Consider the following 56,719-nt stretch of genomic DNA (forward strand, 5'->3'; position numbering starts at 1 on the left):
TCAGCCGCGTCGTGCGCGACGTGAACGGCGCGCCGGTGGAATACCTGATCGCCGCCTACAACCCGGCCCGCTTCGAATACCGCATGACCCTGTCCAACAAGCGCTCCAAGGCGGGGGACACCTGGGTCATGGACACCGCGAAAAGCGCCAGGAAGTAGCGCTTAAACGCGGAAGGGCGCGGACTGCAACGCAGGGCGCATAAACCTAGACGTACTTGCGCGCCTCTTCCATCAGCGCCGGCGTCTCGATCAGCTCGTTCAACTGATTGAAATCCAGCATGGAATCGGCCAGCGAGGCCGTGGTTCCGCTTTGATGCAGCGTGCCGTAGTAGTTGCGCAGGCTGTGGGCCACGGCACGCGCCGCGCCGCCTGGAAAGATCACGATCTTGAAGCCCATGGATTGCAGATCGCCCACCGTATGCAAGGGCGTGATGCCGCCTTCCACCATATTGGCCAGCAAGGGAATGCGCGCGCCAAAGCGCTTGGCGGCCTCAAGCAATTCATCCTTGCTTCTCAAGGCCTCGATGAACAGGGCATCCACCCCGCAGGCCAGATAGGCCTCGGCGCGTTCCATGGCGGCATCGAAACCTTCCACCGCCAGCGAATCCGTGCGCGCCAGGATCAAGGTGTCGCTGCTGTGGCGCGCATCCAGCGCGGCCTTCAGCTTGCCGCACATCTCGGAAGCCGGAGCTATGGTCTTGCCCTCCAGGTGGCCGCAGCGCTTGGGGAAAGTCTGGTCCTCCAGCTGTATCATCGCCGCGCCGGCCTTCTCGAAGCCGCGCACCGTGCGCATCACGTTCAGCGCATTGCCGAAACCCGTGTCGCCGTCCACGATAATCGGCAACTGCACCCGGTCCACGATGCGCGACAAGGTCTGTTCGACTTCGGTATAGGTGGTCAGCCCCACGTCGGACCGGCCCAGGCGCGTGTAGGCAATTGAGGCGCCCGACAGGTAAGCGGCCTTGAAACCCGCCTGCTGCGCAATCAGCGCCGAGAAACTGTCGTAGATGCCGGGGGCCAGCAGGGCGCCGGGGGCCTGCAGCAAGGGTTTCAATGCGGGTGTGTATATCGTCATGTGTCGCTTTGCAGGTATTGGCGTTCCAGCTGGCGCATCAGGCCGCCGGACAACGCGCGTTCAATCAGGAAATCGGGAATCTTCTGGCAGGGCAGTTCCAGCAAAGGGGGCGGCAGGGCGGATCCATCGTCCGCCACATCGGCCGCCCATACGCGTATGCGTGCATGGGCGGCGTCGATGCCGACCTGCGCGCCTTCGGGAATCCGGCCGGCGTCTTCGCACACGATGGCCAGCAGGCCCAGGTTGTAGGCATTGCGGAAGTAAAGGCCGCTGAACGACGGCGCGATCACCGCCTTTACCTCCAGTTGCACCAGCACGCCCACGGCTTGCTCACGCGAGGAACCGATGCCGAAGTTCTCGCCGGCCACCAGCACATCGCCGGGCCGCAGGGATCCGGCCAGATCCGGGTAGCGGTTCTCCAGGCAATGGCGGGCAATCTGGTCTATGCCCAGCTTCATGTAGGCGCCCGGCGCCAGGGCGTCCGTATCGATATTGGCGCCCACGCGCCACACCCTGTGCAAGCTCATCACGCCTCCGCCAGAATCGAACGTGGATCGGTGATGCGGCCGGTCAGCGCCGATGCCGCCACGGTGTAGGGAGAACCCAGATAGACGTTCGTGTCGGCCGAGCCCATGCGGCCCTTGAAATTTCGGGCCGTGCTGGAAATGACATTGTCCGCACCCGCCAGCGCATTGCCGTAGCCCGAACAGGCGCCGCAAGACGTGGCGAACACCTGCGCGCCGGCGTCGATCAGCACCTGCAAGGTGCCTTCGCGCATCGCGTCATTCTGATCCTGCACCGATGCCGGCGCCACCAGCAGCCGCACAGACGGGTCCACCTTGCGCTTGCGCAGCACCTTTGCCGCCGCGCGCAAATCGTCCAGCTTCGCGCCCGTGCATGCGCCTATATAGGCCACTTGCACGGGTGTGGGCGGCAGATCGCCCACCGCACAGGTATTGTCCGGGCTGTGCGGCGCCGCCACCATGGGAGCCAGCGCCGACGCATCGAAGCGGCGGCGGTCAAGGACGGCGTCGGGGTCCGTCCTCCAGCGCTGGGTGTCGATGGCATCGGTCACGCCGGCCTGGCGCAGGTAATCCACCGTGGTCTGGTCCGGCGCAATCAGCCCCACCTGCGCGCCCAGCTCGGCGCTCATGTTCGACAGGGTCATGCGCTCGTTCATGGACATGGCGTCGACGGCGCTGCCGGCATACTCCACCGCGCCGTAGTTGGCACCATTCGTGCCATACAGGCCCACCATGTGCAGCATCATGTCCTTGGCCGTTACACCGGCCTGCAAGCTTCCCGTCCAGTCCATCAGGATGGTGTCGGGCACCTTCACCCAGATCTGGCCGCTGACCACCACGCCCAGCATCTCCGTGCTGCCGATGCCGAACATATAGGCGCCGAAGGCCCCGCCCGTGGGGGAATGCGAATCGCCGCCCACGCAGAACATCCCGGGCCGTATATGGCCTTGCTGCGGCAGCACCACATGGCAAATGCCGATGGAATCGTAGACATGCGGCAGCTGCTGGCTGCGCGCCCAGTCCCGGGTCAAGGCAAGAATGGCGCGCGAATCGTCGTCTTCCTCGGGCACGTAATGATCCATCACCAGGACCACCCTGGACTTGTCCCATATAGAGGCGCCCAGCTTGTCCAGCATGGGCTTCAGCCGTCGCGGCCCGCTGGAATCATGGAACATCGCCAGGTCAACATCGCAGGTGACGATGTCATGCAGCGCAACCGAAGCGCGGCCACTGGCATGGGCGATAAGCTTCTGGGCGAGTGTCTGCGCGGTCATGGGATTCGTCTCTGGCAACAGGTAAGCCGGGTTTCAAAACCTGGCACAGACTTTATTGTAGAGATGTACTTATAACAATACAAGTATAAGGCGAGAAACGGAGGATGGCTTCTTCCGCAAACGCGGCATGCGTAATGGGACAATCGTATCGCATGGCGTTTTGCTATAAGTCATTAAGTCCGCTAAAGTATCAAAACGTAAAATAAAATGGATAGAGGCGTGTTCACTTGGCACTTCTTTGCATTAAACATAGCACTGCCTGTCATTCTGCTAATTGCGAACATCATCATGCGTTGGCCTTCCAACACTGCGGCCTCAGCGGGGAATGACTGGGTGCTTTTGCTTCTTGGTTTAGACTTGGCCACGCTTGGTACACTTGCCATGTTCGGAGTAGAAGCCAATGTCCGGCAAGGAATTACTTTGTGGCTGATTCTCCTAATCCCCGCAGGTGTCGCATGTTGGGTATATATACACAAGCATTTTGAGCCCGTTATTACGAGCTCGTTGGTTGAAATAGGGAAATCTGCATCGGGTAAGAAAACTGTTAAATTATCCGGAAAAGCCTTGAATGCGTATGTGTGGTCTATTGTCTTGCCGGCTTCCTGTGCAGCAATGAATGCTGTGGCGTTCCTTGGAACTGAAAAATGAAAGATTTCCTTTCTTCGTTAGCGATCGTTTTGATCGGAACCTATGCGTTGACTAAGCTACTTGTTCAGATTGCTATCTGGACGAGACGAATCGAAATTTCTTCAGAACTGAACGAAAAGCAAGAACGGGCAACGCAACAGCTAGAATCTATGGATCTAGCCGATTTTGTGACGTTCATCGCGGACTCTAAAATCACTTCGTCCATTCAGATCGTCGCGTCGGAGCCATCGGTGATCCATTCGGCATCAGGCGTACTAAAAGAGGACGCTTGCTATGTGCCAGAGCGTAGCGGAGGGGCGAAGCTAGACGGGCAGGCCGTCTTTCAATTCAACAGCAACAAGTCAATGCTTCAATGCCCCCAAATACCTAACTGGGTTGTAATAGCGTAAGGATCTAGCTATATCTATGTCTATGCACCAGCCCAAAAACTATCCCGCCTTGTCAGATTTTTCTGCAATTTTATGTGAAGACGTTCGGGATGAAAAAAACGGAAAACACACGCTGATTGGTGTTTTCAGCTCGAACACAATAACTATTCAGAAGAGCGACGACGCAAGTACCGCTCAGTTGCCTTCCATGGCGATTTTTATGCGAATTTCAAATGTGGAGGAAGGAGAATATGAAATGTCCATATCCCTAACCTCTCCAAGCGAAAAAAATGCATTCGAGGGCATAGCACCGAAAAAGGTTACTGCAAAGAAAAAGCCCCACCAAAAGAAAACAACCTTAGTGTCAGTGGTAAAACTTGCTGGCTTTTTTCTTGAAGAAGGCAACTATAAATTCTTCTTTAAGCTGGATGAGCATCAATACGAATACACTTTTGATGCTGTTTTTTTGGACAAACCCATCCCGCAAGAAGATGCATCAACTGCATAACATATATGTCAGCTACTGAAAACTGGGAAACTCTTAATCAAGTCGATGGTTCAATAGCGGCAAGCGAAGCCACAGCATTTTTCTTGAAGGGCACGCATCGATTAGAATTCTTTCGCCAATCTTTATAGGCCTCTGGTACTGCTGTTATTGGACATAGTAATTTTACTGAGCCGAAGGAATACAGATTGACCGCTTTGATGGTGAAGTGATCTGCTCCAGCGGAACTAGCTGCCCAGTCTTTGGCCATAAAATTCTCTATATTGTGATTGTTGTTAGAAATTTCATACAGCCTTGGGGTTAAATCGGTTAATCCAGCTATCTTGGCGATATTGACGGTAGCATAACCAAAGGCTCCAGATGCAATAACCGTCAAAATTATGGCATAGAACGCAAGCCCGCCCGTAACGGCACTGGTCCGTCTGTATTTTGTTTGACTATCCGATAAGTAATAGCAGACTGCCGGGGCCATCGACAAAATCATTGCTAGTGCACAGAAGCTAATCAAACGTAAAGCGTTTTCCCAATTATCTGGTCCGGCGTACCCTTTCATAACCAAGTAGGCTGGAAGCGTCCCCATTAAAGCAGTAGTGCCAAGGGAAAAACCTAGAGGAAGGTATGTGCGTTTCCAAATAGAACCCTCCTTGAGCTTAGGTAGGTTTAATGGATGTTTTCGTAGAAATAGCCAAGCTCCTATAGCGGACAAGATATAAATCCCGATTATCCAAGCTCCAGATGCCATAAGCCAATCTGTATCTGGGAGGTATGCTGATACAACTAGGAGGCTGATCCACAACATCATAATTATGGCGGTAACCGCGAACAGCCTGAGTGCTATGCAGCTCCTGGAGTCACTATCAGGGTTTGCTAGCAATACAGACAGTGCCAGGCAGCAGGAGCTCATCAAGGTGCTGACAACTATAACTATGAAGAAAAAGAAAAATATCAAAAACCAGATAATTAAAGCCGGGCTGAATTCTAAAGAGTCAATAAATAGGTCTGGCCGGCCTAAATAGTTCAAGTAAAAAAGTAGAGTAAAAACACCAGCACCCGAAGATAGTATAAAAGCAAGTGAGGCAATCCACTTAAAGTGTTCTCTCATAAAAGCAGGAAGCCTAGATAAATGCAGATGGTTTGAACTATTGATATTGGATATTTCCATGGAGCTTAGTATCTGTTTGTGGCCTATAAAAAATTGTATGCGTGACCTGAGGCTGACGAGATGATGGCGCAGTAATCTCCTCATCCTCTCTGCGGGAGAATTACCGTGTGTTGTCATCTAGTCTCGATGCTCAGCTGATCAATGAATATACTATGATATATACCAAAAAGAAGTAATCGCCATGAGCCACGTCGCTAAGCTATTCATTAACGGTCGCAGGCGAGCCGTGCGGTTGCCGGCCGCCTATCGATTTGACACCAAAGAGGTCTTCATACGTAAAGATCCGGAAACAGGCGACGCCATTCTGTCACGCAGGCCAGAGACATGGGACAGTTTCTTTCGCACAATAAAGGACAAGGTCGGGCAAGACAGCTTCCTGGGCAATACGGAACGCGACCAGAAGCAGGGCCACCGGGATCCATTCAAGGAATGGCGGGAATGACTCAATACATGCTGGATACCAATATCATCAGCCATCTTTTATAAGGGGTAACGCTTAGGTTGCCAACCGTCTCGTGGGCGTCCCCATGGCAGCGTTGTGCATTTCGGCGGTGACAGCCGCTGAATTGCATTACGGTCTAGAAAAACGCCCCGAAGCCACGCGGCTGCATGCCGCCGCCGCCGAGTTCCTGATGCGGGTCGATACCCTGGCTTGGGACAATGCGGTAGCCGAAACCTACGGCCAGATGCGCAACCAACTCGAACGAAACGGGCGTGTGCTGGGCTCGCTGGACATGTTGATCGCAGCCCATGCGCTGCACACCGGGTCGGTGCTGGTTACTAACGACCAAGCGTTTGCGGCGATACCGGGCCTGGGTATAGAGGATTGGACCGGGGCATAGCTTAGAGGTGGTCCAGGTCGTACGATTGGCGTCATAGCTTTCGTAGTCCCGGTTGGCTGCCGTACTGAGCCTTTCATAAGCCTGCTACCGCCGCAACCCATACCACGCCATCCCCACCCATTCACGAATCGCGATATTGCTGAGATTCAAGTAGCTGGCCTGTGGGATGAAAGTAACGGCCCGCCCTGTACCGTCTAGAAGTCTCGGTTAAATCTCATCAAGATACGTGTCCATGTATTTTTTCAGATGTACACGTATTTCAATGAGCGATTCTCTTTCGGTAATGAGTTCTTCTGCGAGCCCTCGGCGCCGCTATCCGGTCGGATACAAACGTCAGGTGGTGCAGGAATCGATGGCGGGTGGTGCGTCCATTGCACGGGTTGCGCTGGCGCACGGCATCAATGCCAACCAATTGCACAATTGGCGCTGGCAGTATCGGCGTGGCGACTTCGGGCCAATTAGCCAAGGGCCGTTGCTGCTGCCGGTGCAGATAGCGGCGCCACCGGTATCCGCACCGCGCCAACCGGCCAAGATAATTGACGGGCAAGATAGGCCGGCGATCTCTGGCGTCGAACTGATCTTCCCAGCCGCGCGTGTCGTGATCCATGGCGCAGCGGACTTGTCTACGTTACGCTGCCTCATTCAGGCGCTACGAGAATGATCGGCTTACCGGCAGGAACCCGGGTCTGGCTGGCAGCCGGTGCGACCGATATGCGTCGTGGCTTCGATGGCCTGGCGACAACGGTCCAGGCCACGCTGCTTGAAGACCCCTTCAGCGGCCACGTATTTGTCTTTCGTGGGCGCAAGGGCGATCGCATCAAGGTGCTGTGGTGGAGTGGCGACGGCATGTGTCTGCTGGCAAAGCGCTTGGAACACGGTCATTTCGTGTGGCCCAGCGCCGAATCAGGGGCCGTGCATCTGACCTCCGCGCAGCTATCGATGCTGCTCGAGGGGATCGACTGGCGTCGGCCCGCTCGCACGCATAAACCGACTCAGGCCTAGCGTTAATAAAACGCTTGAGAGCCGCATTTTTATTGGTCTTTCAGCCTTTTATTCATAGAGAAAATAGTCGTTATTTAGTATAATAACGGCCATGTTCAACCGCGCCCAACTGCCCGACAATATCGATGCCCTGAAGGCGTTGCTGTCGGCCAAATCTGCCCAGATCGATGCCTTCGAGCAAGAGCGCGCGGCGTGGCAGGAAGAGCGCGAAGCCCTGCGTCAGGATAAGCAGGGCGATAAGCAAGAAATTGCTCGTCTGACCCTGTTGCTCGATAAACTACGGCGCGCGCTGTTCGGCCAGAAGTCCGAGAAGCTCAGTGCGCAGATCGATCAATTGCAGCTTGAGCTCGAAGAGTTGCACATCAACCAGGGCGAACGCGCGCAAAGGGTCGAATCGGCCCAGGCACCTGCCTCGCGCCCGGCCCCGCAGCGTCGGCCATTACCCGAGCACTTGCCGTGCGACGTGCACGAACATCTTCCGAGCGAGCCAGCCTGCCCCGATTGCGGCGGCGCGTGGACACGCTTGGGCGAGGACGTGAGCAACGTGCTGGAGCACGTGCCGGCCAGCTTTAGAATCATTCGCCATGTGCGCCCACGCCTGGCGTGCAGCTGTTGCGAGCGGATGGCGCAAGCGCCCGCGCCCAGCCGCCCCCTTGTCCGCAGCTTCGCGGGGCCGGGGCTACTGAGCCATGTCATGGTCAGCAAATATCTGGACCATCAGCCGCTATATCGCCAGTGCCAGATCTACGAGCGCGAGAACGTGAGTTTAAGTGAGAGCACTGTCGGTGACTGGGTCGGTGGGGTGCACCAATTGCTGCGCCCCTTACTGGAGGCGCTACGGCGCCACATCTTTAGTGCCGACAAACTGCATACTGACGATACGCCGATCAACGTACTTGCGCCGGGAACCGGTAAGACACGTCAGGCGCGCCTGTGGGTCTATGCCCGCGATGATCGTCCCAGTGGCGACACGACGGCGCCGGCCATGTGGATACGTTACTCGCCTGATCGGCGCGGCATCCACCCGCAAACGCACCTGAAGGATTATATCGGTATCCTACAGGCCGATGCGTTTGCCGGATACGACAAGATTTATGAAACAGGCCGTGTGCTAGAGGCCGGATGCTGGGCGCACGCCCGACGTAAGTTCTACGACATCCACGTTAAAAGTGCCACGCCCATTACGACGCACGTGCTTGATCGGATCGCCGCACTCTACAAGATTGAGTCCAGCATCCGCGGTAGCCCAGCGGACGTACGGCGAAGGGCTCGCCAGGAACACGCCAAACCCATCGTCTTCGCGCTGCATGACTGGTTGCGCGAGCAGTTGGCGACCCTCTCACGCAAATCGAATACGGCTGACGCCATCACTTATGCCATGAACCAGTGGCAGGCACTGGTGCGTTATCTGGACGATGGCCGCATCGAGATTGATAACAACACCGCCGAGCGGGCGCTGCGCGGGGTAGCCCTGGGCAGGAAAAACTACCTGTTCCTGGGATCCGACGCGGGCGGTGAACGCGCCGCCACCATGTACAGCCTACTTGGCACAGCCAAGTTAAACGACATCAATCCCCAGGCGTATCTGCGTCATGTCTTGACCGTGATTGCTGACCATCCGGTCAATCAAGTCGACGAATTGTTGCCCTGGAATGTGAACCTGCCCAGCGCCTCAACGCAATAGATCAGTCCCACGACTCGTGTTCAAGAGGGTCTGTCGACAAATCCCAAATCGTCGAGTGGTATTGCACCTCAAACCATTCCTTGAACATTTTACGGGTTCGGCGCTTAGGCCATAGCGAATCGTCAGTAAACCAACCGTGCAAAAACGTAGCGAACAGATTGCTAAAGCGCTGCAACGCCCACTGTTCGGCTTGCTCTGGGGTGTTGACCGTTCCACCTGCTAACAAATAGACCTCTTGCTCCTGGCGCAATTCCTCCAGCGTCAGTCCTTGAATCGGTTGCGGATCAACGCTTATGATCCAGTCTAACGCCGGTTGCTTGGGCAAAATGATAATTAAATTGCGATTGATGGTCTCATGATCCATATCAGGCCTAAATGTCGGTAAGAGGTGAAGGCCGATTTTAATTGTGAATGGATTGTTGAGCCCGCGCGGTCAAGACGGTACAGGCCGGAGCATTACGGATGAAATTCATGATGCCTTTCATGTCGACAGTATGGAACCCCGTCGGGGCGGGCACCACCGTGAAACCGGCCTGCTCGAACACGCGTTTGGCCCTGGGCATGTGCCAGGCGTGCGTGACCAGTGCGATGGTGTCCACACCATCGGCCTGAAGGATGGCGCGCGAGAATTCGGCGTTTTCAGCGGTATTGTCCGACTGCGTCTCCAGCCAGCGCACCGGCACGTTGAACAAGGACTCCAGTTCGCGCTTCATCACCCAGCCTTCGGCCTCGCCCCCGCTGGGGTTGCCGCCGGTGACCAGGATGGGAAGGTCGTGCTGGTTATACAGAAAAGCCGCATAGCGCAGGCGTTCCAGCGTGGCCCGGCTGGACACGTCGGCCGCATACTCGGGCTGGTCGTGGCTGATGCCGCCGCCCAAGACCACAACGGCCCGGGCCTGCTCCAGAACCGCCGGATCGACCGCGGGGTAGACCTCTAGCGATCGGATCAGGCGTAGCGAGGTAAAAGGCATGCTTAGTACCGCCAGCAAGCCTATGCCGGCAAGCATAAACGCCCACCCCGACCTGCGCCATCGTCTCCAAAGCAGAAGGCATCCTATAAGCAGCAACACCAGCAAGCTGCCCGGCAGCAGTACAGCTTGGGAAAGCAAATTATTCAAGGTCGAGGTCACTGCGCTACCCAAGTCTGGTTATATTCGTAAGGGCGATTTGGCCATCATTGTAGAATGGTTGCCGACTGCGGCTTAGCCACCATGCTTGCATGCCGCGATGCTTGAAGGCAGCACCACAACGTCGTGATACCGGCCCTAGCCACAAATAAGAGTCAAATGGAAGAGCATGCTAGACAGATTACTGGACAAGCTTAGCGACGATGGGTCGGCGGAACTGGTCTACCTGGTCCTGGGCTCCGTACTGCTGTTCGCATTCCAGAGGCTGCGCGCCGCTTTCCGGCAGATGCGCCATCGTCGCTTCATCAAATGCGAGCTTGAAGCCTATAAAGAGCGCAAGCGGGCCATCAACGTCATAGACCTGGCCAACGGCGATCCCGAGTTCAGCAAGAACAACATTTTCCTGCGGGAAGTTTCCATATTCGGCATGGGTAAATGCCTGTACATTGACATGCGCGCCGACCACAAGACGCAACTGCACGCCCGCGAAAAAGACATCGGATACACGGACCAGCAACTGACGCAATTCCATGCGGACAAGTCCTTTGATGGAACCGCCTCGTTTGCCGATCTGGCGGAAATCACCAAGATCCCCGATCTTTCCGCCTTGATAGAAAGGCATCGCGCCATTGTCGGCGAGCAATTCCTGCGGTCGGCCGAAGGCATGATCTTCAACGGCAGCAAATACGGCATCTATAACTTGCGATTTACCCGCTTCGGTGAAAGCGAAAGCCCCGCAGCCGAGATCGACCTGTTCCAGACAGACTATTTCACGCATCGCGTCTTCCGCTCCATATACCGCGAATTGAAGGAGGCGGGACACCCGATCGCCCAGGCAGGGGGAGACAACTTCCTGCAGTACAAGCCCTTTCTGACTTCTTTTGGCGTCAATACGGTCTTGATCTGCGAAGGCGAGCGCGGCAAGGAAATCGTATTGAGCAGGCGGTCGGGGCGCGTGCATGGCAAGCCCTTGTTCCACATCACCATGAACGAGGGTCTGTCGCAGACGGACAAGGACGCCTATGGCAAGGTCGATCTGGAACTATGCTTCAAGCGCGGCCTGCTGGAAGAACTGGGCCTGCACGAACGGCTCTATCGATTGGCCGTACGAGGGTCGTTCTATGACTTCTTCCTGGAAAAGAACAATTTCGAGATCGGAGTCTCCAGCGTCCTTGAAATGGAGCTGAACTTTGGCAAGGACATCGAGCCGCTGGTAGGCCGCGATAAAGCGCTGGAGGCGGACGCATTCCTGACCTTGCCGCTGGCGCAGGCTCCGATCCGCCAGTTCGTGAAATCCAACATCAACAACTTCGTGCCACACGGCCTTTATGTGCTGGAGCGTGTGTTGCTACGTGAGAATATTGCTATTGAAGAGGGCGGTGCGGGGCAGACACGGCCAGCGCCATAAGCCGCTATGGCTTTCCCTGCGCGGCTTGCTCTTCCGCCCGCATGCACGCCCATAGCGTCATCAGCGTTATCAGGAAGAACAGCAAGGTGTCGTTGCGATACAGGCTGACGTACGACAGCCCCAGAATCGAGTACACCGCCAGCAGGCTGGTGCCAGAAATGGCAAGAATTCGCACAGTCATGTCCGGCGCGCGCAACCGTTGGCAGAAGTAGAAGAATGGAAAGATGAACAGCGCCAAAATCGCTAGCAAGCCGACCACACCCCGATACACCAGTGTTTCCAGATACATGTTATGGGTATGGGCCAGTTCCAGGGCATAAGGGTCCAAGGTGCCTTGCGATACCTGTTTTTCCAGCTGATCCTGGTAGTCCTTGACTCCCCATCCAAGCAATGGTTGCTCCGCAATATTGATAACTGCAGCGTGCCATACCAAGAAGCGCCCGCCAATGGAACCCGTAACGATGCCACGCTCAAAATAATTGCCGATATCGGTTACCGCGTGGTCATAGCCTCTTTTCACCGGATTGTTTGGCGTGGCAGCGACCCAAATGCTGATCGCTAAAAGCACAATCACGCATAACCCCGCAGCCTTGCGCAAATTGTGTTTGCCAAGCAGACCTATGCAAAACAGCACGAACACGGCCGGCAGCCCTATCCATGCTCCGCGTGTTCCCGACATCAGCGAGCCGTACCAAGCGCCCAGCAACCCAAGAGCAAGAGCACTTCGCCAAAGCCATACACGCGTCACGTTTTCATGGCGAGCCCATAACAGGCCCGCTATGCACAATACGCCTAACATCGTGGTGATGGCGCCGTAGCGCACGCCATTACTCAAACCGTCTACATCAGCCCAGCCCAGTCCATAAATCTGCCATATAGCAATCCCCGCCGACAAAAAGCCGCCCACGGCTATACCGGCCCACAGCCAAGAGAGGCGAGGAGGAGCTTTAAGAAGCAGCAGGAAAACTGGAGTCGCAAGCAGGAACCGGCTGGAGATGTCCAGATCCCGCATGCTATTGCCATGAAACAGGGATATACCCGCGTTGATACAGAAGATGGCCAGAAGCAGCCATGCCAACGTCTTGTCCTGCGAGGCCAGCCCGTGCCAGGGCCGTTGGCTTAAATAGACCAGCCCAGTCAACAGTAAAAGGCTGCTGCCGTACGAATAACCACTAGGGATGGCCTGGTTAAGGGCATAGAACAGAAAGATCGCAAATGAAACGACTTTTGTATCAAAAAGACCAAGGGTTAAATATTTAGACATAGTTGGCGCCTGACACGGCCAGGCTCGAAGCAGCATAGCAGCATGCGATTAACGTTGGGGGCGGAAAGGCAAGGATAAAAAAGCTACCTTGCGCCGAAACCGGTGCACATGGTTCGTATGGTCAAAAGCAAAATGAAAATATCAAGAAAAAGCGAACAGTGCTTTATATAGTAGAAGTCATGCTCGATTTTCTCTCGCGTTTGATCGACATCGGCGGCATAGCCCTGCCGCACTTGCGCCCAACCCGTGATGCCGGGCTTGACCACGTGGCGGTAAATATAAAAGGGCAGCTTCTGGTCAAAGTATTCGGCAAACTCGGGTTGCTCGGGTCGAGGACCGATAAGGCTCATATCGCCCTTCAAGATATTGAAGAACTGGGGTAGTTCGTCGATTCGGTACTTGCGTATTACCCTGCCAACGCGCGTAATGCGCGGGTCGTCTTCGCCGGCAAACTGCGCCGGGGCAGCAAGGTCGAAGCGCATGCTGCGCAATTTGTAGATTTTAAAAGGCAGGTTGCCGCGCCCCATGCGGGTTTGCGTATACAGCACAGGCCCGGGGCTTTCAAGCTTGATCAGAATGGCCGCTATGCCTACGATTACCAAGGTAACAGGCAGGCTGGCCAAAATCAGCACCCAGTCGAATATCACTTTAAGGCTTTCGTAGAGGCGCGAAGGCAGCAATGAGCCAATATCGTTCTCGGACATCCGGTTGATACGGACGCGTCCTGTGACCGATTCAAACACGGACCGCGCATTGTGTACAGCAATGCGGTCCAGTGCGCAGCGAGCCAGGAACCGCTCCCATTCTGGGGTCAGGTGTTCAAAATCGGCAACCACCGCGTCGTAACGGACCCCTTCCAGATCAGGTTTGCTCAGCTCACGGACATCAATATAGGGCAAGCCGAGCAAGTCGCTGGCCGTACCTAATCCCACCACAGCCAACTTGGGACGACGATACTTTTCGGTGATGATAATTTCGACCTGGAACCAGATAATCGCCAGGAAGCCGCTAAGCCCAAGCAAATATCGCGATACTTCAACCCGGAACGCCATGGGAACCAATGCCGCCAAAATATAGACAATAGCTACCTGAGGAAGAACCAGGCCGATACTGCGGCCGCCGGGATAGGCAGAGAGCGTTCGAGATATCCAAAGGCTGGATACGACCAATGCGGCACAGGCCGCCATCATAGCCCAGGCTTGCGCTTTGTCAGGGTTCCATAAGCTGTCCGGTCCCCAAAAAATAAGAACAGGTACAAGCACGGTAACCAATAACCCCATCAACACGGAAAACAAGGGCGACAAAAGCAGTTGCTCATGCGTCTTGGTGTATCGGCGATTACTTATCTGGGGCATGGGGCGATTTTACAGGGGCGTTTGAGCAATTCGGTGGGATTGTATAGCCTATACGCCTGATCGCTTTAGTCGAATATAGCCATAGCGGTAGATCCGCCCGACACAATAGTATGAAGTAGTTAGGCGGCTTATTACTATGTCATAGTGGGTTTTTTAAAACGAACTACTAACATAGTGCCTTTGCATGGACAATGGTCGCGGCATAGTTCTCGTCACCATGATGATGGTCCAGAGCCGGTCATAGCTTAGAATTCATAGCCAGAATTGATTGCTCGGCTCGGACCAGATTTGCAATTAACTCTGGGAATGCCACTTGCGCTTTCCAACCCAGCCCTTTCATGGCCTTGTCCGGATTGCCAGCGCTATAGGCAATTTCAGAGGGTCTGAAAAGGGTAGGGTCTATTTCCACATGGGATCGCCAGTCCAGCCCAACTTGCTCAAAGGCAGTGGCAACGAAAGACTCCAGCGTGTGTGATTTGCCGGTGGCGATGACATAATCGTCCGGAGCATCCTGCTGCAGCATACGCCACATGGCCTCCACGAAATCCGGAGACCAACCCCAGTCTCTGACAATATCCAAACGCCCTAGAGACAGACGCTCCTCCGAGCCAGAGGCAATTCGGCAAGCGGTAGCAACGATTTTGCGGGTGACAAACCGAGCGGGACGTAAGGGTGATTCATGGTTGAACAGGATGCCATTACAGCAATACAGTCCGTAAGCCTCCCGATAATTGGCGATCAACCAGTGAGCAGAAGCCTTAGCTACCCCGTAGGGGCTGCGCGGACGGAATGGAGTTATTTCACAGGCCTGCTCCCCAGGTATGACATCGCCGAAGCATTCACTGGAGCTAGCGTGATAGATCCGTACCGGACGCCCCAGAAAGCGTACCGCCTCAAGTAAATTGAGAGCGCCGTAGATAACGCTCTCGATGCTTTCCGCTGGCTGGTCGAAGGATAGGCCCACCGAACTCTGTCCGGACAGGAAATAAATTTCGTCAGGTTCGGAACGGGAAAGGGTATTGAGTACGCTACGAAAATCGCTTTGCGCCATGGACAATACTCGTACCAGTTGTCGAATGCCGAGTCGTTCCAGGTTGGCGAAGCTAGCCACTTGGGCATCCCGGGATGTTCCCCAGACTTGATATCCTTTGCCTAAGAGCAACCGGGCGAGATAGGCACCATCCTGCCCGGTAACGCCACAGATTAGTGCTTTTTTCATAGTAGCTTCTGGTAAATATCGCGAGTTTCTCGCGCACACTTCTCCCAAGTGAATTTGCGGCATTGCTTTAAACCTAAAGCCACCAACTCAGCGCGCCGGGTCGGCGAGCCTGCAACTTGTTCGATTGCGTGTGTAATGGCCATCTCATCGGTCGGGTCAAAATATTCACCCGCATTGCCGACAACCTCAGGTAAAGAACTGGTATTGCTCGTGATGACTGGGCAACCGACCGCCATCGCCTCAATGGGCGGGATTCCGAACCCTTCGTACAAGGAAGGGTACACCAATGCCTCCGCCTCGCCGTACAGGTGCGCCAACAGGGCGTCGCTTCCACCGCGATGAGTCAGCTGTCCTTGGCGCAACCCCAACTCTCTTGCTGCCTGCAACTCATTGGAGCGCAGTGGACCGCCGCCAAAACAGATTAGGTCAAACTCTGATTTCAGTCTTGCGGACCGCGAAAAAGCGCGTAAAAGCCGATCAAAATTCTTATACCCACCACGCGCACCCACATACAGAATAAACGGGCGGGGTGGGGTAAGCCATCCGGAGGTTTGCTCGCTCACCTGGATGAATCCCACATCTACCCCCAGACATACGACGGACGTTTTCTCAGGCGCCACGCCGCAGTATTCGATCACGTCGCGTCGCGTACTTTCGGAAATGCAAATAACATGATCAGCGCGTTGAGCGGCAGCCTTTTTCGGCCCGATCGTCATATGGCTGCGCTCGAACAATTCAGGATAGCGCTCGTGAATCAAGTCATAGACCGTCAGCACACGCTTGGCGCCTGTAGGCCGATAATCATCAGGCGAATAATAGGTTTCATGCAAGATGTCCGGCCTGAATCGGTTAATCGAGCGCCGGGCCAGATGCTTGCTTACGAACGCCACTGGGCGAAATAGCTTGGTATTGACCGTAGGTAGAAACCTTCGCATTCCAGCTACGCGCTCAAGAGCTGCCAGATTGCGATTGAAATGCAGTGGTGCCACGACTTGGGCTTGCATGTCGGGCATCGTCGCCAATTCTCTTGCTAGGCTGCAAATGTAGCGCGAAATGCCGCCATATTCCTGCAAGAGGAACACCTGCTGATCAAACGTGACTTTCAAATCAACGGTCTCCGCTTTCTACATACCGGACTTGCGTCTTCTGCCGGGCTGCTGCAAAGAATGCGAATGGACTCACGGAGCACGGATCCTCGGGATCTCGTAGACGCAGGAATATCTTCATAGCCAAACGACGTGCAAAGCTTGCTCCGCCTAGTAAAAACTTAGAAGTAGTTTCTCTTAACAGCGTGTCGGCCACAAAGATGGCCGAGCCCATCGGCTGAATTTCCTCGACGTCAAATCCGGAGCGCGTGAGTACGAACTGCAGTCCTGTTGGAGTGTAGCGACGGTAATCATGAGGAATTTCATGAAAACGGTACATGAATGGTACCGACAGCAGCAGTAGCCCGTCGTTTTTCAGTATCCGGTGAAGCTCACCCAGCAATGCCAAATCATCTTCGATATGCTCAAGAACATCGAATAGGCAGATCGCATCGAAGGTTCCTGCTTCAAAAGGTAGTTTGGGAGCTTTGCGATCCAGAACGACATCAACCGTACCGAATCGATTCTGCTGAAGATCGCAGGCTACAGCCTGCGCACCAAACCTAGAAAAATAAAATTCGAAGGGTCGTTCACCACACCCGAAATCCAACACTTTTGACCCGCGCAATTGCTCGCCGTAGCGATTCAAGTGAGCCGTTAGCGCTTGGTTGAGTTCCCAGTATGGGTCGTCGGGGTATGGCTCATAACGTCGAGCCTGCCGCTGCACAACACGATTATTCATCTATAGTCTTTTGCAAACTCATCATGTTTCAGATAGTAGATGAGGCAGGAACTTTGTTAAGCACTTGCTGAAGGTGCTCTTCAAGCGCTGCTTGATAGTGCGCCACACTGTGGTGCTGTAAAACATACTGTCGCGCCTGGGCGCCTAGCGTTGGCGCCGTTTCTTCATAGTGGGATAACAGCCCATGTAGTAAATCTCGAAGAGCCTGTTGACTGTCGTATTGGTACAGAAGAATGGTGCGACCGTCCGAGACCTCACCGGATCCGCCACGCCCCGTGGAAATGACGGGCAGGCCAGCTTGCATCATCTCGATCTGCGCAATACCAAACGGCTCTTCCCATAGCGAGGGAAAAAACCCCAAGTCATATCCTGCTAGGCGCTGCAATAGTGATGATCTATCCACGTTCGTCATTACGGATACGAAGTCACCGAACTGTTCACGCAATTGCACGTCCTTTCCGGTGCGGCTAAGCCCGTATACGTCCAGCTGGATATCGCGCCCAGAGGTACGACGGTAGGTTTTGAGCGCTTCACAAAGGAAGAATATCCCCTTATGCGGCTCTATCTGTCCTATGTATACGGTTTTGATCGTATCGCCTAAGTGGTAGTCCCGCTTTTCAGGGATGTCTTGGGCGCGCAGGTATGGATAGATGACGCTCGTGTGCTTGGGCGACAAGTTCAATTGCTGGCGAGTGAAGCGCGAGATGAATATAGCGTTGCGGATCTTGGGTCGTACGTCTGCCCAGATGACCGACTCCCGCCCACGTAATGAAGACAAAAATTTCCTGAATGTGCGTTGATAGGCCATGACAGACCAATCCATGAAATGGAAAGTCGCTGGCGGTGCGCCTGCTTGATCTAGAGCTTGTAGAAGTCGCCAGCCCAGACCATAAAGGTTCCAGAGATAAATGATTTGTGGGCGAACTCTTTCGATAGCTTCGTTAAGAAGCCCAAGATTATGTTGTTGAACCGCATCAAACGGCACTACGGTGTGGGTGCTCCCCCAACTGTGATGCAGCAGCATTGTGCGCTCAATTGTGTAAGGTGTGTTCTTATCGCTCTCTCCTATATCCTGTATGCCGAAATCAGATGTAAGCACATGACATATGTGACCGGCGTTAGCCAGCACATCCACAGTATCGCGACAGGCCAGTTCATACCCTCCGATGTACTCAGGAGGAAAAAGGTTGGAAACAACCAAAATTTTCATATTGTCTTCACTACATCTTTCAGGCTTCGCAGGCGCTGGCGAAGGTATCGTGCCACCCATCGCAAAAACGGAACTGGTGGAGAGTAGGCTGCCCGTAAGGAAAATTCGATATCTGCGGCAAGATCGGGAATAAAGAACGTGGGTTCATTATAGGAGGTGAGTTCGCAGGTTGTCAGATGTGCCAGCGGGTGGTTGGGTTCCACCGCATTGGTGCCTTCAGCTCCGAAACCAATGTTCTTAATGAGATTATGGTTGGGTACTACGCAATAGCTACCTTGCTTAATCTGTGCATAGATCAGGCAGAATGCCCAAGTCGTCACATTCAAGCCATTGTGAACTGCTTCGAAGGTTTTAATCCAGAACTGCTGTGCTTCTTTATTAGCCACTATCGATTCGATTACCTTAGTGCGCAGAAATTCATCAAAGTCCTCCAGATTGGGGCGCCACAATGCCCATGATCGTCGCCAACTTGCCCAGCCCCATACAGCGGTAAACCTCGATAGGTAATAATCTCCATCACCGCGTCGAATATCGGCCTGAATGTTATTGCCGGTAATGCTAAAAATTCTGGTGTCATTCCGATACCGCTCAAGCATAGCCTGGCAATAGGGAAAGAAACTTGGATCTGGGAGACAATCGTATTCCAGGATGATGCCTTCTTCTTCTGCTTCAAAAAACCAGTCTAAAGCAGACGATACAGCCCTCTTGAGGCCGAGATTGCTCGGCAGAAAGCGAGTGTGGACCTCGCAATCCCAGTCGATCTGAGCCACGACCGCACGCGTTGCTTCACACTCGGCAATATCATCCGGGCGCTCGGGACGGGGACCATCTGCCGCGATATACAACTTGCAAGGCCGGGCAGCCCTAATCTGTTCGAATACCGTCCGGGTAACTTCCGGCTGCCTGAAGATCAAAAACAGTACAGGTGTAACAAGCGAGTTAGTCATATACCAAATCCCGCGTTACTTATTTGTGGAAGAGCCATAAGGTTGAGGTAGCCAATTTGGCAACCTCAGCTCGAACTCATAGTGACAGCCTGCCGCGAGGAAGGCCTCGGCCCGGGCCCGATAGCGCGCCAAATTCTCTTCAGCGGCGTTCATAAAATAAGCGTATCCACGGTCGCTCATTAAGTCTCCATCAACATACGCCTCGTAATCCACAAAGGATTCAAATAGCAGGGAATCCGACTTGACGAGATAGTGGTGAACTGCGTAGAACTCGTACAGATTATTCAGATCTGGTTCCGCTGCAGGCTCATTCAAATGCATCAATGCGTCCGCGTATTGCTCAATGGTAATGCAATGTGTATTAAATGTATAAGCGCTATGTGGATTAAAGGTAGCGTTGATGACGCGGTAGCCTAGCAAGGGTAGCTCATGACCGACCGAACCGTAACAAGTCAGTGCTACTGTGACGCCCTCATGCCGGAGTTGATGGAAGGACGTCTCGGGGTTGACCAGTTTGAACCGGGGGTATTTTACGGCGAAATCGCGCAATACCTGCATGGTGCCGGGAAGATAGTCTCGATGTGGCTTGATGTACCACTCGTAGTCCGTATGTATTGAAATTTCGCCCAAAAACTCCATCCATTGGTAGAAGTCCCTAAAAGTCATGCGACTGTATGCATGCGGATTGTCATAGAAGCAATGTGTCGTCACCACAATTTTTAACTTATTTGAGTGGCTGGTCTGGCGCTCAACTTGCTCACTAGCAAATGCACTTTTTGTTTGATAGGACATATCCACGCCGATGGCGCCGCCCAACCGCATAGATAACGCATGGCGCGCTTTGTCAATGAGCGAATCGCGACTAGACTTCTCAAGCTGATTGAAGTAATCCGGGTACTTCTTGAACTTATCGTAGATATCATGCGTTTTAGTGGAGCGCATCATCTCGAAAGGGTTTGCAAAATAGACCGGCACCTGGTGTCGATGAGCGATCTTCATCAATGTGCCCATCTGCACATAACAATCATGGCTCAGAGCTACCGCCTTGATCCGCCCGGATTTCATTAGATCGGTGAAATAGACTAAGTAAACCAGTGCTTGAAATAGGTTAGAGTTGGTATGATAAGTGTGCGGTTGCACGGTTGGCTTGCCTATGCGCAACGTGGACTCATAAATATCTAGCCCTAGCCAAATACCATCTATGGTAAGTTCGAATAGCTCTTGCGGTGAACGAACATTAGTGCATATCTGCTGAAACATTTCAGTGCACTTACGATATTGCGCGGGAGTCAGCTGGATTTCAAGATGTTGACTAGCGCCAAAGGACACATAAATTTCCTCCAACGCTGCGGGACGAGGTAAAGAGCCGTAGCTTGCTACTGATGCGTTGTATTGCTTTGCTAACGTGTTTAAAAAAATACTATTGGCTATTATCCAATGTGGCGCAGGAAAGCAGTCGACCAAAATTAATCCGTCGGGGCTCTCCAGATGGGCATCTACATGTTGCTGGTTAAATGCGAGATAGCGTTGCATCCATTCAGGTTTTTGCAAACTGGATAATTCGTTGCGCTTCGCCTTGTGAGCCCTCCGGCGATATCGCCGTTCGATACCATTAAATATAGCCGCCTGCCACCGTGCAGGCATTGTACTTATCAGACGCTGGATACTTTCTTTCATTGGAGCTTTCATTTTAATGCCAGCGCTCGATTTTCTCGTGCGGTAGAGAGCATGCCCGGCCAGTGGCTGGGATACAACTTACCGCTCGCCTTCCGGCCGCAAGTGCGACGACAAGGGCCATGGTCTCACACCCGATAACTATCGAGCTGTCCAACACTTCGTCCAGCAGATCACCATCCTTGCGCACTATCACAGGTAAGCCCTGAGAATTATCGACTAGATATTCATACTTGTGCAGAGGCTCGGAGGGGTGAGGTCGCACGATAATCTGCCCCAAGGCTTTACCTCCTAACAAATGCGGCAGACGTGCCAGAATCAGTTCAACTGCATCAAATTCAGTGTAGCCAAAATACAGGGCGTCACCATGCTGCTTGAGTGCATGCACGGACACTGGTTCAGTGACGATCAATACACGTTGTGCTTGTCCAGGCTCTATGACATTCAAATGCCGTGTGGCCCGCTCGGCAATTGATTCGAGATAAGGGTTACCTTTATTTTCGATGATCGCACCAGGAAACTCGCGTTCTGCAATTTGCAAGGCATAACGGTCAGCCACCCATAGGGCATCGGGCAGGCACTCTGTATCCATTCGTACAAAACGGGCTCTGTAGTTCAGCCAATGATCCAAAAATGTCACGGATCGTTTTCCAAGCGTGCGGGATAATTGTAGTGCGTGCCATTCCAGCTCAGACTGCCAGCTTGACCCCGTCAGAACCCAATCCGAACGATCAAGAACGCTCTCCAATGTATCTATTTGAATCTCGCCTAAAACTCGACGAAAAACTGAGAGGGCGGGGCCTTCAATAGCTAAGGCGACGTCCTTTAGTCGATTGCGCTTGATGAAATTGGCGAGCAGTTCTGCGCCGCCCGCATCATGTGTGACTATGGCGATGGTGCCCAGCATTAAATCGACTTGCTTTAACATCCTCATATCTATATGTGGGGAATGAGTGGCTTTTTCATTAGAGTTCAGCGCCAATCTGCCACATATCGTTGGATTGACTGTTCAATCTCTTCCATATCCATCACTTTGGGACGGAACACGGCCATGCGGCCGACTACCTCAACCATTTCACCGAAGCGTTCAATTTCCAGATACCAATCCCGACCAATATAGTCGTCGACGATTAAGATCGCATTCGGCTTGTTCACGAGATGCTGCATACTGCGCAATGCACATGCGACGCGGAACCGGCCGTCAATCAGTACCAAGTCGGGGACATGTCCAACCTGCTTGAGGCTATCCCAAGGCTTTTCGGAATACTCGCGCCATCTGGCCAGTCGTACAGACGTAGGTGTCCTGAATACTGGTTGGCCCCATTCACGTGTAAAACCAATGTTAGCGTATAGCAGCGATACATTCGACACCTTGTCAGGTGCATACTTGTTCAATGCCTCTCGTACTCGCATGATAAAGATCCGATCGCTATCGACCGAATAAACGCGTTTTCCTAGCCCCGCAGCCAACACCGTGCTGCCCCCACTGCCATATTCTAGATAGGTCGTCGCTTCACTAAGCCGACTTTCGAAGTAATCGGTACATGCCTTACTTTCAAAACAAGGGCGGAGGGGGCATGTGATTTTCCCCGAATAGCGAGCACGCTGATAATTCAGAAAATCTTTCAGACTATAGAGTGACATCCGAATCCTTTGCTTTCAGCGAACAATACTATTGTTGAAGTTAAGAATAAAAAATGGAGTAGGTGCTGCATTGAAACTAGTCTTGAAATCGCCGCGTTGCGGAGAGTTGATCCCGATCATATCGAATACTTTTTTACCGGATAAAAATCCATCTTGGATGACGCGAAGCAATAGCGCACTGTTTGCACCATTAGAGCGAAATGCCGGATCGGTAGCGCCAAACAGATAATAGGCGCAGTTTGGATCAGTCGCCGTCATGACCGCTGAGGTAGCCTGTCCAGCTGAGTTGCGGGCGACAAGTATCTGGCCCAATCCAGCATTCAGGACAGAATGCACGATGCGTCGCACCAGATCCAGATGAAGGTCATCCGGTACGATTCCCTGGCGTGAGAATGTAAGTGCGTATAGATGGATGAACTCATCCACGTCGTGGGACGGTTCGATGCGAAGGCCGGCCTTTTCCGCTTTCTTGGCATCCTGCCGTCGAGCCGCTCGAATCGAAGAAAGAAAGTCCTCAAAACTAGAGAACTGGTCTAGGCGTATGATGCCTGTGTAGGATAGCGACAACTCATATGCCCCCAAGTCGGGGGTATGATAATTGCACCATTGGAAACCACGAAGATCCGTGAGGGATGGATGAAGGCAAAGCGAATGATGTGGATAACGTCGGCTTATCGCATCAGCCAAACCCGAAATAATCTTCAAATGCTTGGAGATTGCTGAGTGCCCTTGGGCAGCCATCGGCGCAAGGGCAATACCTTGGTAGAGCGAATACGGATAGGGGGCGCGAAATTTACTGTCATCCGGCGTGATGATGAGCGCCGACGCCACGATCTGCCCCTCCATCTCGTAGAAGAGCTTGGTATGAGTTGTGCCTTGGCCGGCTAGATATCCGCTGAGAGAAAAAATGCTGCATTGCGGGCTGGCAAGAATGAAGGCGTCCCAGGCGCTATCTGAGGTGCAGTCGATCAAACGGGCTGAATTCTGGCTATTGGCGGGCGTGCTGCTCATGCTTTCTTCCCGATCTCGTACATACTTAGGCATGGAGGCTGTCGAGCTGAGCCCAGACTTTGCGAAAGGCCGCAATGATCAACGCGACATCATCATCCGTCAACTCATGCAAGCACATTGGGAAACCGGCAAAAGTCTGGTCGTGCAGTTCTTCCGCCACCGGGCAGATCCCCTTTGCGTAATTCACCTCACGTCGGCATACATCGCTGGACCAGGGGAAGCCATGAGTGCCGTATGCAATCTTTCTCTGGTACATAGGCAGTAAGTGAACATTCACATACCCGCCAGCCAAGCCCTGCAGGCCTTCGGCCTGCAGGGCTTCCAGGATGCGTGTGCGCGAGATGCCAAGCTTCTTTACGTCGAAAACAAGCGGATACACATAATAGGAATGAGTGCAGCCCTCTTCGATGGTCGGTGTCTTGAGCCCCTTCAGGCCAGCTAGACCGACCGTCAGTCGTTGCGCGATTTTTTGGCGTCCGGTGACAAGCTCAGCCAGCTTGTCGAGCTGCGCGATGCCAATGGCGCATTCGATCTCGCCGAGACGGAAGTTGTAGCCGATCATGTTCGTAAGATTGGCCAAGTCCATATCGCCTACTACCGCTTCCGCGTGGTTGCGGATTAGGCGCAACCGCTCGGCAAGTTCATCATCGTCCGTCACCAAGATGCCACCTTCACCGGTGTGAATATGCTTGTGGTAATTCAAGCTGAAGCCACCCACATGTGACAGGGTTCCTGCGAAACGGCCCTTGTACATAGCGCCGGGTGCTTGCGCAGTATCGGTGATGACTTTCAGCTTATGCTTGCGCGCAATCTCCATCAGCGCATCCATATTGGCCGAATGGCCAAAAATGTCGACAGCCATAATGGCCTTGGTAAAGGGAGTTACATTCGCTTCGACGGATTTCGGGTCCAGGCAAAACGTATCCGGGTCTATGTCGGCGAATACGGGAATCGCATTCCAATGAAGGATTGCCGTCGCACTGGCACACATGGTGAACGGCGTTACAATCACTTCGTCTCCCGGTTCAATCCCGATGGCCCCAACAGCCGCGATTAGACCGGACGTCCATGAATTGACCGTGATTGCGTGTTTCACCCCGAAGTAGTTTTCACACTTTCGCTCAAACTCCTTGACCTTCGGACCGCCATAGAAGTCCGGATCCCATGCGCCGATGAACTGCGAAAGCACGCCACTTTCAACCACCTGTTTTGCCGCCTCTACCTCTTCCCGACCGATCGGGTTGTAGCGCTTAAAAGGTCGATCAATGGTCTTTGGGCCGCCAAAAAGGGCTAGACGCGTGTCATTTAGCTTTGTGGTCATAGTGCATTCTTGATGGAAGTAAGGTGTTCGATGGTGCGCAGCGCTTGGGCGCCGGTGCAAATTGCAGTGGGCCTGCCTGACAGTGCTGCCGCTAGTTGATTGGCCATATGCCATTGGATTTTCGCGAGATCGTTCGGAATTTCTTGTTGGGCTGGATTCAGCACGGTATAGTCAAGAGAAGTAACGCTCGGGATGGCAGCTTGCCAGAGCACGCGGCTGCCGCCCAGATCATATCGCAGTCTGCCACTGGGCGAGACCAGCTCAACGGTGTAATGTGAGTAGTCTTCCTCGCGCGCTGCCAAGAACTGGATTTGACCACCAACGAATGTGGCCAAAAAATCGGGTTCGGGATCGTCACCCCAACAGCGGCCGGTCTGCACGAGCTTGAATCCCTGCCACTCTCCGAGCCAATACTGCAGAAGATCGAGAAAGTGGGAACCATTGTTGAACAAGCCCTTTGAGTACCAGGCCACCCCCTTCAAAGGAAGGGCGATTTGGCCGGAGTCCAGCCGGGCTTTGATTTCATGCACCGCAGGGTCAGCTCTGCGCACATAATTAACGAACAGTTGAGTACCGGTCTGAGCACACGAAGCAACGATGCGGGCCGCCTCTCCGAGGTTGTAGGAAAGAGGTTTTTCGCAAAGTATGGCGGCCGGCCTATGCGAGGCCAGCACTTCCTCAAGAACGGACCCGTGCGCTTCCGTTGGAACTGCCAGCGCCACCAGGGCGGGGTCAATCGATTGCAGAACCTCGGACACGGTCGCAAACGCGGGCCGGCCATACGCCTGGCTAAACTCTTCACGCCGTTGTACACAGCTGTCAACGCCAGCGAGTAACTCGAACGACGGATGCTGATGAAATGCACGTGCGTGCGTTTGGACATGCACGTTTGCATCCAGCGCAAAGTCGGATGTCATGCCTATCTGGCCCAACCCCACGACGACGACGCCAATGGTCATGAGTCCCCCTTGCGCAAGACTTGTCGGTTGATATTCACCCATTCCGGCCGGGCGCGCAATAAGCGGATCATATCGCCACAGCCGAATAGGGGATTGACCGGCGCCAACTCCTCGATTATTTTTTTTAATAACTGATAGTCCCTCTCTTCGTCAAGAGTTAGTCCTAGTTCTGGCCAATGCAGGGAAGGTGGGGCTATCAGATGCAGATGTGAAAACATTTCGGGATGTTGGCAGATGAATCTGGAAACATGCTCTCTATCTAGCCGGTCATTTGTCATCGTGGCTGATAACTTCAAGGCGGAGAGCCCCATAACCTGTGTATCCATGCCATCTGGATAGCTGCGGATCAGCGAGTTGGCTACATACTGCACGTCGTGATGGAAGAACATTCGGATCGTCTGTTCGACCAGATCTGGGTCAATGACGGGACAATCGCCTGTGATCTCGACCAGCACATCGGCCTGAACCATATCGCCTGCACCAATGACACGGGCTAACACATCATCCTCGCTGCCACGGTGGCAAAGCACTCCAGTTGCTTTGGCAAACTCCACAATCGGTTCATCACTGTCGTTTGTCGTCGTCGCGATTACAATCGCATCGATGGACTCAACAGCGCGCAGACGCTTCACGAGATGCATCAACATAGGTTCGCCAGCGGCGGGCAGAAGTACCTTGCCCGGCAAGCGCGATGAGGTCATGCGCGCCTCAATGGTGGCAACCACTTTAGGCTTTGACGTCGCCATCATTCGATATTCTCTCTGGTAACTGGCGTATTTTTTCGTACAGGTCGGACCACCCTGCGCCCTACCACTTCTTCGAGGTATTTGGGCGCAATGCCGTAGCCCGGACGCACGCTCCGCACGGCATCTGCTACGATCTCTTCACCAGCACGGAGATCGCGTACAAAGTAAAGCGACCGTCGGAACTTTGTGTTCCCCTGTTCGCTCGACTTGCACCCATAATCCACCTTTCCTAGAGCCGCCCACGCAGTCTTGCTATCGTGGCATAGCGCCGCCAACTCCGGAGGCTCTAGCGAGAAACTATCGTCCGGTCCACCGCCGTTGCGGTTAAGGGTGAAGTGCTTTTCGATGATCGAAGCTCCCAGCACCACACTGGCGATTGCGGTGGTGTTATCGAGGGTATGATCGGATAGGCCGGTAACTAGGCCGAAGCGCTCCATCATATCGGGGAGGGTGCGCAGGTTATAGTCTTCCGCCGGTGCAGGGTAGCCGCTCACACAGTGGAGAATGGCAAGCTCTTTGCAGCCGGCGGTCCGGGCGGCGTCGATAGCTTCCTGGATCTCTTCAGCATTAGCCATACCTGTGGAGATGATCATTGGCTTGCCGGTACTGGCGGCATATTTGATGAGCGGTAGGTCTACCGCCTCGAAAGAGGCAATTTTATAGGCGGGAGCGTTGAGATCCTCGAGAAAGTCGACTGCAGTATTGTCGAAGGGTGAGCTAAAGAGGATGATGCCGAGTTTGCGAGCATATTCGAATAGCGGCTTGTGCCAGGCCCAGGGCATATGTGCTTCTTGGTAGAGCTGGTAGAGCGTCTTGCCATCCCATAATCCACCATGTATCTGGAATTCTTCCGAGTCGCAGTCCAAGGTAATGGTGCTGGCTGTGTAAGTCTGCAGCTTGATAGCATCAGCACCTGCTTTCTTTGCCTCTTCGACGATCTTGAGGGCAGTTTCGAGCTTGCCGTTATGATTGGCGGAGAGTTCGGCGATGATATAGGGCGGTGCATCAGAGGCGATTCGCCGACCTGCAATTTTGATACTCGGAATGTGTGTCATAGAGTTCTCTCAGTCTTTCGCCAGCCATTCTTGTGCGAGCAGGCCGAAGCACAGCACGTCGTGGTAATGCTGGCCGTCAAAATGCTGTTGCCGCAAGGTACCCTCCTGCGTGAAACCGAGCGACCGATGGAATTGGACAGAGCGCTCGTTGAGGGCGAGTGCTTGTCCGCAGAGCTTATGCAGGCTGACGTGAGAGAAGGCATAGCGTAACGTTACATTGCCAAGCATACGGCCTGTTCCGTCCGGTGCATCGGGGGCCGTATAAAAGCCCCAGTCGGCGATCCCGCCCGGAGCGCTCTGGTAAATGTTGACAAAACCTAAAGGAGTTGGGCCGTCCTCATAAAGAAGCAGATGCCGGTGCGGATCCAGCGAGGCCTGTTCAAACCACCTGCAATGCTCGTCGAGCGAGATCTCGTGTTGTGTGTACATGTAGCGACGCACCTTAGGATGATTGCGCCAAGCCAATACCATTTCGAGGTCGGCAGCCGCCATGAGACGGACGCGTGGAGGGAGGCGGGGCATTACTCAGCCCTCAAGAAATGAGATGACAGTATTGATGCCCTGGCCGTCGGCGATGGTGCTTGCAGCATTACTCATGGCCGTCAGTTCAGGCAGCGAGGCGACCAACTGGTCGAGGAGCGCCGGAAGTTGTCGTTGGATGTCCTTACTACGTTCGATCAGTTGTACGGCGCCGGACCGAGCCAGTCCTCGGGCGACAGCCAACTGGTTCTCGGCCAGCATTAACATTATCGTCGGCAACCCTAGGCAACAGCGTTCCCATGAGGTCACCCCGGCCGCGCCGATGGCGAGATCACTATCGGCCATAATTTGTGCCATATCTGTTACACCCACTAGTACTCGCGTCGGCCAAGGCATACTTTGCGCCTGGCACTCAACTTCAGTCTGCCAAGGGGCCTTGATGCCCATCACCACTGTAATCTCGCAGTCATCCGGTAGCGCGCAGTCTGGCAGCGTTGCCAACACTTGCCCCGTAACGTTATCCTTATCGATGCCGCCCATGGTGATTAGGAGCTGCCGCAGCTGCGGTTGTGTACGGCGCTGGAGGCTATAAGTGCGTAGAGCCTCGAATTCGGGCCTTAGGATGGCATGGTGCGAGCCACACAGTAGCTGACAGTGCGTCGGCACCCACACGTGGTAATCTTCTGCGGCGCGACCAAAAGTCTGGTCGAGCAGAAGATCGCAAATGTGAGGCCGGTCGGCGAGGTCATCGATCACCATCAGCCGAGAGCAGTATGGTGCGAGCACACATTCCCAGTTGGCGTCCAGGGAGTAATGATCGACGATCAGCCAGTCGGCTGGCTCCACGCCTATCGCCGTCCGCGTTTGCTCGGCATCGCTCTGCCAGTCAGTGCCGAGCCAGTGGGCGTGGTGAAGTGCGGTAGTCTTGGCTAGGTTAGGATATACGGCCTGATCTATCGGCAACGCGATGGCATTATAACCTCGCTCTTGAATGAGTTCGAGCAGATGGCCGGAATGCTCGCGGCAGATGAAGTGGCATGATGCGCCGCGGTCGCGTAAGGCATCGGCTAGCGTTAAACAGCGCATGACATGGCCGCTTCCAATATCGAGCGAGGCGTCGGTTCGAAAGGCGATTTTCATTCGTTTAGTTCAATCGCTTAAAGCCGCCGTGGCAAATTGGGCCCTTTAGTAGAGACTGGACATCGCGTCCATTTTCGCACTCGGCGATCAGGGCAAAAATCGGCTCCAAGGACTCGAAATAGCCATTAATGATTTCAGGGCTGTGTTCGGTGCATACATACACGCTGTTTCCGGCCAGGTAAGCTTTGGCCAGCATCTCCTGGGTGATTAAGGTCTTATAGGCGAGAGCGTTCGCGCTTTGTATCGTAAAGCCCGTCAGAGCAGGCAAACCCCAATGCTCAATCTCTAAATCATGCTTGTCGGCCAAGGCTTGCCAGCGTTCTCTAATTGCTAAGCCCGTCTGTGTGATGGCTTCCCACGACTTGGTGCGTTCCATGATTTCCAGAGTCTTAAGAGCGGCAGTCGGACCGATTCGTTCGGTCCAGAACGTGCTACTGATGAAGGTGGATTGGGCCGCCTCCATAACCGCGCGCCGACCGATCGTGGCAGTGATAGCGTAGCCATTGCCCAGGGCTTTGCCAAACATGGCCATATCGGGCTCAACTCCATGCATCTTATGCAACCCGCCGAAGGTTTGACGAAAGCCTGATGTGCACTCGTCAAAGATTAGTACGATGTCACGGTCCGTCGCGAGTTGACGGACTTTATGCAGAAAGTCGTCCTGCGGACCCTTGTTGCGGACGACCTCCATTTTGATAACGCCAATGTCGTGTGTATTCACCAAGGTTTCCAGCTCGGCATAGTTGTTGTAGTGGAAGGGAAATACGGTGCCGCGCAAGTTTCGAGGTACGCCGTTAGGCTCAAGGCCAGGCAACAAGTGACCATCCAAGCCCTTGTGATCGCCTAAGTTAGCTGACAGATACCAGTCGTGCCAGCCGTGATAACCGCATATGGCGACCTTATCGCGCCCCGACGCGGCGCGCGCAATACGAATTGCAATTGCGTTTGCCTCCCCGCCCGAGCGTGCAAAGCGGACCATGTCGGCCCATGGGTGAAGCTCGACGAGCTTCTCCGCCAAGTACACTTCTTCAGGGCAATTGAACGTAGACATGTTGCCGCTGTCTACGGTTCGACGAACGGCCGCGTCAACCTCTGGATGACCGTAGCCAAGGATATTGGTACCGATTCCCATGATCGACATATCGATGTAGCGCTTACCATCCATATCCCAGACATTGCAGCCCTTTGCTTTGCTAAAGTAGGTTGGCCACTGTTCTGGCAGGAACATTTCCGCACGTTTTGAGAGAAGCATGTTGCCGCCAGGAATCACCTGCTTGGCTCGCTTCCAGAGTTTTTGACCGGTTCCCATACTGGCACCTTCATTCCGAATGAGTGTTTGATTTGCTGCGAATAGCCGAGGCTGTGCGCGCTGCAGTTCCAGCACCTGCCTCCATCCAAAGTGGATGTCGGGTGCAAAATGGTTGAATATGGCGCTAATCACGTCATAGTCGACCTTTTCGTCCACTGTCCATCGAAAGCCGGAGAGATCTTCCTCGTTTTGTATGTTAGCTTTTCGGAATTTCCCATTTTCGCGAAGGTAGGGCGTCACATGCTCGCGGTCGAAGCCCTTATTTGCTTCGCGTGCGGCACACTCAAGCGCTGCAAAGGTAAATGCCTCGATATCCAGTCCGTCCGGGTAGCTTGGTGGCGACGTATTTGAGACGTAGTCGACCTTCGCTGCCTTAAATCGTTTGACTACTTCGTCGACCAGAACTGGATCAGTGAGCGGGCAATCGCCGGTAATCCGCACCACGACATCAGCAGAGGCCGCACGCGCCGCTTGCACAAAACGGTCAAGCACATCGTTTTCGCTTCCTGAATAGCATCGATAGCCCAACTGGGCGACAGCGTCGGTAAGAGATTGGTTTTGGTTATCCCGGGATGTGGCAACGACAATTTCATCGATCTCGGTCGCGCAAGCCAGACGGGCAAGAAGAACTTCGATCATTGGCCGCCCTGCAATCGGCTTGAGCACCTTGTTTGGCAAACGGGTGGAGTTGATACGGGCTTGGACTATCGCGACGACTTTCATAACTAATGCCAACGGGCGGGATTGATTAGATCGGCATCGAGCGGTTCAGGCCAAGCGGGAACACTGTCGAGGCTGCCTTGAGCGGCAACTAGGATCTCTCGGAGTTGATCGGCGCTGTCTACACCGACGACTACCCTGTCGACGTCATCGATTGACAAGCCATAGCGAAGGCATGCTTGCAGTGGCGTCTGGCCGGTGTGGTTCAACCATTTATCCCAAACTGACCACAGCGGCTGCCATCGGCTGAACTCCGCTGGGCGGTGCGATGTATGCATCAGTAGCAAACCCTGAAGAAATACCGAACGAATATGCAGCTCTGTTCCCTGCTGTTTCAGGCGCCGTGCCCAGCCGGAGTCGACCAGACGGCGGTCCAAAATATTCAATGGAGCCTGCACGAGATCAAGCTGCATGACATCCGACAATAGGGCCAGATCCTCTGGCGCATAGATGGAAACCCCTATTTTCTGCGCTAACCCCTGATTCTTAATATCTTCCAGTGCGTTCAGCAGCGAACGGCCGTGTGGCCCGAGCAATTGATCAGGCCGATGCAGCAACAGACCATAGAGGCGGCTAACGCGCAATCGTGTAAGCGACCCTTTGATTTGATCCCGAACCCAGTTGGCGATGTCTGTGCACTCGTCAGGGACTGCCGGCATCTTGCTTACGACCTTCCAGTCGACGACTCCTACGGCACCGAGAACACGCTCACTGTCACCATAGCTAATGGCAGTATCCAGAATGTCGATCCCATGAGCTGCTGCCTCGCTTAGTATTGCAGCTGCCGAACCGGGGAGAACCCGGCCTGATTTGTTTGCAATGCCATACTCAAGTCCAAATTGGACTGTGCCTAAGGCTAGGCGCTGACTCATTGGCTTTCCATCCTCTTGCGCATGACTGATGTGGCCATCCACTCCTGTGAGTCATCTGTGAACTCGGTTCTCCCATGAAAGGTGACCTTGTGCGCAAAGCAGGTATACGCCGGATGCCAAGTGAATAACCGGCGGTAATCCATCTTATATGAGTAGACGCCGGGTTTGTGGTGATATTCCCGCTTGATCGGATGCGGGGCGTAGAAATCATTGATGACAAGCCAGCTATCTGGTTTGAGGACCCGGTTAGCTTCCTGCGCGACACGAAATAAATCTTGCCGATCACAAAGGTAGAGGCAGAACCCGAAGATAAGCACGTCAAATGTTGCATCATCGAATGGTAAATCGTCGGCGGTGCCACGCTCTGCCGTAATGCCTCGGGCGCGTGCCTTGTCGACAGCGAGGGCAGATGGCTCGATGCCGTAAACGTCCAAATTAAGCTTTGCTGCCAGCCATTCAAGTCGCCGACCCTCGCCGCATCCGACCTCCAAGACCCGCAATCTGCGTGCTTGCATCTCTGGTGGAAACGTTGTGACGAGTTCCAGCACGGCCAGTGACACCGGATCAATGGAAAAATCTATTTTCTTCACGGCTTTCAGGTTGCGCTCATACCAAGCATCGGCTTCTGAGGAAAGGAATACGTCTTTTTGTGACATTCGATGCTATAGAGAATAAATATTAAGATGGGCGGCGCTTTTTCGTTTTGGGATTCGCGTCAGATGGCGAGAGCCCGTTCGAGTGTGGAGACCACGACATCCTGTTGATCGCCTGTCAGTCCGGAGTACATAGGCAGGCTGATCGCCTCGGCATAGTAGCGTTCCGACTCTGGGAAATCGCCGAGTTTGAACCCGAGTCGCTCGTAGTACGGCTGAGTATGCACGGGTATGTAATGTACGTTCACGCCGATGCCATTTTCACGTAATGTGTCGAAAACCTCGCGATGTGACCTATTTGTCCGTTCCAATTGAAGGCGGATAACGTACAAATGTAGACCTGAGTACCCGTCCGGATGCTGCCAAGGTGTCGTTACTGGCAGCGCCGCAAGCTTGATTTTGTAATCCCTGGCCAAAGCGTGCCGACGCGCGACATATTCGTCGAGCCGGGCCATCTGACTCAGTCCTAAGGCAGCCTGTATCTCTGTCATACGATAGTTGAACCCTAGGTCAATCTGTTGGTAGTACCACCCCCCGTGGGGGACATGCGTCATTCTGGTCGGATCCCGCGTAATACCGTGGCTACGAAGCAGGGTCATGCGTTCCGCCAACTGCGCGTTATTGGTAGTTGCCAGGCCACCTTCACCTGTGGTGATAATCTTGACGGGATGGAAACTGAACACCGTGATATCGCTATATTGCCCATTGCCGATCGGCTCACCTTTATACTTGCCGCCGATGGCATGCGACGCATCTTCAATAATTCGAAAACCATACCTCTGACTTAGTGCGTGGATGCCGGCCATGTCGCATGGTTGGCCACATAGGTGCACCGGTATAATAAGCTTTGGTAACGTGCCGCTTTTTTGCGCTTCGGCCAGTTTCTCCTCCAAGCGCTCAACGCTCATGTTGTAAGTCTGCGGATCAATATCCACAAAATCGACCTGAGCTCCGCAATAGAGTCCACAATTAGCCGATGCAACAAAGGTAATGGGGCTGGTCCATAGCCAGTCACCTGGCCCGAGACCGAGCGCCAGGCATGCGATATGAAGGGCAGAGGTAGCGCTGTTCATGGCCACAGCGTGACGCGCTCCAACATGTTGCGCAACCGTATCCTCAAAACGAGGCCCTATCGGCCCTTGTGTCAGAAAATCCGAATGTAACACCTGCACGACGGCGTCAATATCAGCCTGGGTTACTTCCTGACGACCGTATGGAATCACTTTTAGAAACTCCCTATTTTTTCGTGATTCGCTCCAATCCAAGCTTGGAGTTCCTCTGTTGTCATCCATTCCGGATTGTTGTCGCTCGTATAGCTGAATCCCTCGAAGACTTTCTTGCCATCCTTAATTCGCTTCTTGCATGTGGCCCAGTTATTGATCGCTGGCAGAATCTTGTAATGCTCATCATACTCATAGGTGTAGTATGAGTCCTCCTCGCTTATCATTTGTTCATGCAGCTTTTCACCTGGGCGGATGCCAACGAATTCCAGTTTGCACTCCGGTGCAACCGCGTGGGCGAGTTCCGTCATTTTCATCGACGGAATCTTCTTGACATAAACTTCGCCCCCCTCCATGTCACCGAACGCGTGCCAAACGAGATCGACTCCTTGCTCAAGCGTGATCATAAAACGGGTCATACGCCTATCGGTGATCGGAAGAACACCCTTGTCCTTGATAGAAAGAAAGAAAGGGATAACAGAACCGCGTGAGCCCATGACATTCCCGTAGCGAACCACCGCAAACCGGGTGTCGTTGTCTCCGGCATAAGAGTTGCCTGCGACGAATAACTTGTCCGATGCCAACTTAGTAGCGCCATACAGATTCGCTGGACTGCTTGCCTTGTCCGTCGACAAGGCAACTACCCGCTTCACTCGCTGGTCGAGGCAGGCGTCTATGAGATTCATCGCACCATTGATGTTCGTTTTGACACATTCGAACGGGTTGTATTCTGCTGTAGGAACGATTTTTGTCGCCGCGGCATGTACCACATAGTCGACCCCATCCAGGGCGCGATATAAACGCTCCCGATCACGGACGTCACCAATGAAGAAGCGCACCCTTGGATCGCCACCAAACTTCTTTGCCATGTTCCACTGCTTCATTTCGTCGCGAGAAAAAATGACAATTCTTTTTGGATTGTATTTGGCCAATGTCATCGGCACGAATGTATTGCCGAAAGAGCCTGTGCCGCCCGTAATTAGAATCGATGAATTTTCAAGCATGGCGAGGCTTCTCATATGTCAGATAATAAGTCTTTACGGGCACCCGACTGAATGTTCTGGCCTGGGCCAAGTTTCACGATCAGATCGCAACCCTTGAGCGTATTCAGACGGTGGGCGATTATCAGCACTGTCATGTGCGGTCCTAGGGAGCGGATGGAGTTCATTACCGCGCGCTCGGTTTCATTGTCCAGCGCGCTAGTTGCCTCATCGAGTACTAAAACATCGGCCTGCTTGTATAACGCCCTAGCAATCCCAATACGTTGGCGCTGACCGCCGCTCAGACGCACGCCGCGTTCCCCAACTCCAGTGTTGAACTTATCTGACCACGATTCGATCGTCTCCAAGATATTGGATTCCTGAGCAGCCTGCCTGACCCGTTCGCGGTCTATCTTGTCTGGTGAGACGCCAAAGGCAATATTGCTCTCGATACTGCTGTCGGCAAGAAAGATGGTCTGGGGTACGTGTGCGATGTGTTTCTGCCATCTTTCCATGTTACTGGCGTCAATGGGGGTGTCGTCAACGACGAGTTGGCCAGTCGTCGGACTAAGCAATCCCATGATGACGTCCAACATGGTGCTCTTGCCGCATCCGGTAGCACCGACGAAGCCCACTCGGCAACCCTTCGGGATTCGCAAATTGACATTGCGGAGAACCCAATCAGTGTCCGGCGTGTATCGGAACGATACATTTCTTAGCTGTATATCTCGCTCAAACGGCAGTGGCATCAAATGGGCGTCATTCCCATTGTCTGGCAGAGGTTGATCCAAGAGACTCAGCGTATCTAGTAGTGAAGCCTGATTGCTTCGGATGGTCGCCCAAGCCTGATAAGCTTGTTGGGAAATTGGCAATAGTCGTTGTGCACCTAATGCCAATGCACCGAGAATGGGAATAGCAGAGGAAATACCACCGGAATCGGAAGTGAGGTTGTACGCTAATGTGGCGATCAGCAGCATGCCTAGCGCTTCCACCACGAAGCGCGGGCTCTGCGCGATGAAGGCGCTATTGATCTGTGCGTTGCGCATCGAAAGGTCTGCCTTGCGAAACACACGGCAATAGACCTCCTGCGTACGATCGATAAGCACATCCCGGATTCCGCCTAATCCTTCCTGCAGGGACTTGATGACGCGTCCAGCCTCATCAGCGACGAGTTGACTGTTTTCTAATAGCCGGCGATGGCTCAACTTGATCACCAGACCATAGATCAGCGCAAAGCCACCCAAGGCCATCGAGGAGGTTAGCGGATCGACGGCTAGCAAAGTAATCAAAATCGCCGCCAGTAGCATGGCGGTACTAGCGATGGTCACTACGGGGAGAATCATATAGCTGCTAATGCTGCTGGCTTTGCTATAGACTCCGTTGATGATTTCGCTGCTGTTGCGAGATACATGAACGGCATAGGGCTGATGGAGAGTCTTGCGATAGACGTCTAGCGCTAGATCCGCACCTATCGTATAGGAAATTCGGGTCTGCACCCACACTAAGAGCATACGCATACATCCTGCGATGATGATCGTTGCGCAGAAGCCTACGGTCAGTGGTAATAGCAACTGATTAGGCCGAGTCAGCTCGAACCACCTCAAGAAAGGCTGAATATAAGCATGTTCGAATACCCGCTCTGGTGCCGTCAGTACGGCTAAGAAGGGGAAGATGGCGCCAATGCTTACAATCTCGGATATGGCTGCGATCATCATGAGTGCGAGAAGAAGAACCAGTTGGCGGCGATGGGGCGGAGCGATATGACTCCAAAGGCGGATCAGCGATTTCGCGAGTGATTGGTCAATACGCATAGTTTCTTGCCAGTCGACCGCCGACATCACGTGGGTGAGGCCATGGGTGATTCCAAAGCCAGGAATTGCGACCCTTGATCATCAGTAATTTTCTTCGGACAGCAGTTTGTCGAAATATGAAATTGTTTTGCGTAGGCCGCTCTCGACTTCAGTTTCTGGATGCCACTCCAATAATTCCCGTGCCCGAGAAATATCAGGCTGACGTTGTTTGGGATCATCGGTCGGCAACGTGTGAAAGACTAGCTTCGACGATGAGCCAGTCATCTCGATGACTATCTCGCCCAATTGCCGGATGGTGAACTCCCTAGGGTTGCCCAGGTTAATCGGACCTGGACAATTCCTGTCTGATACTGCCATGAATCGCAAAAAGCCGTCGACCATATCGTCGACATAACAAAAGCTCCGAGTCTGCGACCCATTGCCGTAGATTGTGATGTCTTCGCCGCGAAGTGCTTGGATGATGAAGTTACTAATCACGCGCCCGTCGTTGGGGTGCATCCGTGGGCCATAGGTATTGAAAATCCGAACCACGCGGATGTCTAATCCGTACTGACGGTGGTAGTCAAAAAACAGGGTTTCAGCGCAACGCTTGCCTTCGTCATAACAACTGCGAGGGCCAATTGGATTTACATTTCCCCAATACTCTTCTGACTGGGGATGAACTGCCGGATCGCCATAAACCTCGCTAGTACTTGCCTGGAGAATCCGTACATTTAGTCGCTTTGCTAAATCTAAGACGTTTATCGCACCATGAACCGATGTTTTGATCGTTTGCACCGGATCATGCTGATAATGGATTGGACTAGCAGGGCATGCGAGGTTGTATATTTCATCGACTTCATAATACAACGGGTTAGTGACATCGTGCCGAATGAACTCAAACCGAGGATTGCCAAGGAGGTGTTCGATGTTTTGTTTGATCCCGGTGAACAGGTTGTCAAGACAGATAACCTCGTTTCCTTGCTCTAGCAAGCTTTCCACAAGGTGAGACCCCAAAAAGCCTGCTCCTCCCGTCACTAAAACTCTTTTTCGAATACTGTAGTCGCGCATGTGAAAAGTTGTTACTTATTGCTATTGAGATAGCCCGGCGAGGGATATGGTTAACATCGTGGAAAGAATCATTCGTGATAATTCATGGTCTTGAAACCTTTACCTTTGACTAACTCATCCCGCTCTGCACTCTTGAGATCCTCCCTGACCATTTCCGTCACCAGTTCAGAAAAACTGGTCGTGGGCACCCAACCTAGTTTGGTCTTTGCCTTGGAGGGATCGCCTAATAAAGTTTCCACCTCAGTAGGACGGAAATAGGCGGCGTCGACAGCCACCACGCATTTGCCCTGTGAGTCGTAACCCTTTTCATCAACACCTTGGCCTACCCATTGAATTTCCATTCCCAGCTCCTCGGTTGCAGCATTGACGAAGTCGCGCACACTATATTGGATGCCGGTTGCAATAACGAAGTCTTCTGGTTTGGCTTGCTGCAACATTAGCCATTGCATCTCAACGTAGTCTCTTGCATGACCCCAGTCGCGTTTTGCATCTAGGTTACCGAGGTATAGGCAGTCCTGAAGGCCAAGTTTGATACGCGCTAAGGCGCGAGTAATCTTCCTGGTAACGAAGGTTTCCCCGCGAATCGGAGACTCATGATTAAACAAGATACCGTTGCAGGCATATATGCCGTAGGCTTCGCGGTAGTTGACGGTAATCCAATATGCGTAGAGTTTGGCAACCGCATAAGGGCTACGCGGATAGAATGGGGTTGTTTCCTTTTGAGGAATTTCCTGTACTAAGCCATAGAGCTCACTTGTGCTGGCTTGGTAGAAACGCGTTTTTTTCTCAAGGCCAAGAATACGAATGGCTTCCAAAATACGTAGAGCCCCCAACGCATCAGAGTTAGCGGTGTATTCTGGTTCTTCGAAGCTAACAGCAACATGGCTTTGTGCGGCAAGATTGTATATTTCATCCGGCTGAGTCTGCTGAATAATTCGGATCAGACTGGAACTATCAGTCAAATCACCATGATGTAGATAAAATCTAACATCCTTTTCATGTCGATCCTTATAAAGGTGGTCGATTCGATCAGTATTGAACAAGCTTGTACGACGCTTAATGCCGTGGACAACATAACCTTTGTTTAGTAAAAACTCAGCGAGGTAAGCCCCATCTTGACCAGTTACTCCGGTAATAAGGGCAACTTTGTTACTTTCGGGCATCATTCTGCATTCCTTCAAAACTGGATCCTTTGGTGTTCTAAGAAGTCTTCGTAGGCTATTTTCAATCCCACTTCAAGGCCAATATTGGCTTGCCAACCCAAAGCATTCAGGCGAGAGCTATCCATCAGTTTGCGAGGAGCGCCGTCAGGTTTACTGGGGTCGAACGTGATTTCACCTTGGTAACCGGTGATTTCTCTAATTATTTTAGCTAAGTCACTTATGGTAATGTCTTGCCCATAACCAACGTTGATATGGCTAATCATATGCTGGGTATGCTGATCATAGAGAGTCTTTTCTAGGCTCATAATGTGAATGCAGGCAGCAGCCATGTCATCGACGTAAAGAAACTCTCGCCTAGGCGAGCCTGTTCCCCAGATAGTAACTCTCTGGTCCTGATTAACCTTGGCTTCGTGAAACCGGCGAATCAACCCTGGGATAACGTGGCTATTTTCGGGATGGTAGTTGTCGTTCGGGCCATATAAATTGGTTGGCATGGCGCTGCGGTAGTCCACGCCGTGAGTAGCACCGTACTGGCGATTGTAGCTTTCGCATAGCTTGATGCCGGCAATTTTGGCAATGGCGTATGGCTCGTTGGTCGCCTCTAGTCTACCAGTTAGCAAAGCGTCTTCACGCATAGGTTGAGCGGCCAGTTTGGGGTAGATGCAGCTTGAACCTAAAAACAATAGTTTTTTTACTCCATTGCGAAAAGCGGCATCAATGACGTTGGATTCCATCATTAGGTTGTCGTAGATGAATTCAGCCGGATACGTATTATTCGCATGGATACCGCCCACCTTCGCGGCAGCTAGGTAAACCTGATCTGGCTGCTCAGTGGCGAAGAAGGCCTGCACGGCCAATTGATTAGTGAGATCTAGTTCTGCGTGCGTGCGGGTGACGATACGTTCGGTTGGGTGACCATGGGCTAGCAAATAGCGGACGATGGCGGACCCCACCATGCCGCGATGGCCCGCAACATAAATCTTAGGAGGAGCGTTCATTCCTTGCTGCGCCCGTAGTGGTCTTCAAAACGGACGATGTCATCTTCGCCCAGATAGTCGCCGGACTGGACTTCAATTACTTCCAGCGGAATGGTCCCAGGATTGGCGAGCCGATGCATTTCACCCAACGGGATGTAGGTCGACTGGTTTTCAGTGAGTAACAGCACCCTACTGCCATTAGTGATTTCGGCGGTGCCTTTCACTACAATCCAGTGCTCGGCCCGGTGGTAGTGCTTTTGCAGGCTGAGGCTGGCACCGGGATTGACTTGGATGCGTTTGACCTTAAAGCGGCCTCCCTGGTCGATGCTATCATACCACCCCCAAGGGCGATGCACTTTGCGATGTAGGGTCTGTTCTTCTCGCTGGCTGGCTTGCAGTTGGTTAACAATGTGTTTCACGTCTTGGCTGTGGGCTTTATCAGTCACCAGAACGGCATCGGCTGTTTCCACCACGATGATGTTTTCTACGCCGACCAAGCCGACTAGCCGGCTTGTGGCATGCACTAATGTATTTCGGCTATTGGAGGTCAATACATCCCCCTGGTGTGCGTTGCCGTACTTATCTTTGGGCAGCACATGCCACACGGCGTCCCATGCACCGAGGTCGCTCCAACCCGCTTCTAGTGGCACCATCTGGATAGGGAAGGCGCTGCCGGGACAGTGCTCCATAACAGCGTAGTCGACGGATTCCGAGGGAATGGCCTGGAATTCAGCCCTGCCTGGGCGCACGAACGGCGTGGCAGGGTTAACGTCTGTGGTGCGTTGCGCCCAAGCCTGTATAGTGGCCCCAAGAATGTCTGGCCTAAAGGCCTGCAGGGCTTGTAGCCACACGGATGCCTTGAGGATGAACATTCCAGCGTTCCAATAGTAACCACCCTGTTCTAGGTACTGTTGGGCTGTGGCAGCGTTGGGCTTTTCTACAAATCGCTGCACCGTCATAGTAGGCTTACTGGCTTCAATTTTAGAATTTATATAGCCGTAGCCGGTTTCTGGTCGGTCGGGCTTAATGCCCAGGATGACGATGCTACCTTCTGTAGCCTCAAGGATGGCAGCATGCATGGCCTGCATGAAAGCGGCAGAATCGATCACAGTCTGGTCGGCTGGGGTGACGACCAGAATTGGATCATCACCAGACTCAAGGGCTGCCAGTCCAGCTAATGTCAGAGCAGGTGCGGTATTACGCCCTACGGGTTCAAGGAGAGCGGCATACCAATCAATATCTACTTCTCGAAGTTGCTCCAGCGCTAAAAATCGGTGCTCTTCTCCGGTGACGACGAGGGGATTGGCGACATGAATGCTTTCAGTGCCCAGGCTCATCAACCGTTTGGCGGCTTGCTGAAAGAGACTTTCCTCACCGCTCAGGCAAAGGAACTGCTTCGGAAACCCAGCACGGGAGAGGGGCCAAAGACGAGTGCCGGAGCCACCACACAAAATAACAGGCTGTACTTTGGTTCTGTCCGTCATCAAGAGCCACCAAGCTTAATAGGCGGTTGGGATTGCCAGGGAATTATGCACATGTCGTCTAATATGTGTTTGGTTGAGTTCTTCAAAAATTCATCATCATTTTTCTTGATGCTCCGCTATATTTCCTGAGCAGCGAGAAGTTATACGATAGGGTAATTGGCGGCCGGATGTATTTTCAAAGGCGCTTATCATATTAAGCACACTGCAACTTTTCCCAGTGATATAACATCGGTAGGATTCAATGCGGCTGCATACTTTCCGTAGTCGCGAGCGAACGCGACGGCTAGCGTGCCTTGGATAATCATCATCAAAGGTACTTTGATCGCTAATATTTTTGTAAATATTAGATATTAAGCGTCCTATGGGGCTTTCGCCAGCGAGGCCCTTTGTTGAACGCATACCGGGTGTGAAATACGTAGCCCAGTAACCTGTCTCCCGGAATCCAGTGGAGCAGCATTTTGTAATATATCTTCGACATGCTTGTTATGGCCATGGATTGAATTGCCGCAGGATGACCTCGGCTTACTCATTCATCCGCCCCAAAAAGATCTCGGGTGTAGACTTTATCAGCAACATCAGCTAGAACATCGGTGTTACGGTTGGTGATAATTAAATCCGCTTGCTGCTTGAACGCGGCTAGGTTTGTTAGCACGGGAGAGCTGAAGAATTCGGCGTCCTTGAATGCGGGCTCATAAACTATGACCTCAATACCTTTGGCTTTGATGCGTTTCATTACTCCTTGAATGCTGGAAGCCCGAAAATTATCGGAGCCGGACTTCATGATCAAGCGGTAAACACCAACAGTTTTAGGCTTCCTGCGAATGATTTCCTCGGCTATGAAGTCTTTGCGCGTGGTATTCGCCTCAACGATAGCATTGATCAAATTTTGGGGTACGTCGCGATAGTTAGCAAGAAGCTGCTTTGTGTCCTTTGGAAGGCAGTAGCCACCATAACCGAAACTGGGATTGTTATAGTGCGATCCTATGCGCGGGTCGAGGCACACGCCATCAATGATCTGACTCGTATCTAGCCCATGGCGCGCAGCATAGGTATCGAGCTCGTTGAAGTAGGCAACGCGCATCGCCAGATAAGTATTGGCGAACAGTTTGATAGCTTCAGCCTCGGTGCTACCAGTGAAGAGAGTGGGGATATTCTTTTTGACTGCGCCATGCTTTAACAAGTTGGCGAAGATTTCGGCACGGCAAGAACGCTCGCCCACGACAATGCGCGATGGATGCAGATTGTCGTACAGAGCCCGACCTTCACGCAGAAACTCGGGTGAGAAGATAAGGTTATCAGTACCCAAAGCTTGCCGCGTCTTATCAGTGTAGCCCACTGGTACAGTCGACTTGATGACCATGGTGGCTTGCGGGTTGATACTCATGACGTCGCGGATCACCGCTTCGATCGATTGGGTATTGAAATAGTTGGTCTCCGGATCGTAATCTGTCGGAGTGGCAATGACGACGTAGTCGGCGTCGGCATAGGCCTCTTTCTTGTCGAGGGTCGCCCGGAAGTTGAGTGCCCGATTTTTCAGATAATCTTGTATCTCAGTATCCTCGATAGGCGACTCTTGGCGGTTCAACATATCCACCTTTTCTGGAATGACATCGAGGCAGACGACTTCGTTTTGCCCAGCCAATAATACCCCGTTCGAAAGGCCAACATAGCCAGTTCCGGCAATGGCTATTTTCATTGTGAATTGTCTTTTATAGAATTCATTTCGGCCCTCAAAGCTTCGATCTCCGCCTGAAGAGTTTCATACTCCGTGACCTTCCGTTTTAGAAATTCGGCTGTCAGCTTCGACTTCTCTGCGACGCCAGTTGGCGTGAGCAAATAGGCGTATCGCAACTTATTTCGGCTCTGGCTGAAGTTTTGCATTTTGATCCAGCCTTTTTCCACTAAGGCCTGGAAACAGAAATTGATGCTACCTAGACTGATGCCCAGTTCTCGCGCCAAGGCGCGCTGACTGACCTCCGGTGTTTGATGCAAACGGCGCAAGACTTCGAACTGGATTTCCTCCTGGAAACCAGCTAATTTCTGAAGTGGGGATACGAGGCTCAAAATGATTTAGGCACGCTACCGCCATGCCCGTTTAATGATTGGCATTGCGCAATGTGCGAGGTTTAGTAGGTAGTCCGGGTAATAGTGCGGTAAAAAACAGTTACCACATGTTCGACGGGCGAACGAGATTGTGCCATACAGCTATAGTTTTAAGCAAACCAGTAGGTACTACGGTACAGCGGAGTTGTTCAGAAAGTAGGCCTTCATTGTGAACGTCGCTCGCTTTCCGAATCCGGATGTCTTTCAAGATACTGATGCGCTAGTTGGCCGCTCATTCTGGCCAGTGGCACAACGACCTCGCTCTATGGAAACTCTATTTTCAATCTCTGTTATTTTGTGAGTTGATTACTTACCAATTTTCAGAAAATAGAGGGGGATGCAGGCTATAGTTAGTTAACTTTGACTGGTGCTTCTATTATCGGAGGAGATACAGAAATTTATAAAGCTTTCCGCGAGGCGAAGCGCGTGTAACAGATAAAACTAGCAAAATAAGTTTCTGGAGAACACTAAGCTTGAACTTGCTGCCTATAGGCATTATCTTGAATGGGCCCAAGCCGCCGCAACGGGTAAGAAAAATAAATGCATTGCCTGATACTACACCTTCGGGATCTCCAAATCGTCGTAGCAGGGCGTTCAAAAATGCTACGGCATTTTCGAATCCCTCTTCATTAATATCACGCTGTTTATCTGCTATTAATAAATAGCCTGTCGTTTCCGCATAACCGTCTCCAAGAAAGAAGCCAGAGTATTGCTGGAAAATACGAATCATATTTTCACGTTGCTGTTTTTGTTTGATGGCAGTGACTTGTTCTGCGTGTATACGGTACTGCAAGACCACTTCTGAGTGGTTGGTCATTTTGATGTTTTTCATGGCCAGCCTCGCCCATAGATCGTAGTCTTCCACGTAGGAGGCGTCTTCGCTATATGGGTTGGCCTTGGCGACATGGGTACGCAGCATAACGGCTGGGTGCGCAAAGGGTGACCCAAATAACATTTTTAGGCGTATGGCTTCGTTCGATACATAATAGCTCCATACTCGTGATGGCCATGTGCCTAGCAGCTGAATCTGGCCGCCGCATATATCGGCACCGGTTTCCTGAAGTCGTGCCAATTGCTTGTCTAATCGATTCGGCAAGGATATGTCGTCCGCATCCATTCGGGCTATCCACTCGCCCCTTGCCATTGCTACGGCTTCGTTCAAGGAGGCAATCAGGCCTTTGTTTTCGCGTGTAATCAGGCGGATGCGGGGATCGCGCTTCGCGTAGCCTCGCAGTATGGCCAGACTTTCATCTATGGAGCCGTCGTTGACAATAATGAATTCAAAGTTCTTGAAGCTTTGCGCCAAAATCGACTCTACGGCTGGCGCCAAGAATTTTGCTCCGTTATAAACGGACATCACAACCGAGACGCAGGGTGTCATGGGGTCTTCCCTTTCCATTCATTAAACAAAGTCATGGAAGCAGCAATGCCAACGCAAATGACAAGCATCCACCAGGGGTAGCGATATCGATATACCGCGCCTATGTATGGAGTGGCCATGCCAACGATAGTCATGAATGAAAGAGCCAGCGTCATGGGTACGGCAGCAAGCCATCGTTTGCGGCGGGCGATATAGATACAGGAACCGAAGATGGCAACATACATAAGGACTGCTTCGATGGAGCTGATCGTGTAAAAGATCGATGGGCGTACTTGAAATGAATATAACCACTGTGTGGGCCATGGCGACAGTACGCCGATCATTACTGCACGGGGCAGGTAGCCCAATGCTTCAGCCGAGCCGGAGGGTAGCCTGCGTTGATCGATAATGGAATCCAGTGTGATGGGGTTGGACTGTGACTCCAGTAAGGTAAAAACTAGACATCGCTGTGTCATCATGCTTCGCAGCCGGGTGTCAATATAGTCTGGCAGCCATGCTTCATTAGCCCAACGGATCGGATCTGCGTTCCGCAAACAGGCGCTGGCAGTGGATTGGGGATGATCGGGAATACTGACGGGTTTCTCGTTGGAGATACGTGTAAGCGTTTTGTCGGATGCGGCACCGCTTGTCAGTAGCCCCAGGGTCAAGAGTACTGTAGCCGCCGAGGCTGCGAGCGGCATTAACTTCATGATGGATTGCTCATGGCGAAGCTGCCATAAAAACGCCAATGAAAATATAAAAGCGGTAATAGGAAAGAGTATTTGATTTGCGTACGGGCGCACAAGCCCAATCAATACAACTCCACTTATCGCGATAAATAGGTTGCGCAACATGCTTGGTCGGCACCTGATCGATAGCAGTTCTATGAGGCCGTAAACAAAGAGCATTACTCCAAGCAGCATGTATGACTCTTTGTTTATCTGCGAGAACCAGATCATCATGTAGGGTGACAGCGCAAGTGGCGACGCCGCTATGATGGAAACACGAAAAGTAAACCAGCGTCTCAGGATAAGAATAAGGATCAGGGTGGCGGCGGCGTGAAGCACGCTATTCAGGATAACAACGCTATATGGGGATTCGATGGCCAGATATAAAAGGCTTGCTATGCCGGCTGCACCTTGTCCCTTAGGCCTTAGTTCAAAAGCGCTTATTCCTTGTAGGTCTATCTTGGTCAACTGTTCCATGGCCAACGAGTGATAGTAGGCGGCATCCCCCGGTAGATGGCCATCGACGGCCGATGGGTAGATATAAGGAATCGCAACTTCCCGGATAAAAATCATCGAACACAATGCATAGATGAATGCAGCGGCACCGATGATTGCCATGATTCGCGATTCGGATAGAACGACGCTGGGGAATGTAGCGATATGTTGATTCATCTGCATGACGTTTTATTTATGATTGTGTGTCGTCTGATCCGAGACCAATTTGGCAAACAAGATCTCGTACCGGCGGGCTAAAGCGCCCCAGTTAAACTGCTGCTCCCATGCGCCTCGCCCCGCTTTGCCCAGGCTGGCTAGTCGATTGTCGTCGGCCAGAAGATGCTCCATATGGCGAGCCAAGTCGATTGGATCCACCCTTGTATAACCGTTTTTATCGATGCGTGCGGGGCAAATTTCGCCTCCTCCGGTCCATTCGGCAATTTCGCAGGCATTGCCAACCGGCACGCTCAGGAACGGGAGGCCTGCCGCGCAGGATTCATAAAGCACCAACGGTGAGTATTCGATGGTGGATGCGAAAATGAACAGATCGGACTCGAAAAAAGCGCCTACTAAATCATCCCTGTCAAGGTTGCGGACGGCGGCTCTTTTATTTGGGCCAAACTTGCCTGTGTTGATGTCTTCGGCCAGTTTGCTAAGTTTGCCAACATAGCTTGTGTCGTGACCCAAGCGGCGGGCTAGCTTGTCGATCGTGATCTTGAAAAGAGATAATGCCCCATGGTTCTTTATGTGATGTACGGCTTTAGTGATAAATGAACGAAGCCCCATGCTGGCCGGGCTTGGCATTGGATTGCCGTTTAGCAGCAATAGGGCAGGCTTGTTGAGTTTGGCATTTGCGAATGCCATGGCGACCTCCAGATGTCCTTTGGCGCCATTTAAGGATCCCACAGTCAATAGCAGTAGATCCTCGTTTGACAGCCCGTCGCGGACACGCACCCCCGTGATGCGAGGCGCACTGAACTCTCGATCGTCGGCTCCGTTGGGGATAATGACACCGTTATGTAGGCCATGCCGTTGTGCAAACTCGGTGTCGCGATAGTGTGTTGCATGGTAAATGACGGCATCGAAGCAGCGCAATAGCGTTGGCAACCGCTCAAAATACTTGCTGAATAAAGGATCGGCAAGCCCGGAATATCCACAGGGAACAAACACTTTGCGCGCTGTTAGCGACGGCAGGACTTCCCATAATGCGTCGAACGTCCACTGCTGGGCCGCGTATATGAACACCAGATCAAAATTATTGTGGCGGACAAAAGATTGGTATGACGCAGTGTCTCCGACCAAGCCGGTGGCCAGGTTGCCATGAATGCCGAATGCCTTGATCTTGATGCCGCGATACTCCAGACTTTCACGGTTTGACAGCGTGGAGGTGGCGACTGTTACGTCATGCCCCCAAACGACTAGTCGTTCTGCGAGCTGTTTCACGACTTCCTGAACCCCGCCAACGCTGGGGTGGAAAAATTCGCAACATAGCAATAGCTTCATAAATTGAATGCCCTGAGCACCCCAAAGGACATATTGATAATAGTAAATATAAGCATGAATGTGCCAGGCATTGTAGATGATGAGCACATTAGCGATAGCTAAGGCGAACCGTTTAGCGGGTCTTGCTTATGATAAAGTACGAACCAGCCGAGAGTGATCGTTTGGCGACCCATAACTTGGATTTGTCCGTTCTTGTTTTTCCCGTCTATTGAATGATTCTCATTGTGCAAAAAAGCATGCTCTTAGCTGGATGCTTCTGGATTGATTGATTTATGCAGCTACCGCTCATCAGCATCATTACCGTTACAAAAAACTGCGCCACAACGATTGGAAAAACGCTTGATTCAGTCGCGAAAATTAAATCCGCTGATATCGAATATATTATTATTGACGGTGTATCGACCGACAATACTCTTGACATCGTACAGAGCGCCGGATCCTTGATTGACCAGCTTGTTTCTGAGCCGGACACCGGTATCTATAATGCGATGAACAAAGGAATCAAGCACGCAAGCGGTGCTTATATTCTTTTTATTAATGGCGATGATGAACTGATACCTGAAGGTTTTTCAGATGTCAGGGCTGCTTTGAGATTGGGCGATGTCGACGTTTTGTGTGCCATGACGGCTGTCGACGATAATTCGGCCCGACCCGAAATGCTTGTTGCTCAGCCTTGGCATTTACCGTTCTACAACTCCATTCCTCATCCCTCTGCCTTTGTGTCCTCAGCCTTGCTGAAGCAGTATGGTTTTCGCGAAGACCTAAGAATTGCCTCTGATTACGACCTCTTTCTGCGTTTGTTTATTGACCGCCGGCGATTTCAGAAAATCGACGTGGCGACGGCGCTGCACAGGCGGGGCGGCGCATCAGGCAATACATTGCTATCTGAAAAAGAAGTCGAACAGATAAAGCGTGAACAGCTCAAGCTTTTTTATCCGCTTGTACGCCTCGCGCAGGGCATGCATCGGCTGCGAAAGAAAGTGATCAAGGCCGGATAGCATGGAGAACGCTAAAAAGTCCGTAGTCGTTGGGCTCTCGGGTGGACTAGGCAACCAGATGTTCCAGTATGCCGCAGGGCGTGCGCTGGCATTGCGATTGGGTGTAGGCCTTGAGCTTGACCTATCCTGGTTCGCGGGTAGAAAAGAAAGGTTATACGCTCTTGGAGCTTTTGCCATCAATGCCAAGACCCGTGGCACAAGAATCTCCTTACCCGACTTTTTGAAAAGATTCGAAAGCCGGGTCTCACGTCGTTGGGCGAGCCGCAGGATGGGGGTGCCCATATACCGGGAGCGGCATTTCCACTTTGATCCCGCATTTCTGGGTATCGATCGGCCGCTCTACTTGGAGGGTTATTGGCAAAGCGAGCGCTATTTTACCGATTTCCGGGCTGAAATTCTGCGGGATTTCTCCCTGTGCGAGCCATTTCCGGCTTCCTGTCTGGCTATAGAAGAACAAATGTTGCGGGCGGAACCCATTTGCGTCCATGTAAGGCGCGGTGATTATGTCAGCAATCCCGTTGCGGCTGAAACCCATGGTCTCTGTTCGCTGGATTATTATCAACGCGGTGTATCGACGCTTGCAGCAGGCTTGGCAAGGCCTCGAGCCTTTATATTTTCCGACGATCCAGATTGGGTACGGGAGCATTTGAAACTTCCGGTGCCCGCGACCATCGTCGACGTCAATTCAGGGCCTCAGGCACACTGGGATTTGCATTTAATGGCTCTTTGCAGGCATTTTGTGATTGCTAACAGCTCGTTGAGCTGGTGGGGGGCTTGGCTGGGAAGGGCTGAAGACAAAAAAGTGATTGCGCCGGCAACATGGTTTCGGGCGTCAGTGCACGATACAAGAGATTTGATTCCAGAAGCCTGGCAACGCATTTAAGCTCCATTTTTGAGAATTGACGCAGTGAAAATTGCCTATGTTATTACGCGCTCTGACGTGATCGGCGGGGCTAGTGTGCATTTGCTGGATTTGGCATTGGGAGCTCAACAAGCGGGGCATGATGTTGTGATCCTGGTGGGTGGCGCGGGCGTTTTTTTGAAAAAAGCACAGCAGCTTGGCCTGCGCTGCGTTGCCTTGAAATATATGGTGCGCGAAATAAACGTCATCAAGGATTACCAGGCTTATCTGGAACTCAGAAAAATATTTCAAGCACTACAACCACAATTGGTGCATGTCCATTCTTCCAAGGCTGGTGTGCTGGGACGATTGGCGGGCCGCCGTTTGGCAATACCCACCATATTTACTGCGCATGGCTGGGCCTTTACTGAAGGAGTTTCTCCAGCTAAACGCAGGGCGTATATTCTCATAGAACGATTGTTGGCGCGCTTTGCAAGCAGAATAATTGCTGTTTCCGACTACGACAGAAACCTTGCCATTAGGGCTGGTGTAGGTAACCGGGATCTAATAGCAACCATTCATAATGGCATGCCAAATCTGCAGCCGGCCATCAATGTCGACAAGAGAACCGGTCCGGTCAGGCTTATCATGGTGGCGCGATTTGATGCGCCGAAGAAGCAGTCTGATTTGTTGAGCGCTTTACGTGGATTACGAAAATACGACTGGGTCGTCGAATTTGTAGGCGATGGTCCAACGCTTATGGACGTGCAGCAGCAGGCAAGAACCATGGGTCTGTCTGATCACGTGGTTTTTTCGGGCGCCTGTGATGATGTGCCCGACCGGCTGCAAAACTCCGATATATTTATTCTGGTGTCCGATTGGGAAGGATTGCCTCTTTCCATCCTGGAGGCCATGCGTGCTGGATTGCCGGTCATTGCATCGAATGTTGGAGGCATTCCCGAGGCGGTATCTGATGGCGTAAACGGTTTGCTGGCGAACCGCCAAGATATGAACGCATTGCGATCAGCCATTGAGCGATTGATTGCCCATCCAGAGGTCCGGATTGAAATGGGCGAGGCGGGTAGACGCAGGTTTGAAAATGAATTTACGTTTGAAAAAATGCTGGCCAGAACGCTTGATGTATATGATTCAACGCTGAAGGCGGCGCATTAATCGAAGGTGCCGCCTTGCTAATGGGCTGTCAGGCAAGGTACATGAATACTGGCTTGAGTGGCAGTCCTCAAGCCGGTTTGAGACGCCCCTTCCCCCGTTCCTGATAAATCAAGTCCACAATTTCATTATTGGCGGTATACCCGTCCACCAGTTCATAAAACAGCTCCCGCGAACGCGGGTAATCCGCTGCGCGAATCGCGGTATCCAGCCCTGCCAGCGACTCTTTCAGTGCTTCCCAGGCCAAGTGTTTTTCGTTGGCGCGCATGATCATGGGGTGGTCGGTGGGTGATACGTTGTCGCCGATCAGCAGTTCTTCATACAATTTCTCGCCTGGGCGCAGCCCCGTGTAGCGGATCTCGATATCGCCATCGATGTTGTCGGGCCGGCGCACGCTCAAGCCCGAAAGCTGGATCATCTTTTCAGCCAGCTCGGCGATTTTTACGGGCTCACCCATGTCCAGCACGAAGACGTCGCCCCCCTGGCCCATGGACCCGGCCTGGATCACCAGCTGGGCGGCTTCCGGTATAGTCATGAAATAGCGGGTGATGTCGGGATGCGTGACAGTGACCGGGCCGCCCTGGCGTATCTGCTGTTTGAATAAAGGTATGACCGAGCCGGAAGAGCCCAGCACATTGCCGAAGCGCACCATGGTGAAACGCGTTTGGTTTGCTACGGAGTCGTTCTGTTTGCCGTATAGAGCCGGCTTTGGTTCCTGGGCCAGCGCCTGCAGTACCAGCTCGGCCATGCGCTTGGTGCCGCCCATCACGTTGGTGGGGCGTACGGCTTTGTCGGTGGATACCAGCACAAAATTGCTGACGCCCGCGCGCAAGGCGGCTTGCGCGGCGTGCAGGGTGCCAAAGGTGTTGTTGACGATGCCTTCGGCGATGTTGTTTTCGACCAGGGGCACATGCTTGTAGGCGGCGGCATGGTACACCGTGTTCACCTTGCAGGCATGCATGACGTCGAACAGGCGGTTGGGGTTGCGCACGGAACCCAGTACGGGCACGACTCGTACCGCCAGTCCGGCGCCGTCGATGTGCGTTTGCAGTTCGCGCTGTATGGCGTACAGACCGAATTCCGAATGCTCGAACAGTACCAGGGTCTTCGGCGTGCTGCGTATGATCTGTCGGCACAGCTCCGAACCGATGGATCCACCCGCTCCCGTCACCATAACGACCTGTTCGTGTATGCAGCGTGCAAACAGCGTCGGATCGGGAGCGACGGGGTCGCGCCCAAGCAGGTCGTCGATGCGCACTTCGCGCAAGGCTTCGACCTTGACGCGGCCGGCGGCCAGGTCCATCAGCCCGGGCAGGGTGCGTACCGGTATGGCGTATGGGGCCAGCCTGTTCATGATTTGATTGCGGCGCGCTCGCGATGCCGAAGGTATCGCCAGCAGTACTTCCTGCGCTCCGGTATCGTGCAGCATGTAGTCGATCTGGTCCGAACAATACACCTGCAGGCCTGCCATGAGGCGGCCGTCCAGGTCCTTGTTGTCGTCCATGAAACCCACGGGCAGCAGTTCGCCGCCCAGGCGCAGGGCTTGCAGCAGTTGGTTGCCTGCGGCCCCTGCGCCGTAGATGATGACGCGCGGGCGTTCCTCCTTGCGTCGGCCGCCGTTGGGTATCAGCGGCAGGGTTTGCTCGCCGAACTGCACGTCGTTGAAGTAATGGCGCATCAATATGCGCAGGCCGCCAATGAACAGCAGGCTGAGCAGCCAATAGATGACGATGGTGGAGCGCGGTACGATGGCCGGCGCGTTGCCGTACAGGTACACGGCGACGGCCAGCAGGGCGGCGGCGGCGGTCACGACTCGGGCAATCGTGGTCAAGGCTTCCGGACCCAGGTAGCGCATTACTGCCCGATACAAGCCATAGCGGATGAATAGCGGGATGGCGGTCAGGGGGGCGGCGGCAAACAGCCAGGCGTGCGCGCCCAGCGGCTGGACGATTCCCGGGTCGCCAAGACGGATGAAGAACGCCAGCCACAGAGCCAGCCATATAAGCAGGATGTCCACGGTGACCTGCAGCATGCGTTTGTTGCGGGGGGAAAGGCCCAGCAGGCGTTCCCGCAGCGCATGGCCGTGAACATGCAAGATGTGCTCACTGTCCATAAGTTTGTCCGATACGGGTGGCTGCTTGCATGACATCGGAAAGAGCCATGCAGGTCTGCATGATGTGGTGGTCTTCCAGGGTGGGATGCACCAGGAACATCAAGGATGTTTCCCCCAGTTCGCGGGCGAACGGCAGCGGCTGGGCAGGGCGCCAGCCCGTGCCGTCGAAGGCTTTTTCCAGATACACCTCCGAGCACGAGCCCTGGTAGCAAGGCACGCCGCGGGCGGTGATCTCCTGGGCGATGCGATCGCGGTCCCAGCCTTCGGCCAGCATGTCGGGTTCGACGAACACGTAGCATTTGTAGGCGGCATGCTGGCAGTGGCTGGGTATCTTCGGCGCGCGCAGCCCGGGCAGTTGCCGTGCCGCATTCCATATGCGGCGGGCATGGGCCAGTCTTTTGGCATGCCAGTCCGGCATGCGCTGCAGCTGGATGCGGCCGATGACGGCCTGGGTCTCCTGCATGCGCCAATTGGTGCCGAAGCTTTCGTGCAGCCAGCGGAAGCCCGGGGGATGCTGGCGTTCGTAGACGGCTTCCCAGCTTTTGCCATGGTCTTTGTGCGACCATATCTTGCCCCACAGCGCCTGGGTATTGGTGGTGACCATGCCGCCTTCGCCGCCCGTGGTCATGATCTTGTCTTGGCAGAAGGACCAGGCGCCGATATGGCCTATGGAACCTACCGGGCGGTTCTTGTAGCGGGCGCCGTGGGCTTGCGCGCAATCTTCGATCACCCATAGGCCATGCAGGTCGGCCAGGGCCATGATGGGATCCATGTCGCAGGGCCAGCCGGCCAGGTGGACGCAGATGATGGCGCGGGTACGGGGCGTAAGAACGGCTGCAATGGTATCGGCGGTGATGTTCTGCGAGTCGCGGTCGACGTCGGCAAACACGGGGATTGCGCCGGCCAGGACGATGCACGACACCGAAGCCAGGAAGGTGCGCGGGGTGACGATGACTTCGTCGCCGGGCCCGATGCCCAGCGCCATCAGGGCGGCTTCCAGGGCTTGGGTGCCGTTGCCCAGCGCCACGGCATGGGCGCAGCCGGCCCAGGCGGCAAATTCCTTTTCGAAATGGCGGCTTTCCTGGCCGGTCCAGTAGTTGACCTTGTTGGACAGCAGGACGTTGCCGACGGCCTGGACTTCCTCGTCGGTGTAAGCGGGCCAGGGGGGAAAAGCAGTATTCAACATGATGTTCAATGCTCTGGTTAAGTGGCCGGCTCAGGCGGGCCGGGCGCGCGCCGGCGTCCCGACGGCCACCATGGCGTCGGGTATGTCGCGGATCACAGTGGCGCCGCTGCCTATGATGCTGTTTCGGCCGATATGAATAAGATGGTTGATGCTGGCGCCAATGCCCACCCAGCTTTGCTGGCCGATGTGGACGCCGCCGCCCAGCCCCGCATTGGGGCCGATGTGTACGAAATCTTCGATCAGGCAGTCGTGTTCGATGATGCAGCCTGTGTTCAGGATGGCGCCGTCGCCTATCCGGGCTCCCACGTTCACCACGGCCTGCGCGAACACGGCGCAGCCGGCGCCTAATTGCGCGTTACGGCTGACGACGGCGGCCGGGTGGACGACGCTCGCCAGGGACGCGCCCGCGTCAATCAGTCGCTGCTGCACCGCCGCCCGTGTCGGGTTGTTGCCGATGCCGACGATCACACCCTGGTAATTGTCGAATTGCGCGAATAACAGCGATGTGTCGCCGGCAATGGGCCAGGGACCGGCATGGGGGCCGGTTCCCGGCCAGGCATCGTCATAGAAATCGATGGCTTGCCATCCGCTGCACTGCGCCGCATCGGCAATGACGCGGCCGTGGCCGCCGGCGCCCACGATGGCCAGGCGTTTCATCGCTCGTTCCCCGTGAACTTGCGCATGGTGGCTTCGCCTTGAGCGCTGACGCCCTTGCGCGTCAGCACCAGCCGCACGGTCATGGCCAATATCTTCATGTCCAGCCAGAAGCTGCGGTTGTCCACGTACCATACGTCCAGCTGAAATCGTTCCGCCCAGTCCACCGCGTTGCGCCCGTTGACCTGCGCCCAGCCCGTCAACCCCGGGCGCACTTCGTGCCGGCGACGCTGGACGTCGTCATAGCGCGGCAGGTACTCCATCAGCAGGGGGCGGGGGCCGACCAGGCTCAGCTCGCCTTTCAGCACGTTCCACAGTTCGGGCAGTTCGTCCAGGCTGGTGGAGCGCAGCCAGCGGCCGAAGGGAGTCAGTCGCTGCGCATCGTCCAGAATTTGTCCATGGGTGTCGACGGCGTCCCGCATGCTGCGGAACTTGAGCATGAGAAAGGGTTTTTCATGCAGGCCGGGGCGTTGCTGCCTGAAGAAAACGGGACGGCCCATATTGATGGCCACCAGTGCGGCCACGCACGCCAGCAGGGGCGACAGCAACAGCAGGGCGGTGGCGGCGGCGACGATGTCGAACAGTCTCTTGATCATGGCGTGATGTCCATTTCGCGCAGCATGGCGGCATTGACCTTGTGCACGTTGTAGCGGTCTTCGGCCATGGCCCGCGACTGGGCGCCCATGGCGGCGGTCAGGCCGGGGTCTGCGTACAGGCTTTCCATGGCCTCTACCAGCCTGTCCACGGACCGGGGCGGTACCAGGTAGCCGTTGCGGCCTTCTTCCACCGTTTGCCGGCAGCCCGGTGCGTCGGTGGTGATGATGGCGCGGCCCATCGCCATGGCTTCCAGCACGGTGCGGGGCGTGCCTTCCCGGTAGGAGGGCAGCACATACACGCTGCTGGCGGCGATGGCGGGCCGCACGTCGTCCAGGCGGCCCAGATAGTCGATGTCGCCGGCCGCGACCCATTCATGCAGTTCGCCATGGGCGATGGCATCGGGGTTGTCGTCTATCCAGCCGGCCAGGCTGAAGGTGCATTCGGGATGCGCCGCCCGCATGCGCGCCGCCGCCGCGGCGTACTCGCGCACGCCCTTGTCGCCCAGCAGCCGGGCGATCAGCAGGAAATGCGGCGCCTTGGGTAGCGGCGCGACCTGGTAGCGGTTCAGGTCGACGCCGGATCCGTTCACAATATGGGTGATCTGGCCGGGATGCAGGATCTTCAGGCCGCGGAACAGGGCTTCGTCGTCGGGGTTCTGGAAAAAGGCCTTATGGGCTTTCTTCAGCCCTTGGCGATACAGTGTCTTCGCAACGTTGCGCAGCGTGCCGCGGCGGTCTTTCGCCTGGTCGTCGCCCTGGAAGGCGTAGCCCAGGCCGGTGATCAGGGCATAGCGTTGCGGCACCCCCGCCAGCCATCCCGCCAGGGTGCCATAGATGACGGGCTTGATGGTGTAGGCCAGGGTGTAGTGCGGGCGCAGGCGGCGCATCAGGCGCCACAGGCGGAGCAGGCTGCGCAGATCCTTGGCGGGATTCATGCCGGTGCGCTGCAGCGGAATATCATGCGGAGTCATGCCGCGCGCCCGCAGCGCCTGATGCATGGCCGACCGGCTATCCAGGCCCGGGGCGGCAACATGCACGTCCAGACCCTGGGCCTGCAAGGCGTCCAGCAGCGCTCCCCTGAATTGCAGGATCGAGTCGGGAAAGCCGGCAATCAACAAGAATCTCATGGCTTCACCATGCCGGAGTGGGGCACATGCCGTGCCATGGGGGCGTAAGGCTGCGGCTTGTGCCGCGCCACGGGTTGGCGCGTTCGGCCCAGCACCGAAATGAACAGATAGATCAATAGGGGGGCGAACATCCATT

Annotated in this window: 58 protein-coding genes (2 of these 58 only partly in view); 14 read left to right on the top strand and 44 right to left on the bottom strand. The window is 53.8% G+C overall.

The window, feature by feature from the left end:
• Window positions 1-158 carry the final stretch of a GntR family transcriptional regulator gene (locus tag OEG81_RS01040; protein ID WP_264130837.1) on the top strand. The gene continues 622 nt to the left of window position 1, outside the view, so 158 of the gene's 780 nt are visible here — the last part of the coding sequence; its start codon lies off the left edge, out of view; it ends in the stop codon at window positions 156-158.
• Window positions 159-204: 46 nt separating this feature from the next.
• On the opposite strand, the gene OEG81_RS01045 is transcribed toward OEG81_RS01040, so the two are convergent.
• Genes OEG81_RS01045 through OEG81_RS01055 form a run of 3 tightly spaced genes read right to left on the bottom strand, consistent with a single transcriptional unit; the run spans window position 205 to window position 2,872 of the window.
• Window positions 205-1,074, bottom strand: coding sequence for an isocitrate lyase/PEP mutase family protein (locus OEG81_RS01045; RefSeq protein WP_264130838.1), 870 nt, complete (start codon window positions 1,072-1,074; stop codon window positions 205-207).
• Complete coding sequence (locus OEG81_RS01050; protein WP_412034093.1) at window positions 1,071-1,601, bottom strand: 3-isopropylmalate dehydratase; 531 nt, start codon at window positions 1,599-1,601, stop codon at window positions 1,071-1,073. The genes OEG81_RS01045 and OEG81_RS01050 overlap by 4 nt, the downstream gene beginning before the upstream one ends.
• Complete coding sequence (locus tag OEG81_RS01055; RefSeq protein ID WP_264130840.1) at window positions 1,601-2,872, bottom strand: 3-isopropylmalate dehydratase large subunit; 1,272 nt, start codon at window positions 2,870-2,872, stop codon at window positions 1,601-1,603. The genes OEG81_RS01050 and OEG81_RS01055 overlap by 1 nt, the downstream gene beginning before the upstream one ends.
• Before the next feature lie 219 nt (window positions 2,873-3,091).
• On the opposite strand from OEG81_RS01055, the gene OEG81_RS01060 reads away from it, so the two are divergent.
• Genes OEG81_RS01060 through OEG81_RS01070 form a run of 3 tightly spaced genes read left to right on the top strand, consistent with a single transcriptional unit; the run spans window position 3,092 to window position 4,396 of the window.
• A complete protein-coding gene (locus tag OEG81_RS01060; RefSeq protein WP_264130841.1) occupies window positions 3,092-3,520 on the top strand; it encodes a hypothetical protein in 429 nt (142 codons plus the stop codon).
• Window positions 3,517-3,909 carry a hypothetical protein gene (locus OEG81_RS01065; protein WP_264130842.1) on the top strand — a complete coding sequence of 131 codons (393 nt, stop codon included), beginning with the start codon at window positions 3,517-3,519 and terminating at the stop codon, window positions 3,907-3,909. Before OEG81_RS01060 ends, OEG81_RS01065 begins: the two co-directional genes overlap by 4 nt.
• A 16-nt stretch (window positions 3,910-3,925) precedes the next feature.
• Complete coding sequence (locus tag OEG81_RS01070) at window positions 3,926-4,396, top strand: DUF6941 family protein (RefSeq protein WP_264130843.1); 471 nt, start codon at window positions 3,926-3,928, stop codon at window positions 4,394-4,396.
• Between the two features lie 37 nt (window positions 4,397-4,433).
• Here OEG81_RS01070 and OEG81_RS01075 read toward each other — a convergent pair whose 3' ends face one another.
• Window positions 4,434-5,555, bottom strand: coding sequence for a hypothetical protein (locus OEG81_RS01075; protein WP_264130844.1), 1,122 nt, complete (start codon window positions 5,553-5,555; stop codon window positions 4,434-4,436).
• 181 nt (window positions 5,556-5,736) lie between these two features.
• On the opposite strand from OEG81_RS01075, the gene OEG81_RS01080 reads away from it, so the two are divergent.
• From OEG81_RS01080 to tnpC, 5 genes are all read left to right on the top strand, one after another.
• Complete coding sequence (locus OEG81_RS01080) at window positions 5,737-5,997, top strand: antitoxin (RefSeq protein WP_264130845.1); 261 nt, start codon at window positions 5,737-5,739, stop codon at window positions 5,995-5,997.
• A gap of 124 nt (window positions 5,998-6,121) precedes the next feature.
• The gene (locus OEG81_RS01085) at window positions 6,122-6,397 is read left to right on the top strand and encodes a PIN domain-containing protein (RefSeq protein ID WP_264130846.1); all 276 of its coding nucleotides are present in this window, start codon (window positions 6,122-6,124) and stop codon (window positions 6,395-6,397) included.
• Window positions 6,398-6,659: 262 nt separating this feature from the next.
• The gene (gene tnpA, locus OEG81_RS01090; RefSeq protein ID WP_264130848.1) at window positions 6,660-7,058 is read left to right on the top strand and encodes an IS66-like element accessory protein TnpA; all 399 of its coding nucleotides are present in this window, start codon (window positions 6,660-6,662) and stop codon (window positions 7,056-7,058) included.
• Window positions 7,055-7,399, top strand: coding sequence for an IS66 family insertion sequence element accessory protein TnpB (gene tnpB, locus OEG81_RS01095; protein WP_264130849.1), 345 nt, complete (start codon window positions 7,055-7,057; stop codon window positions 7,397-7,399). The genes tnpA and tnpB overlap by 4 nt, the downstream gene beginning before the upstream one ends.
• Before the next feature lie 91 nt (window positions 7,400-7,490).
• Window positions 7,491-9,083: an IS66 family transposase gene (gene tnpC / locus OEG81_RS01100; RefSeq protein WP_264130850.1), complete on the top strand. Its 1,593-nt coding sequence runs from the start codon at window positions 7,491-7,493 to the stop codon at window positions 9,081-9,083.
• Window position 9,084: 1 nt separating this feature from the next.
• Here tnpC and OEG81_RS01105 read toward each other — a convergent pair whose 3' ends face one another.
• Together OEG81_RS01105 and OEG81_RS01110 are read right to left on the bottom strand one after the other, a co-directional pair.
• The gene (locus OEG81_RS01105; protein ID WP_264130851.1) at window positions 9,085-9,447 is read right to left on the bottom strand and encodes a hypothetical protein; all 363 of its coding nucleotides are present in this window, start codon (window positions 9,445-9,447) and stop codon (window positions 9,085-9,087) included.
• Between the two features lie 37 nt (window positions 9,448-9,484).
• On the bottom strand, window positions 9,485-10,054 hold the full coding sequence (locus OEG81_RS01110; RefSeq protein WP_264130852.1) for a YdcF family protein: 570 nt from the start codon (window positions 10,052-10,054) through the stop codon (window positions 9,485-9,487).
• Between OEG81_RS01110 and OEG81_RS01115 the strand changes: the two genes are divergently transcribed.
• Together OEG81_RS01115 and OEG81_RS01120 are read left to right on the top strand one after the other, a co-directional pair.
• On the top strand, window positions 10,053-10,289 hold the full coding sequence (locus tag OEG81_RS01115; protein ID WP_264130853.1) for a hypothetical protein: 237 nt from the start codon (window positions 10,053-10,055) through the stop codon (window positions 10,287-10,289). The genes OEG81_RS01110 and OEG81_RS01115 overlap by 2 nt on opposite strands.
• A 90-nt stretch (window positions 10,290-10,379) precedes the next feature.
• Entirely contained in the window at window positions 10,380-11,618 is a 1,239-nt protein-coding gene (locus OEG81_RS01120) for a hypothetical protein (protein ID WP_264130854.1), read from the top strand.
• 4 nt (window positions 11,619-11,622) lie between these two features.
• On the opposite strand, the gene OEG81_RS01125 is transcribed toward OEG81_RS01120, so the two are convergent.
• The 32 genes from OEG81_RS01125 to OEG81_RS01280 all read right to left on the bottom strand — a co-directional run bounded on the left by OEG81_RS01125 (window position 11,623) and on the right by OEG81_RS01280 (window position 47,985).
• Entirely contained in the window at window positions 11,623-12,882 is a 1,260-nt protein-coding gene (locus OEG81_RS01125) for an O-antigen ligase family protein (protein WP_264130855.1), read from the bottom strand.
• 83 nt (window positions 12,883-12,965) lie between these two features.
• A complete protein-coding gene (locus OEG81_RS01130; protein WP_264130856.1) occupies window positions 12,966-14,237 on the bottom strand; it encodes a sugar transferase in 1,272 nt (423 codons plus the stop codon).
• A gap of 238 nt (window positions 14,238-14,475) precedes the next feature.
• A complete protein-coding gene (locus OEG81_RS01135) occupies window positions 14,476-15,456 on the bottom strand; it encodes a GDP-mannose 4,6-dehydratase (RefSeq protein ID WP_264130857.1) in 981 nt (326 codons plus the stop codon).
• Window positions 15,453-16,562: a glycosyltransferase family 4 protein gene (locus tag OEG81_RS01140; protein ID WP_264130858.1), complete on the bottom strand. Its 1,110-nt coding sequence runs from the start codon at window positions 16,560-16,562 to the stop codon at window positions 15,453-15,455. Before OEG81_RS01140 ends, OEG81_RS01135 begins: the two co-directional genes overlap by 4 nt.
• A 1-nt stretch (window position 16,563) precedes the next feature.
• On the bottom strand, window positions 16,564-17,283 hold the full coding sequence (locus OEG81_RS01145) for a class I SAM-dependent methyltransferase (protein WP_264130859.1): 720 nt from the start codon (window positions 17,281-17,283) through the stop codon (window positions 16,564-16,566).
• 28 nt (window positions 17,284-17,311) lie between these two features.
• Window positions 17,312-18,493 carry a glycosyltransferase family 4 protein gene (locus tag OEG81_RS01150; protein ID WP_264130860.1) on the bottom strand — a complete coding sequence of 394 codons (1,182 nt, stop codon included), beginning with the start codon at window positions 18,491-18,493 and terminating at the stop codon, window positions 17,312-17,314.
• Window positions 18,490-19,440 carry a glycosyltransferase family 2 protein gene (locus tag OEG81_RS01155; RefSeq protein WP_264130861.1) on the bottom strand — a complete coding sequence of 317 codons (951 nt, stop codon included), beginning with the start codon at window positions 19,438-19,440 and terminating at the stop codon, window positions 18,490-18,492. The genes OEG81_RS01150 and OEG81_RS01155 overlap by 4 nt, the downstream gene beginning before the upstream one ends.
• Window positions 19,441-19,455: 15 nt before the next feature.
• Window positions 19,456-21,117 carry a hypothetical protein gene (locus tag OEG81_RS01160; protein ID WP_264130862.1) on the bottom strand — a complete coding sequence of 554 codons (1,662 nt, stop codon included), beginning with the start codon at window positions 21,115-21,117 and terminating at the stop codon, window positions 19,456-19,458.
• A 13-nt stretch (window positions 21,118-21,130) separates the two neighbouring features.
• Window positions 21,131-22,042, bottom strand: a complete 912-nt coding sequence (locus tag OEG81_RS01165) for a hypothetical protein (RefSeq protein WP_264130863.1) — start codon at window positions 22,040-22,042, stop codon at window positions 21,131-21,133.
• Between the two features lie 44 nt (window positions 22,043-22,086).
• A complete protein-coding gene (locus tag OEG81_RS01170) occupies window positions 22,087-22,758 on the bottom strand; it encodes a hypothetical protein (protein WP_264130864.1) in 672 nt (223 codons plus the stop codon).
• Window positions 22,759-22,773: 15 nt separating this feature from the next.
• The gene (locus OEG81_RS01175) at window positions 22,774-23,769 is read right to left on the bottom strand and encodes a GNAT family N-acetyltransferase (RefSeq protein WP_264130865.1); all 996 of its coding nucleotides are present in this window, start codon (window positions 23,767-23,769) and stop codon (window positions 22,774-22,776) included.
• A 25-nt stretch (window positions 23,770-23,794) separates the two neighbouring features.
• A complete protein-coding gene (locus OEG81_RS01180; RefSeq protein ID WP_264130867.1) occupies window positions 23,795-25,090 on the bottom strand; it encodes a DegT/DnrJ/EryC1/StrS family aminotransferase in 1,296 nt (431 codons plus the stop codon).
• Window positions 25,087-26,049 (bottom strand): Gfo/Idh/MocA family protein, encoded by a 963-nt coding sequence (locus OEG81_RS01185; protein ID WP_264130868.1) that lies wholly within the window; start codon window positions 26,047-26,049, stop codon window positions 25,087-25,089. Before OEG81_RS01185 ends, OEG81_RS01180 begins: the two co-directional genes overlap by 4 nt.
• Complete coding sequence (locus tag OEG81_RS01190) at window positions 26,046-26,798, bottom strand: glycosyltransferase family protein (RefSeq protein WP_264130869.1); 753 nt, start codon at window positions 26,796-26,798, stop codon at window positions 26,046-26,048. The genes OEG81_RS01185 and OEG81_RS01190 overlap by 4 nt, the downstream gene beginning before the upstream one ends.
• A complete protein-coding gene (pseI, locus tag OEG81_RS01195; protein WP_264130870.1) occupies window positions 26,795-27,850 on the bottom strand; it encodes a pseudaminic acid synthase in 1,056 nt (351 codons plus the stop codon). The genes OEG81_RS01190 and pseI overlap by 4 nt, the downstream gene beginning before the upstream one ends.
• Window positions 27,851-27,859: 9 nt before the next feature.
• Entirely contained in the window at window positions 27,860-28,342 is a 483-nt protein-coding gene (pseH, locus tag OEG81_RS01200) for a UDP-4-amino-4,6-dideoxy-N-acetyl-beta-L-altrosamine N-acetyltransferase (RefSeq protein WP_264130871.1), read from the bottom strand.
• A gap of 33 nt (window positions 28,343-28,375) precedes the next feature.
• Complete coding sequence (gene pseG / locus OEG81_RS01205; RefSeq protein ID WP_264130872.1) at window positions 28,376-29,470, bottom strand: UDP-2,4-diacetamido-2,4,6-trideoxy-beta-L-altropyranose hydrolase; 1,095 nt, start codon at window positions 29,468-29,470, stop codon at window positions 28,376-28,378.
• Window positions 29,471-29,474: 4 nt separating this feature from the next.
• On the bottom strand, window positions 29,475-31,502 hold the full coding sequence (locus OEG81_RS01210; protein ID WP_264130873.1) for an aminotransferase class III-fold pyridoxal phosphate-dependent enzyme: 2,028 nt from the start codon (window positions 31,500-31,502) through the stop codon (window positions 29,475-29,477).
• A 2-nt stretch (window positions 31,503-31,504) separates the two neighbouring features.
• Entirely contained in the window at window positions 31,505-32,371 is an 867-nt protein-coding gene (locus OEG81_RS01215) for an aldo/keto reductase (protein ID WP_264130875.1), read from the bottom strand.
• The gene (locus OEG81_RS01220) at window positions 32,368-33,027 is read right to left on the bottom strand and encodes a class I SAM-dependent methyltransferase (RefSeq protein WP_264130876.1); all 660 of its coding nucleotides are present in this window, start codon (window positions 33,025-33,027) and stop codon (window positions 32,368-32,370) included. The genes OEG81_RS01215 and OEG81_RS01220 overlap by 4 nt, the downstream gene beginning before the upstream one ends.
• A gap of 59 nt (window positions 33,028-33,086) precedes the next feature.
• Window positions 33,087-34,247, bottom strand: a complete 1,161-nt coding sequence (gene pseC / locus OEG81_RS01225; protein ID WP_264132664.1) for a UDP-4-amino-4,6-dideoxy-N-acetyl-beta-L-altrosamine transaminase — start codon at window positions 34,245-34,247, stop codon at window positions 33,087-33,089.
• Window positions 34,248-34,249: 2 nt separating this feature from the next.
• A complete protein-coding gene (gene pseB / locus OEG81_RS01230; protein WP_264130877.1) occupies window positions 34,250-35,248 on the bottom strand; it encodes a UDP-N-acetylglucosamine 4,6-dehydratase (inverting) in 999 nt (332 codons plus the stop codon).
• Window positions 35,249-35,259: 11 nt separating this feature from the next.
• Window positions 35,260-37,035 carry an ABC transporter ATP-binding protein gene (locus OEG81_RS01235; protein WP_264130878.1) on the bottom strand — a complete coding sequence of 592 codons (1,776 nt, stop codon included), beginning with the start codon at window positions 37,033-37,035 and terminating at the stop codon, window positions 35,260-35,262.
• 81 nt (window positions 37,036-37,116) lie between these two features.
• Entirely contained in the window at window positions 37,117-38,085 is a 969-nt protein-coding gene (locus tag OEG81_RS01240) for a UDP-glucuronic acid decarboxylase family protein (protein ID WP_264130879.1), read from the bottom strand.
• A 68-nt stretch (window positions 38,086-38,153) separates the two neighbouring features.
• Window positions 38,154-39,248, bottom strand: coding sequence for a GDP-mannose 4,6-dehydratase (gene gmd / locus OEG81_RS01245; RefSeq protein ID WP_264132665.1), 1,095 nt, complete (start codon window positions 39,246-39,248; stop codon window positions 38,154-38,156).
• 14 nt (window positions 39,249-39,262) lie between these two features.
• Window positions 39,263-40,246: a GDP-L-fucose synthase gene (fcl, locus tag OEG81_RS01250; RefSeq protein ID WP_264130880.1), complete on the bottom strand. Its 984-nt coding sequence runs from the start codon at window positions 40,244-40,246 to the stop codon at window positions 39,263-39,265.
• A complete protein-coding gene (locus OEG81_RS01255) occupies window positions 40,243-41,709 on the bottom strand; it encodes a mannose-1-phosphate guanylyltransferase/mannose-6-phosphate isomerase (protein WP_317135359.1) in 1,467 nt (488 codons plus the stop codon). The genes fcl and OEG81_RS01255 overlap by 4 nt, the downstream gene beginning before the upstream one ends.
• A gap of 526 nt (window positions 41,710-42,235) precedes the next feature.
• A complete protein-coding gene (locus OEG81_RS01260; protein ID WP_264130882.1) occupies window positions 42,236-43,405 on the bottom strand; it encodes a nucleotide sugar dehydrogenase in 1,170 nt (389 codons plus the stop codon).
• Window positions 43,402-43,773, bottom strand: a complete 372-nt coding sequence (locus OEG81_RS01265) for a MarR family EPS-associated transcriptional regulator (protein WP_264130883.1) — start codon at window positions 43,771-43,773, stop codon at window positions 43,402-43,404. The genes OEG81_RS01260 and OEG81_RS01265 overlap by 4 nt, the downstream gene beginning before the upstream one ends.
• Before the next feature lie 415 nt (window positions 43,774-44,188).
• Complete coding sequence (locus OEG81_RS01270) at window positions 44,189-45,193, bottom strand: glycosyltransferase (protein WP_264130884.1); 1,005 nt, start codon at window positions 45,191-45,193, stop codon at window positions 44,189-44,191.
• Window positions 45,190-46,518 carry a hypothetical protein gene (locus OEG81_RS01275; protein WP_264130885.1) on the bottom strand — a complete coding sequence of 443 codons (1,329 nt, stop codon included), beginning with the start codon at window positions 46,516-46,518 and terminating at the stop codon, window positions 45,190-45,192. The genes OEG81_RS01270 and OEG81_RS01275 overlap by 4 nt, the downstream gene beginning before the upstream one ends.
• A 66-nt stretch (window positions 46,519-46,584) precedes the next feature.
• A complete protein-coding gene (locus OEG81_RS01280; RefSeq protein WP_264130886.1) occupies window positions 46,585-47,985 on the bottom strand; it encodes a glycosyltransferase family 4 protein in 1,401 nt (466 codons plus the stop codon).
• 185 nt (window positions 47,986-48,170) lie between these two features.
• On the opposite strand from OEG81_RS01280, the gene OEG81_RS01285 reads away from it, so the two are divergent.
• The 3 genes from OEG81_RS01285 to OEG81_RS01295 are packed head-to-tail and all read left to right on the top strand — an operon-like array spanning window position 48,171 to window position 50,910.
• Entirely contained in the window at window positions 48,171-48,896 is a 726-nt protein-coding gene (locus OEG81_RS01285; protein ID WP_264130887.1) for a glycosyltransferase family 2 protein, read from the top strand.
• 1 nt (window position 48,897) lies between these two features.
• Window positions 48,898-49,779 (top strand): alpha-1,2-fucosyltransferase, encoded by an 882-nt coding sequence (locus OEG81_RS01290; protein WP_264130888.1) that lies wholly within the window; start codon window positions 48,898-48,900, stop codon window positions 49,777-49,779.
• 24 nt (window positions 49,780-49,803) lie between these two features.
• A complete protein-coding gene (locus OEG81_RS01295; protein ID WP_264130889.1) occupies window positions 49,804-50,910 on the top strand; it encodes a glycosyltransferase family 4 protein in 1,107 nt (368 codons plus the stop codon).
• Window positions 50,911-50,977: 67 nt separating this feature from the next.
• Here OEG81_RS01295 and OEG81_RS01300 read toward each other — a convergent pair whose 3' ends face one another.
• The 6 genes in view from OEG81_RS01300 to OEG81_RS01325 are tightly spaced (at most 30 nt apart) and all read right to left on the bottom strand, a layout consistent with a single transcriptional unit that may run on beyond the window.
• Complete coding sequence (locus OEG81_RS01300) at window positions 50,978-53,020, bottom strand: polysaccharide biosynthesis protein (protein WP_264130890.1); 2,043 nt, start codon at window positions 53,018-53,020, stop codon at window positions 50,978-50,980.
• Window positions 53,010-54,206 (bottom strand): DegT/DnrJ/EryC1/StrS family aminotransferase, encoded by a 1,197-nt coding sequence (locus OEG81_RS01305; protein ID WP_264130892.1) that lies wholly within the window; start codon window positions 54,204-54,206, stop codon window positions 53,010-53,012. The genes OEG81_RS01300 and OEG81_RS01305 overlap by 11 nt, the downstream gene beginning before the upstream one ends.
• Window positions 54,207-54,236: 30 nt before the next feature.
• Complete coding sequence (locus OEG81_RS01310; protein ID WP_264130893.1) at window positions 54,237-54,863, bottom strand: acetyltransferase; 627 nt, start codon at window positions 54,861-54,863, stop codon at window positions 54,237-54,239.
• Entirely contained in the window at window positions 54,860-55,456 is a 597-nt protein-coding gene (locus tag OEG81_RS01315; RefSeq protein ID WP_264130895.1) for a sugar transferase, read from the bottom strand. Before OEG81_RS01315 ends, OEG81_RS01310 begins: the two co-directional genes overlap by 4 nt.
• Window positions 55,453-56,583, bottom strand: a complete 1,131-nt coding sequence (locus OEG81_RS01320) for a glycosyltransferase family 4 protein (protein WP_264130896.1) — start codon at window positions 56,581-56,583, stop codon at window positions 55,453-55,455. The genes OEG81_RS01315 and OEG81_RS01320 overlap by 4 nt, the downstream gene beginning before the upstream one ends.
• Window positions 56,580-56,719, bottom strand: the end of a protein-coding gene (locus OEG81_RS01325; RefSeq protein WP_264130897.1) for a hypothetical protein. It continues 1,066 nt past the right edge of the window; only the last 140 of its 1,206 coding nucleotides appear in the window; its start codon lies off the right edge, out of view; its stop codon occupies window positions 56,580-56,582. The genes OEG81_RS01320 and OEG81_RS01325 overlap by 4 nt, the downstream gene beginning before the upstream one ends.

This window comes from Pollutimonas sp. M17, from assembly GCF_025836975.1.
Classification (GTDB): Bacteria; Pseudomonadota; Gammaproteobacteria; order Burkholderiales; family Burkholderiaceae_B.

What these genes read in the sequence shown, in the direction of transcription:
- OEG81_RS01185 (WP_264130868.1), bottom strand. Translation starts at nt 26,049, where the DNA reads ATGACCATTGGCGTCGTCGTCGTGGGGTTGGGCCAGATAGGCATGACA.
- OEG81_RS01310 (WP_264130893.1), bottom strand. Translation starts at nt 54,863, where the DNA reads ATGAAACGCCTGGCCATCGTGGGCGCCGGCGGCCACGGCCGCGTCATT.
- OEG81_RS01115 (WP_264130853.1), top strand. Translation starts at nt 10,053, where the DNA reads ATGCTTAGTACCGCCAGCAAGCCTATGCCGGCAAGCATAAACGCCCAC.
- fcl (WP_264130880.1), bottom strand. Translation starts at nt 40,246, where the DNA reads ATGAACGCTCCTCCTAAGATTTATGTTGCGGGCCATCGCGGCATGGTG.
- tnpC (WP_264130850.1), top strand. Translation starts at nt 7,491, where the DNA reads ATGTTCAACCGCGCCCAACTGCCCGACAATATCGATGCCCTGAAGGCG.
- OEG81_RS01285 (WP_264130887.1), top strand. Translation starts at nt 48,171, where the DNA reads ATGCAGCTACCGCTCATCAGCATCATTACCGTTACAAAAAACTGCGCC.
- OEG81_RS01065 (WP_264130842.1), top strand. Translation starts at nt 3,517, where the DNA reads ATGAAAGATTTCCTTTCTTCGTTAGCGATCGTTTTGATCGGAACCTAT.
- OEG81_RS01155 (WP_264130861.1), bottom strand. Translation starts at nt 19,440, where the DNA reads ATGACTAACTCGCTTGTTACACCTGTACTGTTTTTGATCTTCAGGCAG.
- OEG81_RS01050 (WP_412034093.1), bottom strand. Translation starts at nt 1,601, where the DNA reads ATGAGCTTGCACAGGGTGTGGCGCGTGGGCGCCAATATCGATACGGAC.
- OEG81_RS01240 (WP_264130879.1), bottom strand. Translation starts at nt 38,085, where the DNA reads ATGCGCGACTACAGTATTCGAAAAAGAGTTTTAGTGACGGGAGGAGCA.
- OEG81_RS01220 (WP_264130876.1), bottom strand. Translation starts at nt 33,027, where the DNA reads ATGTCACAAAAAGACGTATTCCTTTCCTCAGAAGCCGATGCTTGGTAT.
- OEG81_RS01175 (WP_264130865.1), bottom strand. Translation starts at nt 23,769, where the DNA reads ATGAGCAGCACGCCCGCCAATAGCCAGAATTCAGCCCGTTTGATCGAC.
- OEG81_RS01105 (WP_264130851.1), bottom strand. Translation starts at nt 9,447, where the DNA reads ATGGATCATGAGACCATCAATCGCAATTTAATTATCATTTTGCCCAAG.
- OEG81_RS01315 (WP_264130895.1), bottom strand. Translation starts at nt 55,456, where the DNA reads ATGATCAAGAGACTGTTCGACATCGTCGCCGCCGCCACCGCCCTGCTG.
- tnpB (WP_264130849.1), top strand. Translation starts at nt 7,055, where the DNA reads ATGATCGGCTTACCGGCAGGAACCCGGGTCTGGCTGGCAGCCGGTGCG.
- tnpA (WP_264130848.1), top strand. Translation starts at nt 6,660, where the DNA reads ATGAGCGATTCTCTTTCGGTAATGAGTTCTTCTGCGAGCCCTCGGCGC.
- OEG81_RS01320 (WP_264130896.1), bottom strand. Translation starts at nt 56,583, where the DNA reads ATGAGATTCTTGTTGATTGCCGGCTTTCCCGACTCGATCCTGCAATTC.
- OEG81_RS01215 (WP_264130875.1), bottom strand. Translation starts at nt 32,371, where the DNA reads ATGAGTCAGCGCCTAGCCTTAGGCACAGTCCAATTTGGACTTGAGTAT.
- OEG81_RS01110 (WP_264130852.1), bottom strand. Translation starts at nt 10,054, where the DNA reads ATGCCTTTTACCTCGCTACGCCTGATCCGATCGCTAGAGGTCTACCCC.
- OEG81_RS01055 (WP_264130840.1), bottom strand. Translation starts at nt 2,872, where the DNA reads ATGACCGCGCAGACACTCGCCCAGAAGCTTATCGCCCATGCCAGTGGC.
- OEG81_RS01255 (WP_317135359.1), bottom strand. Translation starts at nt 41,709, where the DNA reads ATGACGGACAGAACCAAAGTACAGCCTGTTATTTTGTGTGGTGGCTCC.
- OEG81_RS01045 (WP_264130838.1), bottom strand. Translation starts at nt 1,074, where the DNA reads ATGACGATATACACACCCGCATTGAAACCCTTGCTGCAGGCCCCCGGC.
- OEG81_RS01170 (WP_264130864.1), bottom strand. Translation starts at nt 22,758, where the DNA reads ATGTCACTCTATAGTCTGAAAGATTTTCTGAATTATCAGCGTGCTCGC.
- OEG81_RS01275 (WP_264130885.1), bottom strand. Translation starts at nt 46,518, where the DNA reads ATGGCAATCATCGGTGCCGCTGCATTCATCTATGCATTGTGTTCGATG.
- OEG81_RS01135 (WP_264130857.1), bottom strand. Translation starts at nt 15,456, where the DNA reads ATGAAAAAAGCACTAATCTGTGGCGTTACCGGGCAGGATGGTGCCTAT.
- OEG81_RS01260 (WP_264130882.1), bottom strand. Translation starts at nt 43,405, where the DNA reads ATGAAAATAGCCATTGCCGGAACTGGCTATGTTGGCCTTTCGAACGGG.
- OEG81_RS01270 (WP_264130884.1), bottom strand. Translation starts at nt 45,193, where the DNA reads ATGACACCCTGCGTCTCGGTTGTGATGTCCGTTTATAACGGAGCAAAA.
- OEG81_RS01300 (WP_264130890.1), bottom strand. Translation starts at nt 53,020, where the DNA reads ATGGACAGTGAGCACATCTTGCATGTTCACGGCCATGCGCTGCGGGAA.
- OEG81_RS01165 (WP_264130863.1), bottom strand. Translation starts at nt 22,042, where the DNA reads ATGTTAAAGCAAGTCGATTTAATGCTGGGCACCATCGCCATAGTCACA.
- OEG81_RS01160 (WP_264130862.1), bottom strand. Translation starts at nt 21,117, where the DNA reads ATGAAAGAAAGTATCCAGCGTCTGATAAGTACAATGCCTGCACGGTGG.
- pseH (WP_264130871.1), bottom strand. Translation starts at nt 28,342, where the DNA reads ATGGCGGCTGCCGACCTCGAAATGGTATTGGCTTGGCGCAATCATCCT.
- OEG81_RS01305 (WP_264130892.1), bottom strand. Translation starts at nt 54,206, where the DNA reads ATGTTGAATACTGCTTTTCCCCCCTGGCCCGCTTACACCGACGAGGAA.
- gmd (WP_264132665.1), bottom strand. Translation starts at nt 39,248, where the DNA reads ATGCCCGAAAGTAACAAAGTTGCCCTTATTACCGGAGTAACTGGTCAA.
- pseI (WP_264130870.1), bottom strand. Translation starts at nt 27,850, where the DNA reads ATGACACACATTCCGAGTATCAAAATTGCAGGTCGGCGAATCGCCTCT.
- OEG81_RS01190 (WP_264130869.1), bottom strand. Translation starts at nt 26,798, where the DNA reads ATGATGGCGACGTCAAAGCCTAAAGTGGTTGCCACCATTGAGGCGCGC.
- OEG81_RS01180 (WP_264130867.1), bottom strand. Translation starts at nt 25,090, where the DNA reads ATGACCACAAAGCTAAATGACACGCGTCTAGCCCTTTTTGGCGGCCCA.
- OEG81_RS01125 (WP_264130855.1), bottom strand. Translation starts at nt 12,882, where the DNA reads ATGTCTAAATATTTAACCCTTGGTCTTTTTGATACAAAAGTCGTTTCA.
- pseB (WP_264130877.1), bottom strand. Translation starts at nt 35,248, where the DNA reads ATGCTTGAAAATTCATCGATTCTAATTACGGGCGGCACAGGCTCTTTC.
- OEG81_RS01290 (WP_264130888.1), top strand. Translation starts at nt 48,898, where the DNA reads ATGGAGAACGCTAAAAAGTCCGTAGTCGTTGGGCTCTCGGGTGGACTA.
- OEG81_RS01210 (WP_264130873.1), bottom strand. Translation starts at nt 31,502, where the DNA reads ATGAAAGTCGTCGCGATAGTCCAAGCCCGTATCAACTCCACCCGTTTG.
- OEG81_RS01070 (WP_264130843.1), top strand. Translation starts at nt 3,926, where the DNA reads ATGTCTATGCACCAGCCCAAAAACTATCCCGCCTTGTCAGATTTTTCT.
- OEG81_RS01080 (WP_264130845.1), top strand. Translation starts at nt 5,737, where the DNA reads ATGAGCCACGTCGCTAAGCTATTCATTAACGGTCGCAGGCGAGCCGTG.
- OEG81_RS01145 (WP_264130859.1), bottom strand. Translation starts at nt 17,283, where the DNA reads ATGAATAATCGTGTTGTGCAGCGGCAGGCTCGACGTTATGAGCCATAC.
- OEG81_RS01130 (WP_264130856.1), bottom strand. Translation starts at nt 14,237, where the DNA reads ATGCCCCAGATAAGTAATCGCCGATACACCAAGACGCATGAGCAACTG.
- OEG81_RS01235 (WP_264130878.1), bottom strand. Translation starts at nt 37,035, where the DNA reads ATGCGTATTGACCAATCACTCGCGAAATCGCTGATCCGCCTTTGGAGT.
- OEG81_RS01150 (WP_264130860.1), bottom strand. Translation starts at nt 18,493, where the DNA reads ATGAAAATTTTGGTTGTTTCCAACCTTTTTCCTCCTGAGTACATCGGA.
- OEG81_RS01120 (WP_264130854.1), top strand. Translation starts at nt 10,380, where the DNA reads ATGCTAGACAGATTACTGGACAAGCTTAGCGACGATGGGTCGGCGGAA.
- pseG (WP_264130872.1), bottom strand. Translation starts at nt 29,470, where the DNA reads ATGAAAATCGCCTTTCGAACCGACGCCTCGCTCGATATTGGAAGCGGC.
- OEG81_RS01075 (WP_264130844.1), bottom strand. Translation starts at nt 5,555, where the DNA reads ATGGAAATATCCAATATCAATAGTTCAAACCATCTGCATTTATCTAGG.